This window comes from Hyphococcus luteus (genome assembly GCF_002943565.1).
Taxonomy (GTDB): domain Bacteria; phylum Pseudomonadota; class Alphaproteobacteria; order Caulobacterales; family Parvularculaceae; genus Hyphococcus; species Hyphococcus luteus.
Window position 1 is genome coordinate 1 of sequence record NZ_PJCH01000016.1, and the last position, 55,446, is coordinate 55,446.

Annotated in this window: 57 protein-coding genes, 2 tRNA genes and 1 pseudogene (1 of these 60 only partly in view); 27 read left to right on the plus strand and 33 right to left on the minus strand. The window is 63.0% G+C overall.

Features of this window, described 5'->3' with window-relative positions; all coding sequences use genetic code 11:
• The 4 genes and pseudogenes from CW354_RS23570 to CW354_RS19800 form a co-directional block, all read left to right on the plus strand.
• Positions 1-1,656: pseudogene (locus tag CW354_RS23570) on the plus strand (hypothetical protein); the annotation flags it as partial.
• A 111-nt stretch (positions 1,657-1,767) separates the two neighbouring features.
• Positions 1,768-2,253 (plus strand): hypothetical protein, encoded by a 486-nt coding sequence (locus CW354_RS19785; RefSeq protein ID WP_104831845.1) that lies wholly within the window; start codon positions 1,768-1,770, stop codon positions 2,251-2,253.
• A 33-nt stretch (positions 2,254-2,286) separates the two neighbouring features.
• Entirely contained in the window at positions 2,287-2,709 is a 423-nt protein-coding gene (locus CW354_RS19790) for a hypothetical protein (RefSeq protein WP_104831846.1), read from the plus strand.
• 440 nt (positions 2,710-3,149) lie between these two features.
• A complete protein-coding gene (locus tag CW354_RS19800; RefSeq protein ID WP_104831848.1) occupies positions 3,150-5,252 on the plus strand; it encodes a transglycosylase domain-containing protein in 2,103 nt (700 codons plus the stop codon).
• Between the two features lie 275 nt (positions 5,253-5,527).
• Here the strand turns inward: CW354_RS19800 and CW354_RS19805 are convergent, their stop codons facing one another.
• Positions 5,528-6,445, minus strand: a complete 918-nt coding sequence (locus tag CW354_RS19805) for a hydrogen peroxide-inducible genes activator (protein WP_104831849.1) — start codon at positions 6,443-6,445, stop codon at positions 5,528-5,530.
• A gap of 118 nt (positions 6,446-6,563) precedes the next feature.
• On the opposite strand from CW354_RS19805, the gene CW354_RS19810 reads away from it, so the two are divergent.
• The 3 genes from CW354_RS19810 (at position 6,564) to CW354_RS19820 (ending at position 9,497) form a co-directional block, all read left to right on the plus strand.
• Entirely contained in the window at positions 6,564-6,935 is a 372-nt protein-coding gene (locus CW354_RS19810) for a hypothetical protein (protein WP_104831850.1), read from the plus strand.
• 24 nt (positions 6,936-6,959) lie between these two features.
• The gene (nhaA, locus tag CW354_RS19815) at positions 6,960-8,183 is read left to right on the plus strand and encodes a Na+/H+ antiporter NhaA (RefSeq protein WP_104831851.1); all 1,224 of its coding nucleotides are present in this window, start codon (positions 6,960-6,962) and stop codon (positions 8,181-8,183) included.
• Positions 8,184-8,342: 159 nt separating this feature from the next.
• Entirely contained in the window at positions 8,343-9,497 is a 1,155-nt protein-coding gene (locus tag CW354_RS19820) for an alpha-hydroxy acid oxidase (protein WP_207764931.1), read from the plus strand.
• A 64-nt stretch (positions 9,498-9,561) separates the two neighbouring features.
• Here CW354_RS19820 and CW354_RS19825 read toward each other — a convergent pair whose 3' ends face one another.
• Both CW354_RS19825 and CW354_RS19830 read right to left on the minus strand, forming a co-directional pair.
• Positions 9,562-9,750, minus strand: coding sequence for a hypothetical protein (locus CW354_RS19825; RefSeq protein WP_104831852.1), 189 nt, complete (start codon positions 9,748-9,750; stop codon positions 9,562-9,564).
• A 54-nt stretch (positions 9,751-9,804) separates the two neighbouring features.
• Positions 9,805-11,958, minus strand: a complete 2,154-nt coding sequence (locus tag CW354_RS19830; protein WP_165793859.1) for a TonB-dependent receptor domain-containing protein — start codon at positions 11,956-11,958, stop codon at positions 9,805-9,807.
• 252 nt (positions 11,959-12,210) lie between these two features.
• On the opposite strand from CW354_RS19830, the gene CW354_RS19835 reads away from it, so the two are divergent.
• The 5 genes from CW354_RS19835 to CW354_RS19855 all read left to right on the plus strand — a co-directional run bounded on the left by CW354_RS19835 (position 12,211) and on the right by CW354_RS19855 (position 15,811).
• On the plus strand, positions 12,211-13,269 hold the full coding sequence (locus tag CW354_RS19835; protein WP_104831962.1) for a DUF6607 family protein: 1,059 nt from the start codon (positions 12,211-12,213) through the stop codon (positions 13,267-13,269).
• A 74-nt stretch (positions 13,270-13,343) separates the two neighbouring features.
• Positions 13,344-14,306 carry an AraC family transcriptional regulator gene (locus tag CW354_RS19840; RefSeq protein ID WP_207764932.1) on the plus strand — a complete coding sequence of 321 codons (963 nt, stop codon included), beginning with the start codon at positions 13,344-13,346 and terminating at the stop codon, positions 14,304-14,306.
• A 149-nt stretch (positions 14,307-14,455) separates the two neighbouring features.
• Positions 14,456-14,935: a YHS domain-containing (seleno)protein gene (locus tag CW354_RS19845; RefSeq protein ID WP_104831854.1), complete on the plus strand. Its 480-nt coding sequence runs from the start codon at positions 14,456-14,458 to the stop codon at positions 14,933-14,935.
• Between the two features lie 54 nt (positions 14,936-14,989).
• On the plus strand, positions 14,990-15,379 hold the full coding sequence (locus CW354_RS19850; protein WP_104831855.1) for a VOC family protein: 390 nt from the start codon (positions 14,990-14,992) through the stop codon (positions 15,377-15,379).
• 222 nt (positions 15,380-15,601) lie between these two features.
• A complete protein-coding gene (locus CW354_RS19855) occupies positions 15,602-15,811 on the plus strand; it encodes a hypothetical protein (RefSeq protein WP_104831856.1) in 210 nt (69 codons plus the stop codon).
• 20 nt (positions 15,812-15,831) lie between these two features.
• Here the strand turns inward: CW354_RS19855 and CW354_RS19860 are convergent, their stop codons facing one another.
• A complete protein-coding gene (locus CW354_RS19860; protein WP_104831857.1) occupies positions 15,832-16,572 on the minus strand; it encodes an SH3 domain-containing protein in 741 nt (246 codons plus the stop codon).
• Between the two features lie 83 nt (positions 16,573-16,655).
• On the opposite strand from CW354_RS19860, the gene CW354_RS19865 reads away from it, so the two are divergent.
• On the plus strand, positions 16,656-17,810 hold the full coding sequence (locus CW354_RS19865) for a DUF2336 domain-containing protein (RefSeq protein ID WP_104831858.1): 1,155 nt from the start codon (positions 16,656-16,658) through the stop codon (positions 17,808-17,810).
• 26 nt (positions 17,811-17,836) lie between these two features.
• Here CW354_RS19865 and CW354_RS19870 read toward each other — a convergent pair whose 3' ends face one another.
• Both CW354_RS19870 and CW354_RS19875 read right to left on the minus strand, forming a co-directional pair.
• A complete protein-coding gene (locus tag CW354_RS19870) occupies positions 17,837-18,169 on the minus strand; it encodes a DUF1491 family protein (RefSeq protein WP_104831859.1) in 333 nt (110 codons plus the stop codon).
• A 47-nt stretch (positions 18,170-18,216) separates the two neighbouring features.
• Positions 18,217-19,494 (minus strand): sensor histidine kinase, encoded by a 1,278-nt coding sequence (locus CW354_RS19875; RefSeq protein WP_104831860.1) that lies wholly within the window; start codon positions 19,492-19,494, stop codon positions 18,217-18,219.
• A 309-nt stretch (positions 19,495-19,803) separates the two neighbouring features.
• Here CW354_RS19875 and CW354_RS19880 point away from each other — a divergent pair, with 309 nt between their 5' ends.
• From CW354_RS19880 to CW354_RS19895, 4 genes are all read left to right on the plus strand, one after another.
• Positions 19,804-20,838, plus strand: a complete 1,035-nt coding sequence (locus CW354_RS19880) for a hypothetical protein (RefSeq protein ID WP_133162395.1) — start codon at positions 19,804-19,806, stop codon at positions 20,836-20,838.
• Positions 20,839-21,100: 262 nt separating this feature from the next.
• Positions 21,101-22,480: an alpha,alpha-trehalose-phosphate synthase (UDP-forming) gene (locus CW354_RS19885; protein ID WP_104831862.1), complete on the plus strand. Its 1,380-nt coding sequence runs from the start codon at positions 21,101-21,103 to the stop codon at positions 22,478-22,480.
• Between the two features lie 25 nt (positions 22,481-22,505).
• Positions 22,506-23,258 (plus strand): trehalose-phosphatase, encoded by a 753-nt coding sequence (otsB, locus tag CW354_RS19890; RefSeq protein ID WP_104831863.1) that lies wholly within the window; start codon positions 22,506-22,508, stop codon positions 23,256-23,258.
• Positions 23,255-25,051: a glycoside hydrolase family 15 protein gene (locus CW354_RS19895; RefSeq protein ID WP_104831864.1), complete on the plus strand. Its 1,797-nt coding sequence runs from the start codon at positions 23,255-23,257 to the stop codon at positions 25,049-25,051. The genes otsB and CW354_RS19895 overlap by 4 nt, the downstream gene beginning before the upstream one ends.
• Before the next feature lie 2 nt (positions 25,052-25,053).
• On the opposite strand, the gene CW354_RS19900 is transcribed toward CW354_RS19895, so the two are convergent.
• Entirely contained in the window at positions 25,054-25,416 is a 363-nt protein-coding gene (locus CW354_RS19900; RefSeq protein WP_104831865.1) for a winged helix-turn-helix transcriptional regulator, read from the minus strand.
• A 180-nt stretch (positions 25,417-25,596) separates the two neighbouring features.
• Here CW354_RS19900 and gstA point away from each other — a divergent pair, with 180 nt between their 5' ends.
• From gstA to CW354_RS19930, 6 genes are all read left to right on the plus strand, one after another.
• Entirely contained in the window at positions 25,597-26,220 is a 624-nt protein-coding gene (gene gstA, locus CW354_RS19905) for a glutathione transferase GstA (protein ID WP_104831866.1), read from the plus strand.
• Positions 26,221-26,278: 58 nt separating this feature from the next.
• Positions 26,279-26,662 carry a nuclear transport factor 2 family protein gene (locus CW354_RS19910; protein ID WP_104831867.1) on the plus strand — a complete coding sequence of 128 codons (384 nt, stop codon included), beginning with the start codon at positions 26,279-26,281 and terminating at the stop codon, positions 26,660-26,662.
• Position 26,663: 1 nt separating this feature from the next.
• Entirely contained in the window at positions 26,664-26,882 is a 219-nt protein-coding gene (locus CW354_RS19915; RefSeq protein ID WP_104831868.1) for a tautomerase family protein, read from the plus strand.
• A gap of 120 nt (positions 26,883-27,002) precedes the next feature.
• Entirely contained in the window at positions 27,003-27,425 is a 423-nt protein-coding gene (locus tag CW354_RS19920) for a CBS domain-containing protein (RefSeq protein ID WP_104831964.1), read from the plus strand.
• A gap of 226 nt (positions 27,426-27,651) precedes the next feature.
• A complete protein-coding gene (locus CW354_RS19925) occupies positions 27,652-29,121 on the plus strand; it encodes a tetratricopeptide repeat protein (protein WP_104831869.1) in 1,470 nt (489 codons plus the stop codon).
• Between the two features lie 43 nt (positions 29,122-29,164).
• Positions 29,165-29,569, plus strand: coding sequence for a SufE family protein (locus tag CW354_RS19930; RefSeq protein ID WP_104831870.1), 405 nt, complete (start codon positions 29,165-29,167; stop codon positions 29,567-29,569).
• Here the strand turns inward: CW354_RS19930 and CW354_RS19935 are convergent.
• The 11 genes from CW354_RS19935 to CW354_RS19985 form a co-directional block, all read right to left on the minus strand.
• Positions 29,566-29,988, minus strand: coding sequence for a helix-turn-helix domain-containing protein (locus CW354_RS19935; RefSeq protein ID WP_207764933.1), 423 nt, complete (start codon positions 29,986-29,988; stop codon positions 29,566-29,568). The genes CW354_RS19930 and CW354_RS19935 overlap by 4 nt on opposite strands.
• 146 nt (positions 29,989-30,134) lie before the next feature.
• Positions 30,135-31,862, minus strand: a complete 1,728-nt coding sequence (locus CW354_RS19940) for a Na(+)/H(+) antiporter subunit D (RefSeq protein ID WP_104831871.1) — start codon at positions 31,860-31,862, stop codon at positions 30,135-30,137.
• 2 nt (positions 31,863-31,864) lie between these two features.
• The gene (locus CW354_RS19945) at positions 31,865-32,146 is read right to left on the minus strand and encodes a hypothetical protein (protein WP_104831872.1); all 282 of its coding nucleotides are present in this window, start codon (positions 32,144-32,146) and stop codon (positions 31,865-31,867) included.
• Entirely contained in the window at positions 32,146-33,657 is a 1,512-nt protein-coding gene (locus CW354_RS19950; RefSeq protein WP_104831873.1) for a proton-conducting transporter transmembrane domain-containing protein, read from the minus strand. Before CW354_RS19950 ends, CW354_RS19945 begins: the two co-directional genes overlap by 1 nt.
• A complete protein-coding gene (locus tag CW354_RS19955; RefSeq protein WP_104831874.1) occupies positions 33,654-35,159 on the minus strand; it encodes a monovalent cation/H+ antiporter subunit D family protein in 1,506 nt (501 codons plus the stop codon). The genes CW354_RS19950 and CW354_RS19955 overlap by 4 nt, the downstream gene beginning before the upstream one ends.
• Positions 35,156-35,959, minus strand: coding sequence for a sodium:proton antiporter (locus tag CW354_RS19960; RefSeq protein ID WP_104831875.1), 804 nt, complete (start codon positions 35,957-35,959; stop codon positions 35,156-35,158). The genes CW354_RS19955 and CW354_RS19960 overlap by 4 nt, the downstream gene beginning before the upstream one ends.
• 3 nt (positions 35,960-35,962) lie before the next feature.
• Positions 35,963-36,403: a Na(+)/H(+) antiporter subunit B gene (locus CW354_RS19965; RefSeq protein WP_104831876.1), complete on the minus strand. Its 441-nt coding sequence runs from the start codon at positions 36,401-36,403 to the stop codon at positions 35,963-35,965.
• The gene (locus CW354_RS19970) at positions 36,403-37,020 is read right to left on the minus strand and encodes a DUF4040 domain-containing protein (RefSeq protein WP_104831877.1); all 618 of its coding nucleotides are present in this window, start codon (positions 37,018-37,020) and stop codon (positions 36,403-36,405) included. The genes CW354_RS19965 and CW354_RS19970 overlap by 1 nt, the downstream gene beginning before the upstream one ends.
• Entirely contained in the window at positions 37,017-37,382 is a 366-nt protein-coding gene (gene mnhG, locus CW354_RS19975; protein WP_243396492.1) for a monovalent cation/H(+) antiporter subunit G, read from the minus strand. Before mnhG ends, CW354_RS19970 begins: the two co-directional genes overlap by 4 nt.
• A complete protein-coding gene (locus tag CW354_RS19980; RefSeq protein ID WP_104831878.1) occupies positions 37,379-37,645 on the minus strand; it encodes an MrpF/PhaF family protein in 267 nt (88 codons plus the stop codon). Before CW354_RS19980 ends, mnhG begins: the two co-directional genes overlap by 4 nt.
• Positions 37,645-38,127 carry a Na+/H+ antiporter subunit E gene (locus CW354_RS19985; RefSeq protein WP_104831879.1) on the minus strand — a complete coding sequence of 161 codons (483 nt, stop codon included), beginning with the start codon at positions 38,125-38,127 and terminating at the stop codon, positions 37,645-37,647. The genes CW354_RS19980 and CW354_RS19985 overlap by 1 nt, the downstream gene beginning before the upstream one ends.
• A 323-nt stretch (positions 38,128-38,450) precedes the next feature.
• Between CW354_RS19985 and CW354_RS19995 the strand changes: the two genes are divergently transcribed.
• The gene (locus CW354_RS19995) at positions 38,451-39,356 is read left to right on the plus strand and encodes an AraC family transcriptional regulator (RefSeq protein ID WP_104831881.1); all 906 of its coding nucleotides are present in this window, start codon (positions 38,451-38,453) and stop codon (positions 39,354-39,356) included.
• 196 nt (positions 39,357-39,552) lie between these two features.
• Here the strand turns inward: CW354_RS19995 and CW354_RS20000 are convergent, their stop codons facing one another.
• From CW354_RS20000 to CW354_RS20010, 3 genes are all read right to left on the minus strand, one after another.
• Positions 39,553-40,206, minus strand: a complete 654-nt coding sequence (locus tag CW354_RS20000) for a hypothetical protein (protein WP_104831882.1) — start codon at positions 40,204-40,206, stop codon at positions 39,553-39,555.
• On the minus strand, positions 40,203-40,904 hold the full coding sequence (locus CW354_RS20005) for a ParA family protein (protein WP_104831966.1): 702 nt from the start codon (positions 40,902-40,904) through the stop codon (positions 40,203-40,205). The genes CW354_RS20000 and CW354_RS20005 overlap by 4 nt, the downstream gene beginning before the upstream one ends.
• 285 nt (positions 40,905-41,189) lie before the next feature.
• Positions 41,190-42,428 (minus strand): DUF2336 domain-containing protein, encoded by a 1,239-nt coding sequence (locus CW354_RS20010; protein WP_165793860.1) that lies wholly within the window; start codon positions 42,426-42,428, stop codon positions 41,190-41,192.
• A 167-nt stretch (positions 42,429-42,595) separates the two neighbouring features.
• Between CW354_RS20010 and CW354_RS20015 the strand changes: the two genes are divergently transcribed.
• On the plus strand, positions 42,596-42,922 hold the full coding sequence (locus CW354_RS20015; RefSeq protein ID WP_104831884.1) for a hypothetical protein: 327 nt from the start codon (positions 42,596-42,598) through the stop codon (positions 42,920-42,922).
• Positions 42,923-43,018: 96 nt separating this feature from the next.
• Here the strand turns inward: CW354_RS20015 and CW354_RS20020 are convergent, their stop codons facing one another.
• The 8 genes from CW354_RS20020 to CW354_RS20055 form a co-directional block, all read right to left on the minus strand.
• Positions 43,019-44,551: a tetratricopeptide repeat protein gene (locus CW354_RS20020; protein ID WP_133162396.1), complete on the minus strand. Its 1,533-nt coding sequence runs from the start codon at positions 44,549-44,551 to the stop codon at positions 43,019-43,021.
• A gap of 78 nt (positions 44,552-44,629) precedes the next feature.
• Entirely contained in the window at positions 44,630-45,232 is a 603-nt protein-coding gene (locus tag CW354_RS20025) for an energy transducer TonB (RefSeq protein WP_104831886.1), read from the minus strand.
• Between the two features lie 13 nt (positions 45,233-45,245).
• Entirely contained in the window at positions 45,246-45,653 is a 408-nt protein-coding gene (locus tag CW354_RS20030; protein ID WP_104831887.1) for an ExbD/TolR family protein, read from the minus strand.
• Between the two features lie 46 nt (positions 45,654-45,699).
• The gene (locus tag CW354_RS20035) at positions 45,700-46,119 is read right to left on the minus strand and encodes an ExbD/TolR family protein (RefSeq protein WP_104831888.1); all 420 of its coding nucleotides are present in this window, start codon (positions 46,117-46,119) and stop codon (positions 45,700-45,702) included.
• A 7-nt stretch (positions 46,120-46,126) separates the two neighbouring features.
• Positions 46,127-46,657: a MotA/TolQ/ExbB proton channel family protein gene (locus tag CW354_RS20040; RefSeq protein WP_243396494.1), complete on the minus strand. Its 531-nt coding sequence runs from the start codon at positions 46,655-46,657 to the stop codon at positions 46,127-46,129.
• Between the two features lie 43 nt (positions 46,658-46,700).
• Positions 46,701-48,071: a DUF3450 family protein gene (locus CW354_RS20045; RefSeq protein ID WP_104831889.1), complete on the minus strand. Its 1,371-nt coding sequence runs from the start codon at positions 48,069-48,071 to the stop codon at positions 46,701-46,703.
• Positions 48,072-48,103: 32 nt separating this feature from the next.
• Complete coding sequence (locus CW354_RS20050) at positions 48,104-48,868, minus strand: DUF3450 domain-containing protein (protein ID WP_104831890.1); 765 nt, start codon at positions 48,866-48,868, stop codon at positions 48,104-48,106.
• A gap of 611 nt (positions 48,869-49,479) precedes the next feature.
• Positions 49,480-49,554, minus strand: a tRNA-Gln gene (locus CW354_RS20055).
• Positions 49,555-49,884: 330 nt separating this feature from the next.
• Between CW354_RS20055 and CW354_RS20060 the strand changes: the two genes are divergently transcribed.
• A tRNA-Pro gene (locus CW354_RS20060) sits at positions 49,885-49,961 on the plus strand.
• A gap of 131 nt (positions 49,962-50,092) precedes the next feature.
• Here CW354_RS20060 and CW354_RS20065 read toward each other — a convergent pair.
• Positions 50,093-51,292, minus strand: a complete 1,200-nt coding sequence (locus CW354_RS20065; RefSeq protein WP_104831891.1) for a tyrosine-type recombinase/integrase — start codon at positions 51,290-51,292, stop codon at positions 50,093-50,095.
• A complete protein-coding gene (locus tag CW354_RS20070; protein WP_104831892.1) occupies positions 51,289-51,912 on the minus strand; it encodes a helix-turn-helix domain-containing protein in 624 nt (207 codons plus the stop codon). The genes CW354_RS20065 and CW354_RS20070 overlap by 4 nt, the downstream gene beginning before the upstream one ends.
• 927 nt (positions 51,913-52,839) lie before the next feature.
• On the opposite strand from CW354_RS20070, the gene CW354_RS20075 reads away from it, so the two are divergent.
• A complete protein-coding gene (locus tag CW354_RS20075; RefSeq protein ID WP_104831968.1) occupies positions 52,840-54,078 on the plus strand; it encodes an ATP-binding protein in 1,239 nt (412 codons plus the stop codon).
• 78 nt (positions 54,079-54,156) lie between these two features.
• Here the strand turns inward: CW354_RS20075 and CW354_RS20080 are convergent, their stop codons facing one another.
• Positions 54,157-55,266, minus strand: a complete 1,110-nt coding sequence (locus CW354_RS20080; RefSeq protein ID WP_104831893.1) for a DUF6094 domain-containing protein — start codon at positions 55,264-55,266, stop codon at positions 54,157-54,159.
• A 40-nt stretch (positions 55,267-55,306) separates the two neighbouring features.
• Positions 55,307-55,446, minus strand: the 3' portion of a protein-coding gene (locus CW354_RS20085; protein ID WP_104831894.1) for a DUF6927 domain-containing protein. The gene runs 430 nt beyond the window's last position; 140 of the gene's 570 nt are visible here — the last part of the coding sequence; its start codon lies beyond the right edge, outside the window; the stop codon is at positions 55,307-55,309.

Consider the following 55,446-nt stretch of genomic DNA (forward strand, 5'->3'; position numbering starts at 1 on the left):
CCGCCGGGACGCACGGCCGCGCCCCTCGCCGATACAAGCCGGCTCCAGGCCGTGCGCTGGACCCCGCGCAGCACGCTGACGCCCGGCCCCAAACTGACGCCCGCGCAACAGGACCTCGCCGACGACATCGTCAACGAGCTGCGCCATGAAATCGCCTCGACGGCGGCCTCGCCGCTCACCGCCCAATATCCCGAAGGCAGCATTCAGCGGGTCACGCAGCAGCGCATCCTGGCGCGCAACGCGCCGTCGCGCGAAGCGGCCCGCGTGAAAGCGCAGGCGTTGTTCGACCGGCCCGAGGCGCAGCAGCGGCAAGTCTTCGGCCGCTTCGCCGGCGTCGATCCCAATGCGGCCCGCGTCAGAAGCGATGCGGTCGATCCGGTTTTCAAGGCGAAGGTGCAAAAGGTTTTGGACGAGGACCAGCCGGTGAATTCCGAACTCGCCCAGCAATTAAAGGCGCCCTCGGCGAACCTTCCGAAACCCAGAACTTATGCGGAGATGATTCTTTCCAAGGAGCTCTCGCAATATGCGATGCATCTGACGATCAACGAGCCGCAGAAAATCCGCATCCGCTGGAACACCGAAGAAGAGGATGCGAGCTACGCGGTGTGGACGATACAGGGCTCCGTCGGCGCGCCGGCGCCGAAAATCGCCAAAGGCAACGCCGGGAGCGCGCCCGGCGGCGAATTCACGCTCGATCTCGCGGACATCCTGCCGCCGGCGCCGCCGGACAATTCCGTCAGCTATTTCATCCGCATCCAGCCGATGACCAGCGGCCGGTCGTCCGACCCGGCGGGGCCCGCCTCCCTGCCGATCACGATCACTTACGAAAAATCGACTTACGTTCAGCCGGCGATCAAGATTGAAGACAATCTCGGCCATTACCAGGCGCTGTCGTTTTATGTCGACAAGATCAAATGCCTCGACGAAACCAACGAAGCGGCGGATTCCGATCACATCCTGTTCGACGGATTTTACACCCTCGCCGACGGCGGGGTCGAGCATTTCGGGCTGTGGACGGTCAGCGACGATTTCGACAAAGGCGAAGTCGAGCCAGACGACCCGGACGACCGCCCGGTGCGCCAGGGAACCTTCTTTTTCTTCAACACCACGCCGGCCGGGGTCAATCTCCTCAGCCAGCCGCCCACCGACAATCACCGCATTCCCTGGCCGCGCACCTATACGTTCAACCTGTTCATGGCCGAACGCGATCCGGGCGGCGGCTTCGGGGAATTCATGGAAGCGGTGATCCAGAAGCTGCTCGACAAGCTGGAGCCGATCATCAAGGACCATCTGGACGGGCTGATCGGCGCCGGCATCGGCGGGGCGATCGGCAGCGCGATTCCGATCCCCGGCCTCGGCACGCTGATCGGCGTCGCCGTCGGCGCCATTCTCGGCGAAGCGCTCGGCGCGCTGTTCGACTGGCTGAAGGAATTATTCACCGATTCCGACAATCCGCTGGACGACAAGCGGGTCGAGCTCAACTTGCCCTCTTCCAGCGCAGCGGAAATCCACAAGCTGCCGGGCACGGTGAAATCGCTGCCGAACGGCAAGACCGAATTCATCAGCCCGACCCAGACCCTCACCTTCCAGGGGCTCGGCGGCAAATACGAGGTCGACGTCTTCTGGCGGGCCCATAAGCGCGTGATGGATTACTGATCCGCCCGCGCCTCGCCGCTTAAAAAGGCCTTCGCGCCCGGGCTGTGATCGCCGTCACAGCCCGCCGCGTCTCCCGGCCCTATCGTGAACAGCGAACCGGGAGACGAACTCATGAAATGGCTTTTATCGCTTTCCATCGCGCAGACCGCCCTCATCGCCATGCTGGGCCTGCGCGTTGTCGCCATCGATCTTGAAACCGACGCGATTGCGAAAAACGTCGACGCCGCGCGCCGCGCCGCCGAAGCGGGACGTCTCTCAAGCCAGACCGCGCCGTCATGGGAAAACGCGTCCGCGCCGTCGCTGACGGCCGAAGAGGCGCGCCTCATCCTGCGCGAAGAACTCGCCGCCCTTGAACGCCCGGCGGCGCAGGCCGAACCGCCCGCCGCGCCTTCTGGCCCATCGCCGGAGGAGACGCGCCGCATGGCCGCGAATGTCGCCGGCGACATCAATTATTACAAAGGCGCCGGCGCCATCACCCCGACCGAGATGGAAATCCTGCAGACCAAGATCGCAAAGCTGCCGCTCGCCGAACGCCGCAACGCCCTGAGCGAGCTCGCGAGAGCCATGACCCGCGGCGAGATCGACGGGCTGATGTAATCCGCCAGTTCTTAAACCAGAGGGAGAATACGCATGAAACTGAAACGCAAATATCTGATCGCGGGGGTCGCCGCCGCTTTCGCCTCCACCGCCGCCATGGCCGGCATGGTCCAGCCCGCGAAAGTCGATGTGGATCTCGTCAATCTGATCGCCGGCGGCGATCTGTTGAGCGCGCGCTATGCGCCCAACAAGACCGAGTTCATCGGCTGCGGCGTCAGGAAATTCGACGACGGCGCCGGCGGGGCCACCGCCTTCGGCTTCTGCCAGGCCGAAGACGCCGAGGGCGACCGCGCCTTCTGCAACACCGACAATGAAGACCTCCTCGACGCCATCGAGGCGAGCGCCGATTACGGTTACGTCTCCTTTTCCTGGGACAAGAAGACCCAGCGCTGCACGCGCATCGGCTTTTCGAACCAGTCTTTCTATGTGCCGCCCAAGGTCGGCAGCAATCTTTAAGAGCCTGAACGAAACTCCGGCAATACAGCAAAAATCAAGATGATCAGATGTCAGCCAGCCACAGCACGATACGCCGCCAGGCTCTTATTCTTTCATGTAAGAGCCCCGGGACGCATCGTTTTCCGGCTGGCGAACGTCTGACAAACTCCCGCCTACATGGCTTTGACGACTATTCGTTTGGGCTCTGAGACTTCAGTTGCGTATCGTTGCGTAAGCCGCGCCGGACGGCCCTCTCCCGTCCGGCGCGGTTTTTCACGCCGCCTTGCCGATTTGTCATGAAAACGCGCGCATTCTCCCGGAATCGCGCCGCTTTTCCGCCGTCTTCGCCCGCCAGAACCGCCGCATTTGCATGGGGCCGCGCCGGGCCAGTATAAGTCTTGCAAGGAAAACCGGCGGGACGGAAAACTGTGCGCGCGTTAAGGGTGTCGGCGGCGGCGTAAATGGCCAGAAACAAGAAACAATACGACAGAAGCGGGCTCTCCGCCGTGATCGCCAGTCTTTGGGGGGACCTGAAGCGCGGCGCGGCGGCGTTTCACGGCGACTTTTTAAAGCTTTTCGGCTTTTCGGAAAAACCGCCCGCCGCCAAAGAGCCTTACGCCGAAGCCTCGAAATATCCGAAGCTCCCCGGCGACGGAAAGGCCTGGCGCAATCTCTGGGGCTCGCTCGCGCTCGCCGTCGTCTCCCTCGGCTTTCTCGGCGTTGCTTTCGTTCTCGGCCTCGCCTTCATCGCCATGGCGCCGCGCGTGCCGGACGGCGCGGATCTGTGGAACGTCAACCGCCAGGCGGCGATCATCGTCCTCGACCGCAATGGCGAGGAGATCGCCGCGCGCGGCGCGCGCTATGGCGAACATGTGGAGCCCGCCGAGCTGCCCGATCATCTGATCAAGGCCATTCTGTCTACGGAGGACCGGCGCTTTTACGAACATGGCGGCGTCGATTTGCGCGGCATGACCCGCGCCATGATTTCCAACCTAAAGGCCGGAACCGTGGTCGAGGGCGGCTCGACCATCACCCAGCAGCTGGCGAAGAACCTCTTCCTGTCGCCGCGCCAGACTTATGAGCGCAAGGCGCGCGAGGCCCTGCTCGCCCTGTGGATCGAGGGCCATTACACCAAAGACGAAATCCTCTCGCTTTATCTCAACCGCATCTATCTCGGGGCCGGCGCCTATGGCGTCGAATCGGCGGCGCAAACCTATTTCGGCAAGTCGGCCCGCGACGTGACGCTCGCCGAAGCGGCGATGCTCGCCGGTCTGCCGAAAGCGCCCTCCACTTACGCGCCGACGCAAAACCCGCAAGGCGCGCAGCGGCGCGCCGGCCAGGTTCTCGACAATCTTCTCGATATCGGCGCCATCGAACCTTTCGCCGCCCGCGAAGCGCGCCAGAACCCGCCTTCCATCGTCACGCAGAATGTCGATTCCGGCCTCGGCTATTTCTTCGATTACGCCGCGGCGAAAGCGAAAAAACTGGCGCCGAACGCTGTGGGCGACGTCATCGTCCACACCACCATCGATCAAAAACTGCAGCGCGACGCGGAAGCCGCGGTGAAAGCCGCGATGACTGTCGAGGCGCGCCTCAAAGGCGCCGACCAGGCCGCGCTCGTCGCCTATGACGCGGACGGCGCGCTCAGGGCCATGGTGGGCGGGCGCGATTATAAAGAAAGCCAGTTCAATCGCGCCGTGCAGGCGAAGCGCCAGCCGGGCTCAGCCTTCAAGCCGTTCGTCTATGTCGCCGCGATGGAGGCGGGGTTGACGCCGCAATCGCGCTTTATCGACCAGCCCATCGACATCGATGGCTGGAAGCCCACCAATTACACGCCCGGTTACAGGGGCCCCGTGCGCATCGCCGAAGCGCTGGCGAAATCCATCAACACCGTCGCCGTGCAGGTCACCGAACAGGTCGGCCGCGGCAAGGTCGCCGAAGCCGCCAAACGCCTCGGCATCAAATCGGACGTGCCGCCGCACCGCTCCATTTCCCTCGGCGCCGTCGACGTGACGCTGGAGGAGCTTGTGGGCGCCTATATCCCCTTCGCCCGCCACGGCCTCGCGCCCGAGCCTTACGCCATCGAAAAGATCGAAACCCGCGACGGCGAGATGATCTTTGAGCATGAAAACGGCGAGCCGCCGCGCGTCATGACTGACGACGTCGCGGAAAAGATGAACCACCTGCTCTATCAGGTGATGCTGTCGGGCACGGGCCGGCGCGCCGCCCTCGGCCGGCGTCAGGCGGCGGGCAAGACCGGCACCACCAATGACTGGCGCGACGCCTGGTTCGTCGGCTACACGCCGCAGATCATCGCCGGGGTCTGGGTCGGCAATGACGATTACACGCCCATGGAGCATGTGACCGGCGGCACCATCCCCGCGACGATCTGGAAAGACTTCATGCTGTCCGCCCATCAGGGATTGCGGCTCGCCTCCATCGACGGCGCCTATCCGGCGGTCTCCTACGCCTCGGAGCCCTTGCTCCTCAATTTCTATGCGGAGGTTTCGCGCGGGCTCAACCGCGTGCGCCGCGACGGCAATGAGCGCCGGTTCCGGCGGTAAAAGAAAACGGCTCCGCTGGTGAGGCGGAGCCGTCAGGCGCGTTTCTCCGGTCTCGGGGGCGATGAGAGCTATGTCAGAGAAACGCGGCGAGGGCGGCGAAATAGCCGGTTAGAAGGATGGCGACGGCGCTGACGCCGGCGGCGCGGTACATGAGGGGCTCCTTTTTTGTTAGCGGTCTGCTGTCTTGCGGGCAGGATGTGTGCTCGCGCCGGCCTTTAAACAAGCAATCGGAACTGTATTTTCCGATAGTTTTTTCCGATCAAAATAGCCCCGCCTCAGCGCACCGCAAGATCCTTGAACTTGCGCGCGGCGACGTCGCGCGCCACCCCGGCGATGGCGCGATAAGCCTCGCCGCGGCCGGCGCTTTTGCGCCAGGCCAGCCCGACGCTGCGCGTGATGCTGCGGCCTTTCAGTTTTTTCACGACGACTTCGCTGCGCGCCGTGATCTCCGAATGAACGTAAAGCGAGGGCAGGAACGCCGCGCCCATATTCATGCCGGTCATCAGCCGCAGCGCGTCGAGGCTGGTGCCTTCATAATCGCGCACGAGGCGCGCGCCGAAGGTTTCGCAAAGGGCGGCGATCTGATCGTAAAGATGATAGCTCGGATTGAGGGTCAGGACGTCAAGCCCTTTCAGCGCCGAGACGGACACCGTCTCCTCTTTCGCCAGGGGATGATCGCGGGCCAGCGCAAGATAAAGCGGCTCGCTGAACAAAGGCTCGGCCACAAGCTCGGTCCCGGCGAGGGGAAGCTGGGTGAGAATGACGTCATGCACGCCGCGCGCAAGCTCGTCTTCGAGCTGGCGCGGTTCGCTCTCGCGCACGTAAAGGCGAAGGTCTTTGTGCGTGCGGTGCAGCGCGGCGACCACATGCGGCAGGAGGTAAGGCCCCAGCGTGGGCTTGGCGCCGAGCCGGATGACGCCGGCGAGGCCCTCTTGCGCCTCTTCGGCGAAATCGGCGACGCCCTGAACCTCGTTCATGATGCGCCGCGCGCGCTGCGCCACTTCGCGCCCCGCAGGCGTGAGGACGACGCCGGCGCGGCTGCGCTCCGCGAGGCGCAGGCTGAGCTCGGATTCGAGATTTTGAATCTGGGCGCTCAAGGAAGGCTGGGTCATGTCCAACCGTTCGGCCGCCCGGCGGAAATGCGCGGTGTCTTCAACCGCCAAAAGGCATTGCAGCTGTTTCAGCGTGATCATCGACCGTCTCCGCGCCTTCTGATGATAGAAAATTCCTATTAAAATATAATTTCTGATCTAGTTTTCAATATGCCGGCGCCGCCTACATCGAAACCGACGCCGACAAGGAGAAGGTTTCATGTTCGATTACAGTCCCAGGGACGCGCAGTCCCCTTTTTTCGATGACGGACAAAGCGCGTCCCGCAGCCCGGCCATGAAACCCGGGCGCAAAGCCGCGCCGGACAAGCCCCGCCCTTTTGAGATCGTCGCGCTGTGGGGCGAAAACGCGGCGGAACTGCGCCGCGCCATCGACAACGAAACCGACTGGGGCCCGTTCGAACTGGCGGAAATGAAGCCGCTCGGACACGACGCGTTCGGCGCGCTGCGCATTCTATGCCGTTTCGACTATCACGGCGATGCGAGCGCCCGCAGTCATTTCGAAGACGATTTGCGCGCAAGGCTTTCAACCATCACCTGCTGGAAAGAAGCGCCGCACCCGCAAGACCTTTAATCCGCAACCGATAAGATTCCCATCATGACCTCCGCAAGATTGAAAAACTTCATTCACAGCGACGCCTTTATCGGCGTCATGCTGATCGCCGCCGCGCTCTTCGCCCTCCTGGCGAGCAACAGCGCCTTCAGCAGCTATTACAATGCGCTTCTCGGCACGCCGGCGGCGGTCGAGATCGGCGCCTTCGCAATCGAAAAGCCGCTCTTGCTGTGGATCAATGACGGTTTGATGGCCGCCTTTTTCTTTCTCGTCGGCCTTGAAGTGAAACGCGAAATCCTCCGCGGCAAACTGTCGAGCTTCGACAAGGCCTCGCTGCCCGTCTTCGCCGCGATCGGCGGCATGGCGGTCCCAGCCCTCATTTATATCCTCTTTACCTGGAACGATCCCGCCGTGATGAACGGCTGGGCCATACCGGCGGCGACCGACATCGCCTTTGCGCTCGGTTTTCTCGCCCTGGTGAGCATGGGCGCGCCGGCGAGCCTCAAGGTCTTCCTGCTGGCCGTCGCCATCATCGACGATCTCGGCGCCATTGCGATCATCGCGCTGTTTTACACCGCGGATCTCTCGCTCACGATGCTCGGTTTCGCCGGCGCCGGCGCCGCGCTGCTCGCGGCGCTCAATCTGGCGGGCGTGAAGCGCACGGCGCCCTACATCCTCATCGGCGCCCTGGTCTGGGCCTTCGTTCTGAAATCGGGCGTGCACGCGACGCTCGCCGGCGTCGTCACCGCCCTGATGATTCCCATGGACGGGCGCAAGCCGGAAGATGCGTCTCCCTTGCAGCGGCTCGAACATGGCCTGCACCCCTGGGTCATCTTCGCCGTGCTGCCGCTCTTCGCTTTCGCCAATGCCGGTCTGTCTTTCAAAGACCTGCCGGCCTCGGCCTTCGCCTCGCCGGTGGCGCTGGGCGTGGCGCTCGGCCTGTTTATCGGCAAGCCGCTGGGCGTGCTCGGCGCCGCGGCCGCGGCGGTCCGGCTCGGCTGGGCGCGCCTGCCGGAAGGCGCAAGCTGGACGCAACTGGCCGGCGTCGCCGCCTTTACGGGCGTCGGCTTCACCATGAGCCTGTTCATCGGCGGCCTCGCCTTTGACGACGCGGCGCTGTTGAACGAAGTGCGGCTCGGCGTCCTTGCGGGATCGCTCGCCTCAGGCCTCGCCGGCTGCGCGCTGATCCTGGCGGCCCGGCGCGAGAAGAAACGCCCGGCGCGCGCGCGCCCAAGCCGCGCGCTCGGCGGCGCAAGAGCCTGCGCCTGACGGCGGGCCGCTCCGCCCAGAAGGCCAGCGCAGGCGATCTCATGATGACAATGATCAGGGCGCGCGATAACGCGCGCCCTTTGCTTTCCTGCGCTGTCGTCAGCAGACCGATCTTCTGCTAGACGAACTTCAAAACCAACGGGGCGGACAATCAATACCATGTTTCGAACGCTGAAATCCTGCTCGAATGTCGCGGACATGCGCTTGCTCGCCAAGCAGCGCCTGCCGGGGCCGATCTTCCATTATATCGACGGCGCGGCGGACGACGAAGTCACCTATCGGCGCAACACCCAAAGTTTCGAGCAATGCGACCTCGTGCCGAACGTGCTGGCCGGCGTTGAAGACATCGACATGTCGGTGACGGTGATGGGCCAGAAGCTCGATATGCCAGTCTTCTGTTCGCCCACCGCCCTGCAGCGCCTTTTCCACCCGGATGGCGAGCGCGCCGTGGCTTTGGCGGCGCAGAAATTCGGCACCATGTTCGGGGTCTCCTCACTCGGCACCGTCACCCTGAAAGAAATCGGCGAACTCATCTCCACGCCGAAGATGTTCCAGTTCTATTTCCATAAAGACCGCGGCCTTAACGACGCTATGGTGCAAAAGGCGAAAGAGGCGAAGTTCGACGTTCTCGCGCTCACCGTCGACACCATCACCGGCGGCAACCGCGAACGCGATTTGCGCACCGGCTTCACGTCGCCGCCGCGCCTGACGCCGGCGAGCCTCGCCAGTTTCGCCGCGCATCCCGCCTGGGCGGTGAATTATTTTCTGAGCGGCGGCTTCGAGCTCTCGGAACTTAAGGACTACATCAAGGAAGGCTCGAACGTCTCGATCTCCATCGGCGAGTATTTCTCCTCAATGCTCGACCAGTCCATGAACTGGAAAGACGCTGAAAGCTTGCGCGCGCAATGGGGCGGGCCGTTCTGTTTGAAAGGCGTGATGAGCGTCGAGGATGCGCGCCGCGCCGCCGAGATCGGCGCCGACGCGATCATGGTGTCGAACCATGGCGGGCGCCAGCTCGACGGCTCGCGGTCGCCCTTCGACCAGATCGCGGAGATCGCCGACGCTGTGGGCGACAAGATCGAGATTATCTGCGACGGCGGGATCCGGCGCGGCACGCATGTCCTGAAAGCCCTCGCCGCCGGCGCCAAGGCCTGTTCGGGCGGGCGCCTTTATCTTTACGCGCTCGCCGCCGCGGGCCAGCCGGGCGTCGAAAAAGCGCTCGGCAATTTGCGCCTCGAGATCGAGCGCGACATGAAACTCGCCGGCGTGTCGAAAATCACCGATTTGAATCGCGACATGCTGCGCTGGCGGTAGAACATCGGGCGATAAGCTCGCATTCCTGTTAGCCCCCGCGCTTGCGGGGCTTTTTAGAGCTTGTTTAAGCGGCGTTTTGTTGCAGGCGGGCGATCTGCGCGGCGAGCCAGCCATGATGGCTTTCAAGCTCGGCGAGGAAGCCGCCATCCGCCGGCGCGTCGGCCAGCGCCTCCTCGATCCACAACCGCAAGACTCTTTCCTGCATGACGAGCCAGGACATAAGGCTTCTTTCTTCGGCGTGGCTGCGGATCATCTGACTCTCCCTTGTTTTTCTCCTCCCCCATAAATGGGGGAGGAAAGTCTCACTTTAAAATCCCTGCCGCCAGCTGACGGCGATCTTGTAATTGCGGCCCGGCTGGCTGACCCCGGCGGCGACCACGTCGTAATCGGCGTCGGTGACGTTGTCGGCGCCGAGATCGACGCGAAGCCCTTGCAAAGGACCCGACATCGGCGCCCACACGGCGTAAACGTCGCCCACCGTATAGCCGTCGCGGGCGTTGGCCGGATCGTTCACCTTGTCGAAGTCGGACGCGTGCGAGACCCGCGCGCCGAGACGAAAATCGCCGTTCAGGAATTTCACGCCGCCGTCGACAAACACCATGTCCGGCGACAGAACGCCCACATAATCGCCGCTGTCGACGTCTTCGCCGTCGATGGTGGAGAAATTGCCGCGCAGATAGAAATAAGGGCTGTCATATTGCGCCTCGAGCTCGACGCCGTCGAGTTCGGCGTTCGTCACATTCACATTGCGCGAATAATTGCCGAAGGGCTCGCCCGTGCCGCAGGGCGGCGCGCCCGGGAACAGCTGATCGGGCGTCAGGAAACAGGTGAAGGGAATGTTCACCTCGAGGTCGATGAGGTCCGTCACGTCCGACTGGTAATAAGAGCCTTTCGCCGTGAAGCGGTCGCCCTCGAACAGAACGCTGTCAAAATCGACGCCGGCGCCGACTTCCCAGGTTTGCGATTCCTCCGGCGTGAGATCCGGGTTCGGAATGAAGAAATTGGTGACGAAGGCCGGCGGCCCGAAGGGCCCGTATGGTCCCGGCACGGAGAGATTGGGAATCTCGAAGTGAATGTCGTCGGCGTAGATCTCGTTGAAGGACGGCGCGCGGAACGCCTCCGACCAGTTGCCGAAGACAATCAGTTCGGGAACCGGCTTCCAGGTCGCGCCCACTTTCGGCGAGATCGCCTCGTCGGCGGTGTCCGGATCGCCCGGCGCGGAATTTTCGAACCGGTCCCAGCGAACGCCGGGGATGAGCGTGACTTCGCCGAACGCGCCCTCCACCGCGAGCTCGCCTTGCGCGAAAGCCCCGTAGAAATCGGCGCTCGCGTCGGGCACGCCGCCGCGCGTGCCGTCGGCGGTCGCATTGTCCGTCCCGGTCTGTTCGTCGCGGTAATATTCGCCGCCATAGGTGAAGGTGAGCGAGGCCGCGCCTAGATCGAATTTCGAGCGGTTGTCAAAGGAGACGCCGAAGGTTTCGACCTCGCGGCTCACGACGCGCGTCGTGTCGACCTCGTCCTCGGTCACATTGTTGCGGGTGATATAGGCGACGAGATTGGCGTCGATGAGATCCGATGCCGGGTTGTAATTTGCCGTTCCCTGAATGGTGTTGGAATCGATGTCGCGGTCGACGAGTTCGTTGCCGGGCCCGGCGGTGTTGTTTCCTTGCGGGTTGGTCGGGTCGACGCTGTCGCCGCCATAGCGCATCCACGACGCCGACAAAGTGAGGTCGTCGCTGGGCCGGAAGGTGGTTTTCAAGAGAGACGACAGGATCTCGTCGTCGGCGGGCAGGGTCAGGCCGCTGCCGAGCTCGATGTCGCCGGAATTTCTCAGCGTGAAATTGCCGACAATGTCGACGCGCTCGTCTTCGCTGCGCCAGACGCCCGTGGCGCCGACGCGCCATTCGTCGTTGACGCTCTGATAACCGGAGGAAACCTTGACGCCCGCGCTCTGACCCTCTTCGAGGAGATCCTCAGCGGTAATCGTCCGCACCGCGATCACCCCGCCAAGTGCACCGGAGCCGTAAAGCGCCGAGGTCGGCCCGCGCACAACCTCCACCGCGCGCACGAGATCGGGATCGACGAAGAAACGCCCGTCATGGCCGGAGAGAAAACTCTGGCGCGCGCCGTCGAACAAGACGAGCACGCCTTCGCCGGAAAGTCCGCGCACATCCGGGGTCATGCCGGTGCGGCGCGGGCCGCCGCCGATCGCCGCGCCCGGCACGGCGTCGAACACGTCGGCGAGCGTCGACGGATTGAAGTCGTCGATGATGTCTTTGGGGATGACGGTGACTTCGCCGGCGTAATCGAAGGCCGGCATGGGATTGCGCGTCGCATAGACCGTGACCTCGTCGAGCTGGGCGAGATCGAACGCCGCAGCATCGCTCCCACCAGCGTCCGCCGCATCATCCGCGGCGGCGGCGCCCGCCGTCATCAGGACGACCCAGGCTGTTGTTCCCAAAAGCAAATTTTTTTCTCTCGCCCGCATGTCGGTTACGATCCCCAGCTACTTGCAAATAATTCTCAATTGCTGTTCCATAACAAGGAGGATTTGCGATTGCAACTTAGAATCATTCGCATTATGGAATTTTTCGACCCGCCGGGGCGTGACAGCGCGCGCCGCCGCGCCAGGCGGGAAAAGCCGGCCCGAAAGGGCGACCGCGCGCGCCGCGACAGTTTCAAAAGGACGACAGTCCCAGACCCGGGGAAGACAATGACCGCTCAAGCACAATCCAGCCCGCAATTTTCAAAGCCGCTTCTTTCCGCCTTCGCCCTCGCCGCCTTCGCCCTGTCGGCGTCAACCATGACGGGCTGCGCGACGACGGCGGCGGCGCCCGCCGCCGAAACGCAAAGCAGCAGCACGCAAGACGCTCAGTTCGAGAAAGACAGAAAAGCGATCCTCGCCATGGCGGGGACCTATCACGTCACCTTCGATTTCACCGAAACCGTCGCTTTCGACATCGACTACGCCCTGGCGCCGCAGAAAATTTCCAGCGGCAATGAAGTCGTGCGCGTGATCGCCGATGAAGGCGATTATATCAGCCTGCAGCACATTCTCGTGGTCGGCGGCGAAGACAAGTTTCCGGTGAAACACTGGCGCCAGGACTGGCGCTACGAACCGTCGAGCGTGCTTGTCTTCACCGGCGCCAATTCATGGGAGCGGCGCGACCTCTCCCCTTCCGAAGCGAAAGGCAAATGGAGCCAGACCGTCTATCAGGTGGACGACGCCCCGCGCTACGGCGCGCTCGGGACATGGAGCCACGAGGACGGCTATTCCTCCTGGACGCCGCCGGCGGAATGGCGCCCGCTGCCGCGCCGCGACGCCACCACCCGCGACGATTACCAGGCGGTCGAGGCGATCAACCGGCACACGATCACGCCGGACGGCTGGGTGCATGAGCAGAACAACACCAAGCTCATCCTCACCGGCGAGCGCCCGCAGGCGCTGGCGCGCGAGATCGGCGTTAACACTTACATGAACTCCGACGATTTCGACATCGCGGTCGCCGACGATTACTGGGCGGCGACGAAAGATTTCTGGGCGGAAGTCCGCGCCGAATGGGACCGCATCGAAGCAACTTATCGCGAATTCGGCCTGTCGGTGCAGGGCGAGCCGGAAGAGGTCTATATGAAAATCCTCGACCTCGCCGAAGCGGTCGAGGACGGCGAGAAGACCGCGTCCGTCGCCGCGCAAGAGGCCCGCGCCGTCATCGCAGACTATCTCGTCACCGATCCGGAGCCGCTTTCGGAACGCCTCGCCGGAACGGATTAAGCCTTTTCCCAAGGACCGGCGCGGCGGGCCCGGCATCACCGGTTTTCACTTTTGCGCGCGCCGCCGTCTTGTGATTGGCGCGCGCGCGGCGCCTTGGCTACGCCGCCGCCATGGACGTGCTCGACGACATTCTGGCGACGCTTGCGCTGAAAGGCGCGCTCTATTTTCGCACGCAGTTCTCCGCCCCCTGGGCGACGACCGTGCCCGAATTGAAAGGCGCGGCGCGGTTTCATCTGATCGTTGAGGGTCAATGCCATGTTTCGGTGGCCGGCGGCGCAACGCTGACGCTTGGCGCCGGCGATCTCATTCTTATTCCCGCAGGCCGCAGTCACATCCTGGCCGACCCTCCCGTGAATAGCGCGCCGCCGCTCGAAACCGTGCTGAAAGACGCAGGCTATGACGGCGAGGGCGTCTTTGTCGCCGGCGGCGATGACGGCGCCGCCGCGACGCAGATGATCTGCGGCCATTACACATTCCGCGACGGCGCCGATCATCCGCTGTTGCGCGCGCTTCCCGCCCAGCTTGTTTTTTCCGCCGCGGACCGAATGCGCGCGCCCTGGCTCGATGAAATCCTGCGGCTTCTGGCGCGCCGGGTGTTCGAGGCGGGGCCGGGCGCCGGCGCGGCGGTGACCCGGCTTTCCGAAGCGGCGTTCGTGGAAATGGTGCGGGCGGGCGCCGAAGGCGCGCCGGAAATGAAGCCGGTCCTCGCCGCCCTCGCCGATAGACAGATCGGGCGCACCCTGAGCCTGATGCATGCGCGCCCGCATGAAATCTGGACGGTGGAGGGGCTCGCCGGCGAAGCGGGCATGTCGCGCAGCCGCTATGCTGAAAAATTCCGCGCCCTGATCGGCATGAGCCCCCTCGCCTATTTAAGCGAATGGCGCCTGCAAAAGGCGCTGGCGCTTCTCGACAATCATCAATGCACCATCCAACAGGCCGCCGCGGAAAGCGGTTACCGGTCTCCGGCCGCTTTCACGCGCGCTTTCACCGCGAAATTCGGCGCCTCGCCCACAGCCTACCGTCGTCAGCGCGCCTGACATTTGCAGATCGTCCCGAAAATGTTGCCCGCCATCCCGAACTTCCGCCCGATTATTGATCGACCCTCCCGCCCCGATCAAATGGGCGTCGTCGAACAACGACGCCGGATCGCAAAAGCGGTCCGCTTACAGATTAAAAGGAGAATCCCATGAAATCGAAAATGCTCGCCCTTTTGGCGCTGACCGCCGCCGCCATCGCGACCCCCGCCTTTGCCGCGGATGAAAACAACGCCGCCCCGGGCCTTACCGCCGCAGGCGCTCCCCTGGGTCTTCACGGCGTCGATCCCGTCGCCTTTGTGGAGATCGGCAATCGCGTCGAAGGAACCGCCGAATTCACCGCCGTTCACGACGGCGTCGCCTATTACTTCGCGACGCGCAAGAACATGAACGCCTTCAAACGCGCGCCTGAAAAATTCCTGCCGGCCAATGGCGGCTTTTGCACGTTCGGCGTGTCGGTGGGCAAGAAATTCGACGGCGACCCGCAATACGCCGACATCCACAACGGCAAGCTCTACGTCTTTCTCAACGAAGACGTCTTCCGCAACTATCAAAAGAACAAGGACGGCGTGATCGCCAAAGCGGAAAAGAACTGGGCGAAGATCCAGCACGCCGCCGCCGGCGACCTTTAATTTTCACCCCCCGATAACGGCGCCCCCGCGGGGGCGCCTTTTCATGGAGACATCATGACCATTCTCGATCACTTGAGCGTCGGCGTTCCTTCGGTCGAAGACGCCGCCGAGTTCTATGACGGCCTGATGGCGACGCTCGGCGCCAAAAACCTCCTGCAAAACGAAGCCCTCGCCGCCTACGGCGTCGACGCGCCGATTTTCCTGATCATGCGTCCCTATGACGGCAAGGCGCAGACCGCCGGCAACGGGACCCATATCGGCTTCCGGGCGCAAAGCCGCGACATGGTCGATGCGTTTCACGCCTATGCGCTGGAAAAAGGGGGCGTCTGCGAAGGCGAGCCCGGACCGCGGGCCGCATACCCCAACCCCGAGGTTTACACCGCCTACGTGCGCGATCCTTTCGGCAACAAGCTGGAGGTGATCTTTAACGGCTTTTCGGCCTAGCCCGCCCTTCGCCCAAGAGCGGGTTTGGGGCGCGAGTCTGCTTCCTCCGGCTCGCGCCCCTTTACAATGCGCCCCGGCCTGTGCTCACCATCACAGCGAGGACGGGCGTCATGAAGTTTACTCAACTCATGACAACTGACGCCTGAAAATGAACGCAATTTGAACCATCCGCGGTCATAAGCGTTCGGTAAGCAGGGAGTCGCACTGCTAGGGGACAAGCCCATGGGTTCGGGTACTAAAGCGATCGTCAAAGATCCGATCTACTGCAACGCCAGCGGCGCGCGCGAAACAGCGCCTTGCGGAGAGTACATCATCGACAACCGATGCGACTGCGTGCTGCTTTGCAAGAACAGCGGCGAAAAGAGCTTCACCCTCTCCCTCGACGCCTTCATCCAGCACCTGACCGAAGGCCGCATCGCTTTCGTCGGCTAAGCCGGGTCGGCTAAACCGCCTTAAAACTCGATCAGTTCTTCCGGCGCGTTTTCAGGCGGCGGCGGATCTTGCGCGAGGCGCCAGCCGGTTCCGTCATTGCAGGCCGCGCCTTCCCATTCATAGCGCTCGGAATAGACGTTCACCCGCTGGGTGAAATTGCGGCAGAGCAGCGGCCGGCGCATGGGGCCCCCGGCGAGTTCGAGCTCGGCGCCCGGCGCCTCGATCAGAAGATCGCCGAAAACATAGCCGCGCACCGCGCCGTCGACGGCGACAAGCATCCAGTTCCTGTCGCGAACCCGGCCCACCACGTCGACGCCGGTGCCGGACGGCAGCACTTCCACGGCCTTGTTGTCCGTGCCGGGGCCGGTGCGGATGTTCGAATTGCGCGTCAGCACGTAAAGCCCGAGCTCGGTCTCCATCACATGGGCGAGATCGAAATCGCCGCGCGCCGCCGCAATGCGCGCGCGCGGATCGGGTTTCAGATTGGCGATGGCGTAGCCTTGCGGCGTCACTTCGCCGACGGCGCGATCGCCCCGCCAGCTCTGCGCCGAGCCTGTCTCCATGGCGCGCGTGAAGGCGGCCGCAAGCGCGTCGCGATCGCCGCCATTGAGCCGGTCTCCGGCCGGCGAGCCGCCCGCATAGTTAACGCCGCCGCTTTCGAACGGGCTGATGTCCGACAGGCTCGAACAGGCGCCGAGCGCCAGCGCCGCCATGAGCATTAACGCCGACCGCCTGAAATCCATGCGCGTTTCGCCAGCCATCCGGTCTTCTCCTTTGCATCGACTCAATCGACGGATTTTTTACCTTTGTTGCACACTCTGCCCGGCTTGTGGAGTGAGCGGCGATGACGGCGGGAGCATCTCGGCTTTTAGAGCTGATGGACAAGGCTAATGACGCCGCGCCGAACGCGCGCAGCGCTCTGTTGCGCGCGCTCGCCGATATTTTCCTTGCCGGACCGGACCGTTTCAGCCCCGCCGAACGGGAACATTTCGACGCCATTCTCACCGTCCTCATCCGGGAGACGGCGCCGGCCCTGCGCCGTGAAATCGCCGAACGCCTCGCCGACGCGCCCGCCGCCCCGAAAGGCGTTCTTCTGACGCTCGCGCGCGACGAGATCAATGTCGCCGAACCGGTGCTGCGCCGGTCGAAGGCGCTCTCCGACCAGGACCTCATCGCCGTCATCGGCGAGCGCGGCCCCGCCCATATGAAGGCCGTCGCCCGGCGCCGCGAGATCGGCGAAGCCGTTTCGGAAATCCTTGCCGAACAAGGCGATGACGAAACCCTTGTCTGTCTTGCGAAAAACCAGGGCGCGCGCTTTTCCCTGCGCGCCATCCACACGCTGATCCACGAAGCGCGCCGCCGCCAGGCGCTGCAGGAGCCGCTCACCGGACGTCACGACCTGCCGCCGCAGCTTTTGACGCAGCTTTATTTCTTCGTCTCCACGCATCTCAAAAAGGAGATTCTCGCCCGCGCCGACTTCCTCGACCCGTCGCTTGTCGATGTCGCGGTCACGGCGAACCGCCGCCGCGTGCTCGATCAGGCGATGCGCGAGGCAGAAGCCCAGCACTCCGACGCCAAGCGCTTCATCGCCGACGCGATCCGCGCCGGGGCCGTCGACGAGGCGCTCCTGAAATCGCTTATTTCAGAAAAGCAGTATACGGAATTTCTCTTCGCCTTCGCCTGGCTCGCCGGCGTCGACATGAGCGCCGCCCAGACGATCCTGAAAGACCGGACCTTCGAATCCCTCGCCGTCGTCTGCCGCGCCGCGGGGATCGAACACCAGACTTTCGCCAAGATCGTTTTCAGCCTGCGCCGCGACAACGACGCCAAGGCGAAGGCGCTGAGGATCCTCGACATCTATGAGAAAGTGCCGGCCGAAGCGGCGGAGCGCATCATGCGCTTCTGGCGCATGCGCACCAAAGAAGGCCGCGACGCCGCCTTCATGAGCTATGGCGAGGACGAAGCGGCTGAGCCCGGCAGGCAAACGGGCGCGCTTTAAAAGAAGCGCGCCTGAGAACACCAAGCCTAATCCAGAAAGGCCCGCCCCTCGCGGTCCTCGATCTCGACGACCCACAGGTCCGGATCGATGGAGACTTCCTTTTCGAGCCAGCGGTCGATTTTCGCTTCGATGTCTTCGCTGCTTTCTTCTTCAAACGGCTCGCGCCAGACCGGATTGCCGTCGAGGTCGCGGCTCTGAACGTAAAGCTTAGCCGCGCCCGGCCCCTGATAAAGCTTCACCGCCACCGCGCCCGCATCCGGGTCGCCGCGCCGCACGACGACCGCAAAGGCGCCTTCGCCTTGCGCCCGGCGCAGCTGCGCCGAGACGCGGATTTCGGTTTTAAGGCGCGGTTCGGTCATAAGGCGAAGCTGGCGCGGACTGCAGAACCCGTCAACGTCAAGACGCGTTAAGCCGCGCTGCGGCCGTTCTTGCCGGTTTCCTGGCCGGGCAGCGCATCGTCGCCGGCTTCTTTTTCGGCAAGAGCCGCGCGTTCGCGGCGGAACTGCGCGACCCGGTCGAGCTGGCTCTGGATGTCGCCGCCGACGGAGAGCCCCTCGCCGGCCATGTCGGCGAGCGACTTGCGCACGGGGAGCGAGAGCGTCGCGACGGCGCCTTCCCCCGGCGCGGAGGAAAGCTCGAGCGCGCCGCCATGAAGCTTGGCGAGCGAGAAAGCGAGCGACAGGCCGAGGCCCGACCCCGGCGCGCCCCGGACGCCGCTTTTATGGAGCCCGGTAAAGCGCTCGCCGAGACGGGCGAGCGCCATCTGGCTCATGCCGACGCCGGTGTCGGAAACCCGGAAGACAAGGACGCCGTCTTTTTCAAAGACCTTAAGGCCGACTTCACCGGCCTCGGTGAACTTCACCGCATTGGAAAGAAGATTGATCAGGATCTGTTTGACCGCGCGGGCGTCGAGCATGGTCTCGGGCAGGCCCTCGGCGATCTCGACGCGCAAGGTCAGCCCCGCCTTTTCCGCCTCGCCGCGAATCATCTCCGCGCAAGCCTTCGCCAGCGGGCCGGGCTCGGCGAGCGCCGGGGCGAGCTGGTAGCGCCCGGCGTCGAGCTTGGCGCGATCGAGGATGGCGGCGATGAGGTCGGCGAGATGGCCGCCGGACGAGCGGATATGGCCGGCATATTCCCGGTATTTTTCATTGCCGAGCGGGCCGAAGGTTTCCTGCTCCATGGCGTCGGCGAAACCGAGAATGGCGTTGAGCGGGGTTTTGAGCTCGTGGCTGAGATCGGCCAGCAGCTCCGGCGAGACGCCCTTCGAGGACGCATCCTCGGCAGGCGCCATGCGGTCGGCGCGCGCCGCGGCGAGCTCGGCCCCGCGGTCGCGGATCAGCGCCGTCAGGCCCGCCCCGCGCCGGGCGAGGGAAATCTCGGCGAAAAGCGGCGGCTGGCCGGGCCGCAGGAGCCGGACGCAGACCCGCTCGGCGGGGCCGCCTTTTTCCGCCGCGCCGGCGCGCGCCAGCGCGTCTTTGAGGCCCGCCCGGTCCTCCCGGGCGATGAAATCGGCGAGCGCGCGGGCGGAAAGGCCGCCCTCCGCGCCGATCAGCGCCTCGGCCCCGGGGCTCGCCGAGCGCACCGTCCCGTCGGCGCTCAGCGCCAGCACGGGATCGCCCGCGCCCGAGCGCCATTGCGGCCCGCGCGGCTGAAGACCCAGAAGTGAGGCGAGGCGAAAGCCCATGAATGCCGGTCCCGGTTCAAAGGCCGCCGGCGCAAAGGACGGGCGGCCCGATTCGTTAACGCGCCTTCACCATGCGCCAGGCGTCGTTAACAAAAGATAAATCGCCTTTTTGGCGGAAATCGTGGGATTTCGGGGCGAAAAGCCGTTTTGCGGGGCCCGGTTTCCCGGGCGAATATTAATATTTCGGATGGGCGCCGCGGACCGGTCGAATTTGATAATAATTTCGCTAGGATGATGAGCGCTGTCTTAAAAATTGGGGCGATAACGTGGCGGCTCACGTCTTGGACCGCCATTTGGGAGAATGACTTGATGTCGCGTAATTTAAAGGGGATGCGCGCCGGCAAAGCCGCCCCCAGGGCCAAGCCCCGATCCAGTTTGCGCCTGCACGCCGCTATCGTCGCGGTGATGGCCGGCCTCGCCGCCAGCACCGTGGCCGCGGATACGCTGGCCCAGCCGAAAGACAACACGCTGGAGCGCGAAGCGGCCAATTACATCCGCTATCGCGAGGACGTCGCCGCGATCGAGGCGATGCCCTTCACCAACGCCGAAGTGACCCGGGAGGCGCATCGCCGCCTCGCCGCCCACGATCCCGAAAAAATCGCCTCGGGCTGGGTCGCCTATGCGGCGCTCGTCGCCTCGGACCAGCCGGAATTCGCAAAATCCCTGGAAAAAGAAATCAGCAAAAAGCCGAACCGCCGCAAGGGCGAGCTCGGCGGCGTCGACGGGCTGATGTCGCACGCCGCGCAGGATCCGGATTATCTGCGCAACCTGCCGGGCGCCGACAAGGCGGTGCGGGCGGTGCTCGCCATGACCGTCCAGGACGGCGCGCGCATCACCGAGCTTGGCGAAGCCTTCAAGACCCAGGCCTACGCCATGCAGAAAACGAGCTGGGGCAAAAAGAAAATCTCCCCGAGCCAGAAGCGCATTTCAGAGGCGGCGACTTTCGGCGCCTCGCGCGGCGCGCCGCCGGCGCCGCATTTCGCCTATGCGTCGAATGACGGCGTCCTTGCGCCCTCGCTCGCCAGCGCCAACGAAGAATGGGCCGCCGACTGGGGCGAAGGCGCCGGGCAAGGCAAGATGACCGAAAAGAACGCGGAAGTGATCGTCGACCGCATTCTCATTCTCGCCGCGCGCTATTCGACCGACTCGCTCAATCCGAAAATCGTCAAGGCCTATGCGACGAACACCAAATCCGAGCGCTGCCTGTCCATGGCGAAGCTGACGCTGGATCAGTGCATCGCCGCGACGCGCACGCCTTACGAGGAAGCGTTCTGCCTCGGCGAGCACGGGCTGAAAGACGTCGCGACCTGCACCGGCTGGGTGGCCGGCGCCGGCGCCAGCTGATAAAAATATATTCCGTAAGCGGAATATTGTTGCGCCAACGATGAGAACGGAAAAGAGGCCGCCCTTCAGGGGCGGCCTCTTTTTTGACCCGGCGGTCTGTTTTCGCCTTTTGCAAACCTTTCGCAGAAAAGCAGGCCGCTTTTCTTTGAAATTTTCGCCAATATGGCGTATTGTGCGCTGCACAGGAACTTTTTCGGACGCACCGCCTTTGAGATAACGCGCATCGAATTCTCACCGGGCTGAAATTCCTACGGGATCTAAAATGAGCCGCCTTGTCGCCATTTCGAACCGGACCGCCGTCGATCCAAAAGCGCGCGCGGGCGGGCTTGCGGTCGCCGTCTGGGAATCGCTGAAGGCCACAGGAGGCCTATGGTTCGGCTGGAGCGGCGACATCGTCGAGGAAGGCCCGCGCTCAAACACCTTGCACGCTCATTATGACGAAGGGGTCGAGTTCCTGCTCACCGACCTCACCCAGGAAGAGCATGACGGCTATTACCTGAATTACGCCAACCGCGTGATCTGGCCGGTGTTTCATTACCGGATCGATCTCGCCTGGTTCGACCGCGACGCGTTTACAGTCTATGCGGCGGTCAATCAGCGCATCGCCCGCCAGGTCGAGCCGCGGCTCCGGAACGGCGACATCGTCTGGGTGCATGATTACCACTTCCTTTTAATGGCTGACGGCTTGCGCAACGCCGGCTGGGAAGGCCCCATCGGCTTTTTCCTCCATATTCCCTTTCCGGCGCCGGAAGTTTTTGCGGCCCTGCCCGAGCATCACTGGATCGCGCGGGCGATGTGCGCTTATGACGTCGTCGGCTTCCAGGCCGAGCGCGACCGTTATAATTTCATTCAATATCTCATCGAGGAATGCGGCGGCGAGGATCTCGGCGACGGGCGCGTGCAGGCCTTCGACCATACGCTGACGGTCAAGGCCTATCCCATCGGCATCGACGCGCAAGGCTTTGTCGAGGCCGCGCATTCGGACAAGGCCGACGAAGCCGCGCAGCGCATCGGCCAGTTCCTCGGCCAGCGCGATCTCGTCATCGGCGTCGACCGCATGGATTATTCGAAAGGCCTGCCGCAACGTTTCGAGGCCGTGGGGCGGCTGTTCGACAATTTCCCCGACACGCGCGGCAAGGTTTCGGTAACGCAGATCACCCCGCCCTCGCGCTCGAAGGTCGAGGAATATCAGGAGCTCCGGGTCGAGCTCGACCAGCTTGCGGGCCGCATCAACGGCGATTACGGCGATCTCGACTGGATTCCGCTGCGCTATCTCGCCCGCTCCTACACGCGCGAAGAGCTCGCGGGGCTTTTTCGCATCGCCCGCGTCGGCCTCGTCACGCCCTTGCGCGACGGCATGAACCTCGTGTGTAAGGAATTCGTCATGGCGCAGGACGAAAACGACCCCGGCGTCCTCATCCTGTCGGAATTCGCGGGCGCCGCCGAACAGCTGCAGGATGCGCTGATCGTCAATCCTCACGATACGGATGACGTGGCCGAAGCCATCCACGCCGCGCTCACCATGTCGCTCGACGAACGCCAGCGGCGCTGGCGACGCTTGCGCGACATCACGGTGGAGCAGGATGTCTCGTGGTGGCGCGAAAAGTTTCTCGCCGATCTCGCCCCGGGCGGGCTTTCCTGATCCGCGCGCCAGGGTTTCGAACATCATGACGTCCCAAAAGCCGCCCCTGCCCGGCCCGCCTTTGCCCGAGCCCCCCTTGCCGGGCCCCGGCGATGCGCTGTTCCTCGATTTCGACGGCACGCTCACGGCGCTGCGCGACGATCCCGATGCGGTCTGGCTGCCCGACGGCGGCGCGGCGGTTTTAACGGCGCTTTCCGGAAAACTCGGCGGCGCGCTCGCCGTCATCAGCGGGCGCGGCATTGTCGATCTCGCGAAACGCGCGCCCGCCGGCCTGTGGCGCATCGGCGGGCACGGGCTCGATATCTGCGCGCCGGGCGAAGACCCGGCCGGCGCCGCGCACGCCGCCCCGGCCCTGCTCGTCAACGCCCTCAAAAGGCTCGCGGCGGACACGTCCGGCGCGCGGCTTGAAGAAAAAGGCGGCGTTCTCGCCCTGCATTACCGCGCCGCGCCGGAAGCGGGCGAAGCGCTCGCCGCGGCCATGACGGAAATTTTACGCGATATTGACGGCTATCGTCTTCAATCGGGCAAAATGGTGCTCGAAGCCAAACCTTTCGGCGCCCACAAAGGCCGCGCGCTGGCGGCGATGATGGAAAACCCGCCTTTTGCCGGCCGGACGCCGGTCATGGTAGGCGACGACGCAACCGATGAAGACGCCATTGCTTTCGCCATCGATGCGGGCGGCGAAGGCGTCAAGGTCGGCCCGGGAGAAAGCCGCGCGCGCTTTCGCCTTTCCGGCCCGGCCGATGTTTGGCGATGGCTGGAGGCGGCGGCTTCATGAATCCAAAGATCACCCGCAACGGGCGGCCCAATCTTGAGCTCGGCATTATCGGCAACGGCACCATAGCGGCGCTGATCGACGAAAAGGCCGACCTCGTCTGGATGTGCCTGCCGCGGTTCGACGGCGAGCCGGTGTTCAACCGTCTCATCGGCGGCGGCGGCGTTTTTTCCATCGAACTGTCCGGTTGTTGCAAGACGCGCCAGCGCTACCACAAAAACACCGCGATTCTCGAAACCGTGCTCGAAGCCGAAGACGGCTCTTCCGTGTGCATCACCGATTTCGCGCCGCGTTTTTTCGACCGGGGCCGCACCTTCCGGCCCGCCTCCGTCGTGCGCCGGGTGACGCCCTTGCGCGGCATGCCGAAAATCTCGGTGACCCTGACGCCGCAGACCGGCCTGGGGGCTGAGGACATGGCGCCGATGCGCGGCGTCTCGCATATCCGCTTCAAGAACGATCATGCGGGCTTTCGCGTCACCACCGACGCGCCGGTCTCCTACGTTGCGGCGCAACGCGAATTCGTGCTCGCCAACGAGCTGCATTTTATTCTTGGTCCGGACGAATCGCTTTCGGACAACCCGGCCGTCATGGCGTCGGAATGGGAAAAGCGCACCTGCGAGGACTGGCGCGGCTGGGCGCGCCGGCTGGCGACCCCGCCGCTCTGGCAGGACGCGGTCATCCGCGCCGCGATCACCTTGAAGCTTTGCGTTTATGAAGAAACCGGCGGCATTGTCGCGGCGCTGACCACCTCGATCCCCGAACACGCCGACTCCGAGCGCAACTGGGATTACCGGTACTGCTGGCTGCGCGACGCTTACTTCACCGTGACGGCGCTTAACCGCCTGTCCGCGGTCGGCACCCTCGAACGCTATCTGGCTTATCTTCGAAACACGGTCGCGCACACCAAGGGCGGGCATATTCAACCGGTTTACGGGATTTCGCTGGAAGAAGACCTGAAAGAGGAAAACGCGACCGACCTCGAAGGCTATCGCGGCATGGGCCCCGTGCGCTTCGGCAATCAGGCGGCCGAACATGTTCAGCACGATGTCTACGGCCATGTCATTCTCGGCGCGTCCCAGGCGTTTTTCGACGAGCGTCTTCTCGCCAAGGCTGGGACGCACGAATTCGAGCAGTTCGAACTGGTGGGCGAGCGCGCCTATGCGGTCTACAACACGCCGGACGCCGGCATCTGGGAATATCGCGGCCGCGCCAGCGTGCACACCTCCTCGGCGATCATGTGCTGGGCCGCCTGCGACCGGCTTTCGCGCATCGCCGATCATCTCGGCCGCGACGACCGCGCCGCCTATTGGCGCGGGCGCGCCGACGCCATGCGCGCGGTGATCCTGAAAGAAGCCTGGAACGAAGAGCGCAACGCCTTTGCCGGCGCCTTCGGCGGCAAGGATCTCGACGCCTCGGTTCTCCTGATGGCGGAAATCGGCTTCATCGACCCGAAAGATCCGCGCTATGTGGCGACGGTCGAGCGCATCGACGAAGAGCTGCGCGAGGGCTATCACGTCTACCGCTATCGCGCGGAAGACGATTTCGGCAAGCCGCAGACCGCCTTCACCGCCTGCACCTTCTGGCATATCGACGCGCTTGCGCGCATCGGCCGCAAGGACGAGGCGCGCGCCATGTTCGAGGACGTGCTCGCGCACCGCACGCGGCTCGGCATTTTGTCCGAGGACATCGACGTCGCGAAAGGCGAGCTTTGGGGGAACTTCCCGCAGACCTATTCCATGGCCGGCATCATCAACGCCGCCGCGCTTTTATCCCCGCGCTGGGACGAAGTGGTCTAGGGTCAGCCGCGCGCCGCTCTCTTTTTTCTGCGTTTCAGCTTCTCGCCCACCGCAGCGATCGCCTCGATCGCGGGCAAAAGCTCGCAGCCCTCGCGCGTCAGCGCATATTCCACCGAGGGCGGCGAGGTCGGCATCACCGTGCGCGCGACGACGCCTTTTTCTTCAAGCTCTTTCAGCCGCGTCGTCAGCATCTTCGCCGAGATGCGCGGCATGTCGTGCCGCAGCTCGGAAAAGCGCCGCGGCCCGGCGCTCAAGTTCCATAAGATATTCGGCGTCCAGGCGCCGCCGATCAGCGCCATGCATTCGGACAGGGGGCACTCGTAAGGCGCGGGCGGGCTCTGATTCCTGCGGATTTTAAGGGCCATGGGCGCGCCGCCTTTCGAAGTTTCGCCGGGGTTACCCGGTCACCATAAGGAAACTTCGTTCTTTACTATCACGAATTTATGAAGTTTACAAAAGTAACTTCCCGTTCCTAAATCGGCCCGCCTATCGAAAAAGGCCCGGGGCGCCGCTCCCCGGAGCCATCAAAGAAAAGGAACGATCTCATGAAGCTTTATTACAAGCCCGGCGCATGCTCCCTCGCCTCGCATATCGCCCTCAATGAAGCCGGCGTCGCCGTCGCGCTTGAGAAAACCGACACGGCGACGAAGACGACGGAAAACGGCGAAGACTATTCGGCGATCAATCCCAACGGGTATGTGCCGGCCCTGCGCCTCGACAATGGCGAGATCCTGACCGAGGGTCCGGCGATCCTGCAATTCATCGCCGATACAAACCAATCCGCCGGGCTCGCGCCGGAAAACGGCACGGTCGAGCGCGCCCGCGTCAATGCGCTTTTGAACTTCGCCGGATCGGAGCTGCACAAGGCGTTCGCGCCGCTGTTCGCCGACCCGGCCCCGGAAGGCGCGGCGCGCGACGCCATCATCGAGAAAATCGGCACGCGTCTCGACCATATCGAAAGCCGGCTCGCGGACGGGCGCGCCTATCTGACGGGCGACGCCTTCACCATCGCCGACGCTTACGTCTTCGTCGTCGCCAACTGGGCGAATTTCGTCAATGTCGACCTTTCAAAATGGCCGAATGTCGTTTCTTTCGTGAAACGCGTCGCAGCCCGCCCTGCGGTGACGAACGCGCTCGCCGCCGAAGGCCTTCTGGCGCAAGCGGCGTAAGGCGCTTGATCCTCCCCCGCTTCCCGCGGGGGAGGACACGCAAGAGCAGGCCCAAACGATGCCGGATGCGTTCACCGAAATCCTTGAGGCGCTGAAGCGCTATTATGACGGGCTCTATTACGGCGACGCCGTTCTCCTGGAATCCGTCTTTCACCCCGGGGCGGTCTATCACACCGCCTCGGGCGAAAAGCCGCTCACTTATGACATGCCGGCCTATATGGATGTTGTGCGCAAGCGCACGGCGCCCGCGGCTCTCGGCGACGCATACGGGTATGACGTCGAAAGCGTGCGTTTCGCGGGGGCCGACACCGCCTTCGCCGTCCTCACCTGCGCGCTGATGGGCAAACGCTTCACCGACTTTCTGTCTTTCACCCGCATCAGGGGCGAATGGCGCATCGCCGCGAAAGTTTTTCATTACGATCTCATCGAAAAGGAGAGCTGAGATGCCTTACGTCAACATCAAGATCACCCGCGAAGGCGGGACTACGCCGGAACAGAAGGCAGAGCTCATCAGGGGGACGACGGACCTGCTCGCGCGCGTCCTCGACAAGAACCCGGCGACGACCTTCGTCGTCATCGACGAGGTGGAGATGGAGGACTGGGGCGTCGGCGGCCTGCCCGTCGCCGATTACCGCGCAAAGCTGGCGGCGCGGAAAGACTGAAAAGAAAAATAGCGGGTGCAGGAACACGGGGGCCGCAGCGCCTGTTGCTCCTTTGCAAGAACACGCAAAACAGCCTCGCAAAGAGCAGCTGGCGTGTTCCGCAAGATAAAGGAGGAAATCATGAAGACGAGAGACGTCATGAACGCCGAGTGTCGCTATTGCGCGCCCGGCGACTCCGTCGTCGACGCCGCGAAACTGATGGCGGATGAAGATTTCGGCGCGGTCCCCATAGCCGAAAACAACCGGCTCGTCGGCATGTTGACCGACCGCGACATCGTCGTGCGCGGCCTCGCTGACGGCCGCGACGCGGCGCAGACAAAGATCGGCGACATCATGTCCGGCGAAATCTATTATTGTTACGACGACCAGGACATCGAAGACGTCGCCGCCAATATGGGCGAGATGCAGGTCCGGCGCATGCCGGTCGTCAACAGAGACAAGCGCCTTGTGGGCATGGTGGCGATCGGCGATCTGGCCCGGCAAGCGCCGGGCGCCAATGTCGCCGGCGAGGCCTTGGGCGAAATCTCCCGGCCTGCGGCCTGAAGAGCGGCCCGGAGAAGGCCAGGCGTGACCCTTCCTGTTCTTTCGCAAGGCTGGCTTCAGCCGCCGCGTCTGACCTTCCCCGCCCGGGCGTAAATCGAGGATTTCCAAGGCCTTTCCGCGCTTGCGCCGAACGCCGGCGCAAGCGCGGCGGGCTTCACCGGACCTTAAGCCCGGCCGGCGATAATCGGCCGCTCTTGCATGCGGGACCGCCAGGAGAGGCTGGGTCATGAGCCGGTTTGTCGCCATTTCGCTGATCCTGATGGCTGCGTTTTGCGCCGCCCTGGCGCCCGTCGGCTGGTCGTTCGACGCGCGCAACGGCGCCGGGGATTGGCTGACCCAACGCCAGGCCTTAAAGGCTGCGCGGTTTTTCTATGCGACCACAGCCTATGAGAACGATCCGCGCGGGCGCAACAACGTCGCCGTGATCGACTATCATCTCGCCATTTACGATCCTGACGGCACGCGGCAAAGCCGCTTTCTGGCCACGCGCAAAGCGAGCGCGATCTTTCGCGAACTCGCCGGCGAAGGCTACGCCCCCGGCGCCTATAACCAGGGGCTGATGTGCCCCCGCTGCCAGGTCGAACGGCCCGGCCATGCAGCGGCGAAAAAATGGCTCCGGCGCGCCGTTGCATTAGGCGATCCGCTCGCGCCGCTCGCTTATGCGCTTGCCAGACACCGGTCCTCGACCGAGGAAGACCCGGCCGAAGCCCTGCGGCTTGTCACCGAACTCGCCGATGCGGGCGACCCGATCGCGGCGGAAGAACTCGCGTCTTACGCCCGCGGACGGGACATCCTGACCGAGGAAGAGGTCGAACGCTATTATCTTGTGGCCGCGCAAGGCGGCAATGTCAGCGCGCAGGAGGCGCTCGGCCTCTGGTACGAGGGCGACAGGCGGGAAGACTGGCTGAAGGCCGCAGCGAAGCAGGGGTCTGTCCCCGCCATGACGCGGCTGGGCGAGCGTTATTTCACAGGCGTTTTCGGCGCGGACGAGGATGGCGCGCCGGATTACAAAACCGCCGCCCGCTGGCTGGCGCGCGCCGTTCGCGAAGGCCAAAAGCCGCGCGACAGGCGCCGGCGCATCAAAGTGCACAAAACAGGCTTGCGTTTTCGTTCTCTTGAGCCGCGCCCCATGGACGACATCAACAATTCGGAATCCGCGGCCTACACCCTCGCTCTCATCCATATGCGCGGCCTCCTGGGAGAACCGGACATGGAAAGGGCGGAAGAGCTGCTGCGCTACGCGGCGCTGCTGCCCTGGAAAGACTCCAACCTAATCCTTATACAGATTGAATCGGAGCGCGCGCCTGGCCATGCGCGCAAGCACCACCGGCGACGGCTGGCGGAAGCGACGCTCGAACGCTACGCCCGCGACTTTGAGGGCCGCCACGCAAGCTTAAAGCCTTTCGTCGAGCGCGGCGATGTCCGCGCCGTCACCGAATACGATCTCATTCGCTGGACGCGCTCGGACGATCCCGCCCTGGACCGCGCTATGCTGGAAGCGCTGAAGCAGCGCGACCCGAGAGGCCTTTTCGCGATCGAACGCGACCTCGACCTCACGGCCGCGACGGACGCATGGCTGTGGCCGAAACTCGTCGCCGCAAGACCTGTGACCGTGACGATGCCGGCCGCGAAATTGGCCCCGCGCATCGTCCTTCTGCATCGCGGCGCCCGCCTGCAAAAGGCAGGCGCGGACTAGCGGCCGGCTTGCCTGAGGCCGCCTGAACCCCTATCTCCCGCCCATGCCAAGTTTCGACGACATCTCAGCCGATTTCGCGTTCCTCGACGAATGGGACGAGCGCTACAAATATCTCATCGATCTGGGGCGCGAGCTCGCGCCCTATCCGGAGGACGTCCGCGACGAGGCCCATAAGGTCAAAGGCTGCGCCAGCCAGGTCTGGCTGTTCGCCGAGGCTGAAGGCGGGACGATCACGCTGAAAGGCGATTCCGACGCGCATATCGTCAAAGGGCTGGTGGCGCTTCTGATCGCGCTTTATTCCGGCAAATCCCCGAAAGAGATGCTCGCGGTCGATCCGCAAGAAGCGCTGGCGCCGTTCGATCTCGACGGCCATCTGACGCCGCAGCGCTCCAACGGGCTGCACTCCATGATCCAGCGCATTCGCGAGATCGCAGGCGAGGCGGCTTAAACAATCGCCCGCTGTTCGCGCATGGCGGCGTCCAGGGCTTTCTTTTCAATCCCGCGCCCCCGCGAAAAAAGCCCGGCGGCTTCGGCGCTCCGGATGCGCTCGCGCAAACGCCGCTCCATGTAATCGAGCTGCAGTTCGATCACCGGGCTGTCGCGGCTGTCCTCCACATTGATGCAGGCGTGAGAGACGGTGGAGCGGTCGCGCCCGAAATAGTCGGAAACTTCGTTCAAGGTCAGCTGGCCCACCACATGGGCGAGATACATCGCCGCCTGGCGGGCCCGCGCATGCGCGGCGCTGCGCCGCTCCGGCGCCATCAATTCCGCATGCGGAATGGAATAGGCCTCGCATACGATCTCTTTGGCCATGCGCGCAATCAGCCGGCGCGCGGTTTGCGAAAAACGGTCCGATTTCTTCGCCATGCCGCCTCCCATAAGCGAGACTCAGCGCAAGAACCGGGCCTCGTTCGGGGAACAGGATAAGGCCGCAAGCGGACGCGGGGACGCCGCCGCCGGCGCCCTAAAGGCGCATCCGTTAAGGTTGATTGTCGCTGCGTCTGCGAAAAGCGTCAGGCGATGAAGGAGATGACGAGCACAAGCGCCAGCAAAATCGCCGTCCACAGCGCCATGAAGCCGATCGGCCAGGAGCGCGCCATCTCGCCTTCGGGCCCGTGCACGCTGTAAACCCGCGCCATCAGCGCTTGCACGCGGCCCGAGAAAATCCCCCATAGGGCGATCCATGTTGCGCGCGACGCACCAGCGGCCCAGCTCATCAGCGCGCGGCCCGGCACGCGATAGAACCAGTCCGTATCGAGATTGGTCGACGGCACTTCGGCCGGATACCATTTGACGAGGATGAGGATTGCGAAAGCGAGCACCGCCCAGAGGAGGAGCTGCAACTGCTCGATGAGATGATAGGCGGTGTAGGGATGATAGTCCGCAATCGCCGCCTGGTCGGGCAAAAGCGCGTAAAGCGGATCGGGATAGATCCCGAGCCCGAGACAGAGCGCCGCCGCAATCCCCATGGCGATCATCATGGGCAAAGGCGCGTCTTTCGGGCGCTGGCCGGAATCGTGCGCGAAGAAGGTGAAATAGGGAATCTTGATCCCGGCATGCTCGAGAACGCCGGCGGAGGCGAAGAGGAGCCCCAGCCAGACCCAGAAAAGATGGGCCTCGCCCGCGCCGTCGATGATCAGGCCCTTGGTGACAAAGCCGAGCGTGCCCGGGAAAGCGGAAATCGACAGCGCGCCCACAATGCACAGCGCCATGGTGACCGGCATGGTCTTGTAAAGCCCGCCGAGCTCCGTCGCTTTCGACGTGCCCGTCCGGTGCATCGCCGCGCCGAGCGCCATGAAGAGAAGCCCTTCGAAAATGATGTTGCCGAAGGCGTAGCCCGCCGCGCCGTTGATGGTCCCGAGCCCGATGGCGCAGACCATGAAGCCCACCTGGTTGTTGATGGAATAGCACAAGACCTTCCTGAGATCGTTTTCGATGAGCGCGAAAAAGATCGGGAAGAGCGTCATCACGACGCCGATATAGATGAGCTCGTTCGTCCCCGGGAAGGCGCGCGCCAGCGAATAGACCGCGAGCTTGGTCGTGAAGATCGAAAGGATGATCGCGCCCGTCAGGGTCGATTTTGGATAAGCATCCTGCACCCAGTTGTGGAGCAGCGGAAAGGCCGACTTGATGCCGAAGGCAAGGAACATGACGAGGGCGGAGATCTTCACCGCGCCGTCGGCGTCCCTCAGCCCCATCATGTCGAACGCGAAGGAGCCCGTCTCGCGATAGGTGAGCGCGACGCCGCCGAGGAGAAGCACGCCCGAGAGAATCTGGATCGCGAGATAGCGCATGCCCGCGAGATAGGTGACGCGCGTGCCCGGCGCCCAGACGAGGAAGACGGAAGTGATCGCCGCCATCTCCCACCAGAAAAAGAGCGTGATGAGATCGCCGGCGAGAACGCCGCCAAGGCAGGCGGCGGGATAGGCGAGCATGGCGAAATTCTGCGCCTTGTCGCGCTGGCCCCAGGCGTAAATGACGTTGAGGACAATGGCGATGTGGAACACCACCGCGAAAATGCGCGACAAGGGGTCGACACGCACGGTGGTCAGTTGTTCGCCGAAAACATGCAGCGCGCCATACTCGCCAAGCCCCAGCGTATAAAGCTTGATCGCGGAGAACGCCGTGACGAGAAGACACCAGGCGCAGGCGAGATGACGCGGCAGAAAGAAAATCACGAAGGCGCCGACCGTCAGGATGACGGCGGGATTGGCGAGAAGGGCTTCGAAGAACGCGGTCATTTCTATTCACGCTCCTCGTAATAATCTTCCTTGCGCCCCACGAGTTTTCTTAAATGCTGACCGGCGAGCACGATGAACATGAAAGCCGCAAAGCCCCACACGGCGAAGAAGACGCCGAATTCCTCCGCCGGGAAATGCGGATGCTCTTTCCGCCAGGCGGGAACGAATCCGGCGACGGCGGCGAGAATGCTCGCGACGACCAGCACGCCGAGAAACGCGTTGCGGAAGGATTTTTTATCGGCCCAGCCTTCTTCGCCAGAATGATGTTCGTGTTGGTCAGACATTACTGTCCCCCGATCAGCGGCGTCAGGAATTCGTAAAGCGGGTCGGCGAAGAAAAAGAGCAGGAAAGCGCCCGCCGCGGTGACCATGGGCGGCGCGAGGCACAGGATCGGCGCTTCCTTGAGATTGCCCCATTGAATGGACGCATTTTCCGCCCCTTGCGGTTTCGCGCCGTCTTCAGCGGGCTTCATGTAAAACGCCTGCACGGGGATCGAGAGCAGATAGATCACATTGAGGATCGAGGAGATCATCAACACCGCGATGATCGCCAGCTGGCCGGCGTCCGCCGCGCCCAGCATCAGGAAAAATTTCGGCCAGGAGCCGGCCATAGGCGGCAGGCCGACAATCGACATGGCGCCGAGGAAAAAGGCGCCGAAAGTGAACGGCATCACCCGGCCTAAGCCCCGAAGTTCGGAAACCAGCGACTTGTGGTGCGCCACGTAAATCGCGCCGGCGCACATGAAGAGCGTCATCTTGCCGAGCGCGTGCGCCGCGATCTGCATCGCCCCGCCCATGACGCCCATCTGCGTCGCGAGCATGGCGCCGAGCGTGACGTAGGAAAGCTGCGAGACCGTCGAATAGGCGAGCCGCGCTTTCAAATTGTCCTTGTTCATGGCGATGGCGGAAGCGAGCAGGATCGAGCCGCCGGCGATCCACATATAGGGCGTTCCCGCCCCGGTCTCGTGGAGAAAATCGACGCCGAAAATATAGACGGCGACTTTGAGGATGGAGAAGACGCCGGCTTTGACGACCGCAACGGCGTGAAGAAAGGCCGAGACCGGCGTCGGCGCCACCATGGCGTTGGGGAGCCAGGGATGAACCGGCATCAGGGCCGCCTTGCCGATGCCGAAGGCGTAAAGCCCCATCAGGACGCCGGCGATGGGCGCCACCGCTTCCGAATGCGCCGCCATGATCCCGCCCGCAACGAAATCCGTCGTGCCGGTGATGGCGTAGGTCCAGACGATGGCGGGCAGGAGAAGGCCGATGGACGTCGCCATCAACACGCCGAGATAGATGCGCCCGCCATTTCGCGCCTTGGCGTCGCCGTAATGGGTGACGAGCGGGAAGGTCGAAAGCGTCAGCACTTCATAGAAGATGAAGAGCGTGAAGAGGTTCGCGGCGAAAGCGACGCCCATGGCCGCGGAGATCGCGACCGCAAAGCACATGTAAAAGCGCGTCTGATGCTCTTCGCCGTGACCGCGCATATAGCCGATGGAATAGACCGAATTGACGATCCATAAACCGCTCGCGATCACCGCGAACATGGCGCCGAGCGGTTCGGCCTGAAACGCGATGGGCAGGCCGTCGATCACTTCGATCAGTTCGAAGTCGGGGCGCGCGCCGCCGGCGACGGCGGCGAAGACGATGACCGCCAGTGAAAACAGGATCGCGCCGGTGACGAGTGTCGCCGCCTCGCGCAGATTCGGACTTTTCTCGCCGATCAACCAGATCGCGATGAAACCGGCGAGCGGCAGGAAGAGCGCAAGCGGAATGGCGAGTTCTGCAGAGATCACGGCGCGCCTCCCGCCATGGACATCAGCGTCTCGGCGGCGCGTTGCGCGATGCCGCCGGTGAGATCGGTGCGGACGCCGAAATAGATATTCGCGGCGACGAGCACCCACATGGGGATCAGCATGGAGAGCGGCGCCTCTTCTTTCGGCATGGCGTATTTGCCGTCTTCAGCCGGTTCGCGCAGCAACATCACCTCGGCGACGCGGCCCACATAAGCAAGCGCGATCAGCGAGGAGGCGACGATCAGAAAGCCTGCATACCAGTGGCCGGCCTCGAACGCCGCCTGCAAGAGATACCATTTGGAAATGAAGCCGACGGTGAGCGGCACGCCGATCAGCGACAGGCCGGAAATCAAAAACGCCCAGGTGGTGACCGGCATGCGCTTCGACAACCCTGCAAAGGCGTAGATCGAATGGGAGCCCGCGCGCAACACGACGCAGCCCACCGCCATGAAGAGGGCGCCCTTCATCAGCGCGTGGTTGAAAATATGGACGAGCGTCGCGGTGAGGCCTTCGACCGTGGCGAAGGAAAGCCCCAACAGCATGTAGCCGATCTGCGCCACCGACGAGTAGGCCAGCATGCGCTTCACGTCTTCCTGGAACAGCGCCACGAAAGAGGCGACGAACATGCCCGCGAGCCCCAGCGGCAGGAGGACATAGGTGAAGGCCGCGCCGATAAAGGCGAAATCGAAATTGAAGACCGAGAAGATGAAGCGGATGATGACATAGACCGCGACTTTCGTGGCCGTCGCCGCCATGAACGCCGTCACCGCCGACGGGGCGTAGGTGTAGGCGTTCGGCAGCCACAGATGCATAGGGAACATCGCAAGCTTCAGCCCCATGCCGACGAGGATGAAGGCGAAGCCCGCCTCGACCATGCGATTGTCCTGGCCGATCAGCCTATCCGCGAGATCGGCCATGTTGAGCGTGCCCGTCGCCTGATACAAAAGCCCGAGGCCGATGACGAAGAAGGTCGCGCCGATCGTCCCCATGACGAGATAGTTGAAGGCGGCGGTGAGCGCCCGGCGGTCGCGGCGCGCGCCCATGGCGATCAGCGCGTAACCGGACAGCGACGAAATCTCGAGAAACACGAAGACGTTGAAGGCGTCGCCGGTGATGGTGACGCCCAAAAGGCCGGTCATGCAGATGAGAAGCGCGCCGTAGAACAGCGGCGTCTGGCGCTCGTCGACTTCCAGTTGCACAGAGCGATAGGCGTAGGGGAAGACCACCGCGGCAATGCCGGAGACCAAGAGCAGGACCAGCGCATTCGCAAGATCGATATAATATTCGATGCCGATAGGCGGCGCCCAGTCGCCGAGATGATAGGAGATCGGCCCGGTCGACGAGACTTCGGCGAAGAGCGCGATGCAGGCGGCGAAGGTCAGCCATGAGAAAAGGCACGCCCACAGATGCGGCACCCGGCCCTTCGGCAGGAGGAGCGTGATCGGCGCCGCGACGATCGGGATGATGATCGGCAGGACGGGAAGCTGGGCGATCAGATTCATGCGCCGGCCCCCGCCTCAGCTTGCGCGCGCTCGCCCGCGGCATGGCCGAATTCGGCGATCTCGTCCGCCGCTTCGAGTTCGTCTTCCTCGATGGTGCCGTAAGCTTCGCGGATCCGGACGGCGAGCGCCAAGCCCACTGCGGTCGTCGCCACGCCGACGACGATGGCGGTGAGGATCAGGACATGCGGCAGCGGATTGGTGTAGACGACGGCGTCCATGGCGCCGTGCAGCGCATCGGCGGCGCCGTCGCCCACGCCCCCGGCTGCATTGCCGGCCGCGTCATGGGCGCCCCCAGCCGCACTGCCGACATCGAAACCGGATGCGTCGGCGGGCGGCGTCTTGCCGAGATGGTCGCCCATCGCATTAGCGATCTTGTCGCCTGCATCGGGAAGCTCGTGCAGGGAGCCGCCCTCTTCCGGCGCCGGCGCATGCTTCAGCGCGTCTTTCAGCTCCTGGCCGTGATCGAGCGCCGAATTGTCGATCTTGGCGTGCACGGCCTCGCCGGCGGCAGCCGCATCATGGGCTGCAGCCTCCGCCCCATGGCCGGCGCCGCCCGCCTCTTTGCCCCCGTGATGGCTCGCCGCCTCCAGCTCGCCGCCCATATAGATCGGCGCGGTGCCGTCGACGATCTTGCCGATGGTGATGTAGTAAATGAAAACGGACGTCTGGAAGATGTTGAGGCCGACGATCTTCTTCACCAGATTGCCGCGCGCGAAGACGATATAAAGACCGGTCATCATCAGCATGATGACGATCCAGTAGTTGTACCGTTCGAGGATGAAAGTGAGCCAGTCGTCCATCGTCTACCAGTCTTCCTGATCGATGTCGGGCTCGCGGCCGGCGAAGTGATAGAAAATCGTCAGCATGGTCGAGGCGACCGCCGTGCCGACGCCCCACTCCACCAGAAGAATGCCGTAATGCTGGCCGGCGTGATGGGTCGATTCCGGAACCAGCGCGTCATAGCCGAGGAAATTGGCGCCGAGCAGCATGGTGACGACGCCGGTGCCGGCGTAGAACAGAAAGCCGATCACCATCATGACGATCAGCGCTTTTTGCGGCAGGACCTTTTTGGTTTCGTCGAGACCGAAGCAGAAGGCGTGGAGGATGAAGGCGACGGCGAAGATGACGCCCGCCTGAAAACCGCCGCCCGGCCCGTAATCGCCGTGAAACTGCACATAGAACGCGAACAGGATGATCGGCGCGAACATCAACTTGGTCGTCACGCGGAGAATGAGATGCTCCATCACTCACCCTTCCCTTCGTCGGACGTCTCTTTCGCGTCAATGTCGGAGACCCGCCGGCCGCCGCGCGCCGAGCCGACGCCGAGGAGCAGCATCACCGCCACGCCGGCGGTGAAAATCACCATGGTCTCGCCCATGGTGTCGAAGCCCCTGTAGCTCGCCAGCACCGCGGTGACGATGTTGGGCATGGGAATTTCCGAGGCCGTGCGCTCCACATATTGCTGGCCGATGGCGCTGTTGGCCGGGGCGTTCGGATCGCCGAAAGCCGGCATGTCGATGGTCGCGTAGATCAGCGCCGCGCCCGTCGCCAGCACCGCCAGCATGGCCACCGGCGCGCGGCCCGGCGTCTTCGGTTTTTCGCGGCGCACGGTGAGCAACATGCCCGACAGCATCAGCACCGTCGAAATGCCCGCCCCGACGGCCGCTTCGGTGAAAGCGACGTCCACCGCATCCAGAGAGACGAAAAACGCCGCGGACAACAGCGAATAAATCCCCGACAGCATGACGACGCCGAAGAGATGGCGCGAGCGCAGCATCGCGATCGCCACCAGGAACAGCATGGTGAGAAGCGCCAGGTCGAGAAAGACGATCGGCGAGAAGACGGTCTCGAAATCGCTCATTCGCCCTCCTCCTTGTAACGCAGCTCAGGCCCTTCCAGCGGCCGAAACCCCACCATCCAGGCGGCGTGAGCAATGGCGTGGGTCGCCACCGGCGAGGTGAAGAAAAGAAAGAAGCCGATAAACAGGATTTTCACCGCGACGATCCATGTCGGCGCCTGGAACAGCATGCCGATGAGAATCAATTCCGCCCCGCCCGTGTCGGTGACGCCGGCGGCGTGCAGGCGGGTGTAGAAATCGGGGAACCGCACAATGCCGATGGCGCCGGAGACGACGGAGATTCCGCCCGCCAAAAAGAAGCCCCAGGAGAGGATGTTGCGGATCAGCTCGATATCCGCCCAGAACTGTCCGACCGCTTCGGTCACGACGCCTCCTCGCGCGAGCGGCGATAGGAGAAAAAGCGCAGGATCGCGATGGTCGAAGCGAAGTTGATCAGCGCATAAAGGAGCGCGATGTCGAGAAAGTCGGGCCGGCCGGTCAGAAAACCCATCAGGCCGATTAAAAGGACCGTTTTGGTGCCGAAAGAATTGCCGGCGAGAATGCGGTCGTAAAGCGAAGGGCCGGCGAAAGCGCGCACCAGGGCGAGCACCATGGCGGCGATGATCGCGACGGTGGCGGCGGCGAACATCATTGGCCGCCTCCCTCGCACCGGGCGACGCGCTCGCCCATATCGGTGATGGCCGGAACGTCGCAAAGCGCTTCGGTGAGCCCGTGGACGAGAATTTCGTTCTCACGCAGATCCACAGAGACAGTGCCCGGCGTCAGCGTGATGGAATTGGCGAATGTCGCCTGCCCGACGCTGGTTTTCGGGGGCAGCGGCACGGTGAACATTTTCGGCGAGAGCTTCGGCTCCACCGCCAGCGCCTGCCGGATGACGGCGATATTGGCCTTGCCGATCTCGCCCGCAAGCCAGATCCAGTAGAGGAAAATCCCCGGCATCAGCCCGGTGGGCACGCTGTCGCCGTCCATCACGCGGGCGCGGGCGGCGAGCCAGGCGGTGACGAGGATCGACGCGGCGCCGAGCCCGAGCAGCAGCGCCTTGTCGAAATAGCCCGACAGCAGGAGCCACAGACCGGCCAGCGCCAGAACGAGGATGATAAACCGCCCCATCAGCCCTCTTTGAGGAACCTCTCTTAATGCCCCGGCCGCCCGTTGGATCGGACGGCGCCGTCCTCATGAAATATCGCCGGCGAGAGGAATAGAGACGCAACGCGCCGGAGACAATAGAAACTGGCGCGCCAGCGGGAAAAGCCATGCGCGACACAGCGCAGCAGGAACGCGCCGCGCTTTCGTAATTTCGCAGATTTGGCGCTAAAATCAATGCTTTGCCGGGAATTTGACGGCAAAATCGGCCGTCTTTCATCTGGCGCCGGGGGCGGCGAAACCGTAAACTGTCTGCAATGCAAGACCGTTGAAAGGACACGCGCCGAACCATGCAGCTTCTGACCGCCGCGCCGGCAACGCCCGCCGACCTCGCCATCGTGTATGAGCGCACGGCGCGCGAAGGCATGGTGCATTCGGGATTGATGCGCGGCGAGCGTTTCGAGATCGCCGAAGATTACAATGAGGACTGGGCCTGCGCGAGCGTCACCTGGTCCGCCGGCGGCGAGGAAGAATACCGGTTTTTAGGCGACGGCGCGGTGAATGTGCGCTCGGCCGGCGTGCTGACGCTGGCCCGCGGCGCGCGCTACGCTTATGCAGCGCTCGGGGACGCGCCGTTTCGCTCCAACATGATCTCCTTTCCCCGCTGGATCACCGACGCGGCGGAGGACGCCGTTCTCGAGGGCGAAGCGAAGCCGGCGGCGACGCGGCTCGAAACCCGCCTCACCCGTCCTGACGCCGCGCTGTCGGCCCTGATGAACGCCATCGTCGCACGGTGCCGCAGCGGCGAGACGGATGATGATTGGTATGCGGAGAAATGCGCGCTCCTTTATGCGGGGCTCATCGAGGCGCAGGACCAGCGCGCCGCCGCGCGCGAGCGGATCGAAGCGGTGAAGCCCGGCACCCGCGCCGAACTCGCCCGGCGCGCGGAAACAGCCAAGAAAACAATCCTGCAGCGCTTCGGCGAACATAGTCTCGCGCTGAACGACATCGCCCGCGAGGCGTGCCTTTCGCCTTATCACCTCATCCGCGTCTTCAAGGCGGTGGCGGGGACGACGCCGGCGCAGTTTCTAAAGCATGTGCGCATGGATGCGGCGCTGCGCCTTTTGAAAGAGACCCGTCTTTCCACGGGCGAGATCGCCCATGCCGTCGGCTATTCCGACCGCACGGCGTTCTTCAAGGCTTTCCGGAAACATTACGGGGCCGCGCCCTCGGCGATGGAGCGTATGAAAGCCTGACCGCCGCGCCTAAGAGCCTGACCGAAAATCCAGCAGTAGAGCAAAAATTAAGATGGCCGGACGTCAGCCGGCCACAGCACGATACGCCGCCAGGCTCTTATTCTTTTATGTTAGAGCCCGAGACGCATCGTTTTCCGGCTAACGAACGTCTGACAAATACTCATTTGCATGGTTTTGATGAATATGCGTTCGGGCTCTAAGCGCCGCGTTTGGCTTTCGCCTTCGACATCAGCCGCTCGACCTCGCGGCGGATCGCGTCGTCGTCGGAAGCCGAAGGCACGTCATTGGCGTCGAGATAGCATTCGAGCGCGTCGAGAATAATCGCCTGGCAGGACATTTCGAGATCGCGGCTGGCGAGTTTCAGCCGCACCAGATCGCGCGCCGGCATGCGCAAGGTGACGATCGCCTTGCGGGCGAGAACGCCGGTCGGCGGCGCGCCGGCGCCGGTCCCGGAATGGGCCCCATGATGGGCTCCGGGGCGCGGGCGCGGTCTTAAACGTCCGCCCGGCAGGGTCCAGGCTTGCGGCGCCTCTTCGGCGGCGCGCGAACGCGCGCCGGAAGAATGAACCAGCCGCACGGAAGGCGCGCGGCCGCCCGCGCCGCTGCGCGGTCGCGCTTTGTTCCCCGGAGAAAGCGTTTCGATCGCCTCTTCGCCGACCGAACTCGGCGCTCCCGGACTGTTCGCCGGCTTCATAGGGCGCATGTCGATGTCGACGCCTTCATGCGCGACCGCATCCACCGCCGGCAACGCCTCGCCCTTGCGCGCGAGCAGGCTCGAGGTCAGCTGCGCGAAGCCGCCGCCGCCCTCGCCGCCATTGGCGGAGGAGTTATTGGGAGCATATGCGTTCATTGCGCCGCCCGCCGTCCAAAGACGCGGCTGTGGGGACTGGCCGCGGCGGCGCCCTCTTCCTGACGGTAGCCGCCATCGGCGCGCTGCAGCCGCTCGTAAAGATAAGTCCACAGCGCCGACACTTCCTGCGCCGACTGACAGAAGGGATCGATCTCCATCACCGTGCGCCCGTCGATCATCGCCGCGGCGAAGTCGACGCGGTGATGTACGGTGACCGGCGCCACTGTGCCGTGCTGGGACAGGGCGACGGCGGCCTCAGAGGTGATGCGCGCGCGCTGGGTCGCGCCGTTGACGACGAAGATCAGCGGCTTGCCGCGCGCTTCGGCGATGTCGACCGTGGGGCCGACGGCGCGCAGATCGTGCGGGCTCGGCCGGGTCGGCGCGACGACGATGTCGGCGAAACTGACGACTTCGGAAATCGCGCGCGTCACCGCCGGCGGCGTGTCGATGACCACCAGCCGGAAGCCCTCTTCGCGGGCCGAGTCGAGATCGTAGAAAAGATTTGAGAAAACCGATTGAATAAAGGCCGGCTGAGGGTCTTTACGCACGTTCCACCACTTCGCCAGCGAGCCTTGCGGGTCGGTGTCGATCAGCGCCACAGGGCCGGCCCCCTGGCGCTCCGCCTCCACCGCAATATGGCCGGACAAAGTCGTCTTGCCCGAACCGCCCTTTTGCGATGCGAAGACTATTACACGCATCGATGACAGCATGCGCCCTCCGAAAAATCTGTCAAATGCCCATATGACGCCTGAAGATGATGCCGGACGCGCGTTAACGCGTCGCGTTAAAGACAACGACAATTTTCATCAAATTTGACGGAACCCGCGCGGCCTTTGGAAATCAGGCGGGCCGGGAAACCGGCCATAAAAAAGCCAGCGGCAACCTAGATACGCAAGGCCGCCGCCAGCAAGAAGACGTCTTAGCGCAAAGCTGCTAAAAGAGACTTAAAGACCGGACGGCGTTTTCGCGCGCCGCGCCTGTTTTCAGGAATAGGCGGACATCTCGTCCGAGAAATCGCCCATGTCGTTGATGTTGATGTCGGACTGCAAAATCGCCATGAGCCGGGTGATGTGGGCGATGCGCGGATTTGAGTCCCAGTCCCAGTAACGCAGGACCGCGCGGGAAAAATCGCGAGCCATGGAATCGAAGATGGCGAGAAGATAATCGGCGCGCGCTTCGGCCTCCTCGCCTTCGCCCGCGTCGGTTAAGAAGCCGTAAAAATCGTCGCGCGCCACGCCGAGGCTCTTGCACAGAACCGCGAAAGGCTCGCCGCCGGGATCGCGCAGGATGCGGCTCGACAGATCGCGCGACACGCCGCCGATCATGGCGACGGCGTCGATGATTTCCTGGGCCGGGTATTTGCAGGCCGCGGCCAGGGTGCGCTTGACCACCTCCATGGAGACCGGCTCGCCATTGACGCCGCGGGGCCGGTGGCGGCGCTCGGACAGGGTGAGAATGTCTTTCACCACCGTGTCGTCGTCGGCGCCGCGGAAAACCCGCGGATAAAGATCGGCGAGCGCGTCCTGAAGGACGCTGCGGTCGAGGGCGAACCGCGTCAGAATGCGGCGGCGGCGTTCGGCGTCGACCCACCAGAACATGATGAAACCGTGCGCGGGCTCAAGTTCTTGACGGCGCAAAAGCAGCGCCTGCACCTCTTTGTTGGCCGAACTTAACGCGACCATCTTGTTCACGGCGTTGGGCGAGAGCGTGCATTCCTCGCGCTTCAGGATGAGCTTGCAGACATCCATTTCGTCATAGGCGAGGCAGGCGTCGGCGACCGCCGTCGTCAGATCCAGCCGGCGGGCGATCATCACCCGGTGCGCCATGGTTCCGTCCCGCGCGGCCTCAATCAAGAGCGCTTCGGGGAGCGCTTCGGCCTTCGTCGTGATTTTTTCCGCCACCGCCGGCTCGTCGAGCATGAGCATGCGCATCAGCGCCGGCGGACATTCGGAGACGCGGGCGATGCGCTGCGCGACCTCCATGCGGATATCCTCTTCGACCTTGTCGAGGACATGCAGAAGAATGTCGGCGGCGAGCGAACGCTCATTGGAGGACAGCTTGCCCGCGGGCAGCGCCACAATATCGGTCAATTTGCGCACCATCAGGGTGCGCACGGTGGGGCCCGACGCCGTGAGCGGCGTCAGCATGGTCTCGGCGTCCGGCTGCGGCCCGGCGGAACGGGACCGGACATCCTCGTCGTCGTCGGCGTCGAATTCATTCATGGCGTCTCGAATTCGCCTTTCCCCTTGAAAGCCCCAAGGAATTCCGCCGACCGTTGTAGCCGGAACACCGTTAACGGGGGATTTCATTGAAAGCGCGAGTTTTCCAAGACCTGGCGCTTTACGGCTGCTAAGATCGCCCGCGCAGCTCTCAAGGACCCGCAATCCCCGTGACATTCCGTATTTTCCCGATTTCACGCCGTTTTCTCTTGTCTCTGGCGCCTCTCGCCGGGCTTTTCGCCGCCGGCTGCGCGTCCGACGGAAACCTCGCCGAGCTGAGAGAATCGCCCGGCTTTACAGCAGGATACGGCGACGGCTGCGCCACGGCGACGGAAGAGGACAAGAGCTTCTCGACCCGCACTGAGCGCGACAGCTACGCTTTCGAGAATGACGCGGCCTATCGGGCGGGCTGGCGCCAGGGCTATCTCGAATGTTCGACCCAGACGCCCGAGGCCAAGGACGGCGGCCGCATTCTCGGCGAGCGCAACGAGTATTAACCCGCGGGGGGCGCGCTTCGCGCGCATTCCGGCGGCGGACATGAAAAAAGGCGGCTCTTTAAAGAGCCGCCTTTTCTTTCGTGCGAAAAACGTTTCTTATTCGCCGTCCTGCGGCGGCGGGGGATTCGACGGGCTCGGCTCGCCCTGTGCCTCCAGCGCGGCGCATTCATCGCGGCGGGCCTGTTCGCGGTCGAGATCTTCCTGCGAGGGCTCGCGATTCTGCAGATCGCGGATGCGCTGGTCGCGCTCGAAACGCGCCAGATCGTCCTGGCACAGCTCCATATTCTGCCGGTAATCGAGCCGAAGCCCGGTCCAATACGTGTCGACCACCGCGTCGATATAGGTGATCCAGTCGCGGGCGCGCCCGCGGGTGTTTTGATAATTCTGCGCCCGCTGGAACGCCTGTTTTGCGCTCTCCCAGCGGTCCGTGTCCGACGGGCCGGCCTGGCTGAAGCGCGCCGTGCCGAGCAGCAGCCACGCGTCGCCGGTGTCCCTTGCATCCATGCCGCCCTTGTTGATGGCGGCTTCAAGGGCGCGCTGGGCCTTGGCGTATTGCTCGTCGGCGAGAAGCACCATGCCGAGGCGGTAGGAAAGCTCGCCCTTAGACGCGTTTCTGGCCGCCTCCTGAAGAATGGGAATCGACTTTTTGTGTTCGCGCGCCTGGCTCCAGAGCTGGGACAGGAGGATGAGATTGTCCTGGTCGCGATCGATATTGCCGGCGTTCATTTCGCGCTCGAGCAGCACCGCGCCGCGATAGGGATTGTCGAAGAAGGAGTAATACTGGATCAGCGTCAGCATTTCGCTTTCGGTCGTGAGAAGACCGGCGCGATAGGCGACTTCCAGAACGGAGAACGCGTCGCGGTCGCGGCCCATGGTCGAATAGGCGCCCGAAAGCTGCGTCCAGTAGCTTTTGTTTTCCGGCCAGTGATTGACCATCTGCTCCAGAAGCGGCGCGCGCTTTTGATTGTTGTTGAGCTCCGAATAGATGAGGTTCAACAGGTCGTAATAGCCTTTGCGCGGCTCGGCGCCCTGATTGGCCAGCGCCTTTTCCGCCGGATCGAGCGCGGCGCGATAGTTCGGCGGATTGATCTGCGTATAGGCGGCGGCGAGCAGGTAATAAGCGTTCGGGTCGACTTCGACGCCGCAGGTGTTCGCAAGCTGGATCCACTGATTAAGGCCGCGGATCGCGGTCTGGAACTCCTCGAGCTGGAAGTTCAGCTGGGCGATGAAATAGCGCAGCTGGTTGTTGCGCGCCGGCGGCAGGCCGTTGGCGTCGAGCGCGACCTGCATGTCGCGCAAGGCGCCGCGGAAGTCTTCGAGATTGACTTTGACGTTGGCGCGCAGCTCGTAGACCGTCGATTTCTCATAAGCGCTGAACGAGTCGCCGCGGTTCGAGATCAGATTGTTGAAGCCCGCCAGGGCCTCCTGATACTGATCGTTCTGCATGAACTCATAAAGCTTCTGGATATCCTGGCCGACGCGCGGCGACAGGGTTTTCGACGGCCCGCCTTCTTCCGCGTCGCATTGCGCCGGCTGCGCAAGCGCAGCCGTCGGCGCCGCCGACATCATCAGCGCGGCGGAAGCAGACGCCAGGGCCGAAAAATAAAACTTACGATAGTTCCCACGCATTTTTTTCATCCTGCCGTCTCAACCCCTGATTGAAGCCGTCTCGGGTCCCGCCCGGCGAAGCCTGGAGCGGTGCGGTTATTAGCCATCCGAAAGTTCGAAGGTGATGACCGTTTGCACGCCGCGGCGCCATTCGGCCGTGTTGTCCACGATCTTCGGCTGATATTTCCAGCGCTCGACCGACCGAATGGCCGCGCGATTGAGGCAGCTGTTGGTGCTGTCGACCGCCTCGATATTCGTTGTCTGCCCGTCCGGCGTCACGTCGAACTGCACAAGCACGCTTTCGCTGGCCGCGGCGCGCGACATGCAGCGCTCGGGATATTGCGGCGGAATGCGCACCAGCGGCTGGGCGTCGCGGTCCGGGTTAAAACCGGAGCCGATATTCAAATCGGCGTTGATTTCGGGAATCTGCGCGCTGACGCCGTCGAGCGCCGGGCGGTTCGACGGGTCGTTCACGGCCGGCGGCGGCGGCGGCGGCGCGTCGAGCGTCGGCCGTTTAAACTCGCGATTGGCGTTGTTGATGTCCGAATCGTCAAGCTGCTGCGTGATGTTGATGCTGACCGCGCTCTTTTCCTCTTCGAGGCGCAGATCCGACCGGATCATGCCCGCCATGAAGAGGAACAGGCCGCCGGTGACAATCACCGCGCCCGGCACGCCCAGAATCAAACGAACGAATGAGCCCATCTTTATGCTCTCCTTAAACGTCTTCCGTCGAGACGGCGACGTCCGTCACGCCGGTCGCGCGAATCTGGTTGACAACCTCAACGAGAAGACGGGTTTTCGACTCCTCGTCCGCCTGAACGACGGCGGTGCCTTTCGGGTTTTCACGGCGCAGCTGTTCGACAACGGTCTTCACTTCTTCAAGTTCGACCCGTTCCTTGTTGATCCAGATCTCGTCTTCGTCCGAGATGGCGACGATGATCGAGGCGAGCTTGCGCTCGGAGGCCGAGACCGCGCCGGGGCGGTCAATCTCCACGCCCGGCTCCTTCACGAAAGTCGACGTCACGATGAAGAAGATCAGCATGATGAAGACGATGTCGAGCAGAGGCGTCACATTGACGTCCTCATCGTCTTCCGCCGTTTGAGATATGTTCCGTCTCGCCATAATCTATCCGCCTACGAACTAATGCCGAAATGCGCCGATGCGCCGGCTATTGTTGCTCTTTCTGAAGCGCCAGGGACACTTTGCCCATGGCGCCGCCGTCCTGCGCCTGGTCCATCACCTCGACCGCCACGCCGGATGCGGACTCGGGAGCGGCGCTGACCAGCACCACGCCCTGCGGCTCGCGGGCGATGAATTCCTGCACCACCGGCTTCACCGAAGCGGGATCGATGACGCGGACATTGTTGACGCGGACATAGCCGTCTTCCTGCACCGCCAGCAGCAAAGCGGGCGGCGGAACCGTTTCCGGATTGTCTTCGCTGTCTTCCGGCGTCCGCACATCGATGCCCTGCTCGCGCAGGAAGGTCGCCGTGACGATGAAGAAGATCAAGAGAATGAACACGATGTCGAGCAGCGGCGTGATGTTGACATCCGCTTCATCGCTCTGATGGGTCGCTGTTTTTCTCATCGCATTACTACTCGATCAACAATTCGTCAGAAATCTGACCGTTCGCTTTCTGAACATTGCGGTCGAAAGCGTTGATGAAGATGAGCCCCGACAGGGACGCAACCAGGCCCGCCATGGTCGGAATGGTCGCCTTGGAGATGCCGGCGGCCATCAGGCGGGCGTTGGAGGAGCCGGTCACGGCCATGACGTCGAAGACCTGAACCATGCCGGTCACCGTGCCGAGAAGCCCCAAAAGCGGCGTCACCGCCACAAGCGCGCGGATGACGTTGTTGAAGCGCGAGGCCTCCTGCGTCGTCTCCGAAATCAGCCGCTCGCGGACGGCGTGCGCGTACCAGGATTTATGGTCGGTGCGCGCAGCCCAGGCCCGCTGGGCCTTTTTGGCGACGCCCGCATGGGCGCCCGTCCAGTACATGAGCCGCTCGATGATCAGCGCCCACATGAAGAACGTGGTGAACATGATGACGACGAGGACTTCTCCGCCGGCGCCCAGAAAGTCCCGGAGCGCGGTAAAGGCGATCTGAGGGTTTAACAACTCCACGTCTCGATGCCCCTTTCTCTAAGGGTGAGCGGGGACCGGGCGCTTACGCCCGGCCGCCTTCCGCATGTTCAGCAATGATGCCGGCCGCCTGCTCTTCCAGGATCTGCGACACGCGCTTGGACGCGCCGGCCGCAAAAGAGTGGAGGAGAAGCAGCGGGATCGCGGCGACAAGACCAAGCACCGTGGTGACCAGCGCTTCGGAGATGCCCGACGCCATGATCTGCGGGTCGCCGGTGCCGAAGAGCGTGATCGCCTGGAAGGTGTTGATCATGCCGATAACCGTGCCGAGAAGGCCGAGGAGCGGCGCCACGGCGGCGAGCACCTTGATCAGGTTGAGCCCGCCTTCGAGTTTCGGCACTTCCTTGAGGATCGCGTCGTCAAGCTTCAACGCCACCGTCTCGACATCGCTCGAGGTGGTGTTTTCGTATGCCAGCATGACGCGGCCCAGCGGGTTCGCCTTGGAGGCTTTCTTGCGGCGGACCTGGGCGCGCACGGCGCCGGCCGTCATGGTCAGGGTGACCCATTTGTAGATGCCGAGAATGACGCCGAGGATCGCCGCGACAATGATCACCTTACCGATGAAGCGGCCCTGATCGATGCGCTCTTTCAGGGTCGGCGTTTCGACGACGAGGCCCAGAAGCACGCCGAGCGACGGGTCGATGGCGCCTTTGACGAAGCCGTCGCCGGTCGCATTCTCGACGCGGCTCGCCGCACCGGTGATGTCGCCGGAAGGCTGGCGCGCCAGGAATTTCAGCTTGCTGTTGTCATAGGTGAGATATTTGCCGTTCGAGAAAGCGACGAACGGGCCGATCCGGGTGACTTCCGCTTCGGAGGTCTCGCCGTCCGCCTGGACGATGCTCGACTGGAACGTCACGGTTTTGCCCTGCTCGGCCATCTGCTGGATCATGATCTCCCACAGATCGCGCAGCTGGTCTTCGGTCGGCAGTTTTTCGGTCTGGGCGAGCTCTTTGAGCATCGCGCTGCGGCCACTATACTGCGCGGAAATGATCGACCGTTCGACCTGGGCGTTAAGGTCGGCGGCGGCGGTGCGCGCGGCGCCGAAGAGCTCCTGGAATTCGCCCTGTTTGGAAGCGAGCTCCTGGTCGAGTTCCGCGATCTGTTCTTTATTCGTCTCCATCACGCCTTCGAGGCGGGTGGATTCGGCGGCCGCCGCGGCGACCTGTTGCCGGACCTGGTTAAGCAGGGCCTGCTGCTGGTTGCGCTCGTTGCGGAACCGGTTGAGGCGCTCCTGGTTTTCCTGGCTGACTTCGACGCGTTCCTGACGGACGGCCTGCAGCACCTGATCCAATGTCACCTGAGCGTTCGCCGAGGCGAAGCCGCCGGCCTGAAAATCCATGGTCGCCGCAGCAAGGCCGGCGATCAGGGAAAGAGAAGCAAGTTTGAAGAGTTTCATGACCTGTAATTCCTTTTAACCCGTGCTCGCCGTTACTGCGCCTGCACCGGCGGTTTGACCGGCGTGAAGAAGATGTCTGGCGCGGTCTGTTCCTTGGCCATGCGCATCGCGTATTTCACATCCTGAAGATAAGAGCGGTTCAAGTTGGTCCAGCCGCCGGCGGCCGGATCGTAAATAAGAAGCGTCGAATCGTCCGGCGTTTTGAACATCAGCGAGATGCGGCCGACCTGAAGGAATTCGCCCGTCAGCTCCTGGTCTTCGAAGTTCACCGTGCCTTCATAGGCGCTGATGGTGCGGCCGTATTCGCCTTCGATCTGGTAGGCTTCGATGATCAGGCGATAGCGCTGCGCCGCCGACATTTCCGGATCGTCGAGAATGCCGGAAAGGCGCGCGACGCGATCTTGCCGCTCGCCGGTTTTGAACGGCAGGTCCGCGTCGACGAGTTCGCCGAAGCGCGCCACCATGTCTTCCATCAAAGGCTGCATCGCGCGCTGCAGGCCTTCGACATTATCAATGTCTTCGCGAAGCCGCGTGATCTGACGCTCCTGCGCCTCGATATTGCGGGTGAGCGAAGCGTTGTAGCGGCGCGCCGCTTCAAGCTGCTTCAGGTTGGCGCGATAATCATTGAGCAGCGAAGCCGTTTGATCGTCGAGCTGATCAATCTGCTTTTGGGCGTTTGCAGTTTCCCGCGCCGTCGCCTCGCTTACCTCAAGGGCGGAGCGGAACTGCGCCTGCGCCGGAGCGCTCAACACAGCGAGCGCCGCCGCCGCTGAACCCAAAATCGCTGAACTTTTCATAAATGCCTCACCTACCGGATTGTTGCGGCTGAAAGAAACGGCGCCATGTCTAATTGCATCAGGGCCGCGGACCTGTGACGCGTCACCGCGCCGATAAGAAGCGTGTTTTGACGCTTCGAAAAACTGTTGAAAGATGCTCTTCACCAAGAACGTCCCCTAAAAAATCCCCACAAGCCAACGTAGCAATCGTATATTTGGCGCAAAATTGCAACGACGTTTTGACAATCGCTCAAACGTCTCGCCCTTTGCGTCGCCCTAGACGATTACTGCAAGATTCGTGACACCTTTAAACTCGCGCGGCGCGACCGCCTCCAGCCCTTTCAGACCTCAGCGCCGGCTACACACCCCGTTAGTTTGTAACAATTGTTTTCACCGCTGGCAATCGCCGGAATTGGGTAAAATCCCGCATTGCCTGTAGTAATATTAATGGAAATCGCGAAGCTCAGGATTAACCGCCGCTTTGATCAACAGGGCGCGCATGACAGTCATTACGCAGGCCAAAGCAGCCGGCCCCCACGGGGACCGGCGCGGGCGACGCTCGGAACCGAAGAAAAAAGAAAAGAAGTCCCGTGCCGCGCATTATTAATAATAATACGCGCGGGTGTGACAATTGGCTGGGGCGCCAGGATTCGAACCTGGGAATGTCGGTACCAAAAACCGATGCCTTACCACTTGGCGACGCCCCAATCTCCCGGCGCGGCCCCTCAAGGTGAAGGCCCCGGCGGGCGGGAGCGGGCCAGATAGCGCTTTCCCTCAGCGCTGGCAATGGCGCCGGAGCGAAATTTCCCGTCAAAAACAGCCCTTCGGGCCCCAAAGGCCGGCGCCAGGCGGCGCCCCCCTCACGGCGCACGATTTGCGCGCGCCCGCCCCTTTTCAAAGGCGCTTGTCACCGGGCGCGGCGGGGACCGCCGCAAGGGCCGAACGCGCCCGCCGCCGCCAGCCCGGCCGCCGCCCCAACGCCGCCAAGAAATGTTTTGCCATCGGCGAGGGCCCGAGCTATAGAGCGCCGCTCAATTCGGAGTGTAGCTCAGCCTGGTAGAGCACTGTCTTCGGGAGGCAGGGGCCGGGTGTTCGAATCACCCCACTCCGACCATTCTTTCCCGAAATATTTCAGGTTGTTAGCGAAGCTCTTCGCCGACACCTGATTTTTTTGGCAACGCGTTGTTGCCAGATATTGCCAAGTCAGCGGAGGCGACCCGACACCTGCCGTAAATGGCAGTGCACTCAAGCCTTGGTGGCGACGATTTTGCCGCCCTCTTTGCCGCCCTTGCTCGCTACGAGAGCCGCCTCAGCTTGATCGGACTTGAGAGCGGCCTCTCCGCGCGGCAATTCGATCACCGCAGCCCGGCGCGCTTCATCCGTAGTCTGAACATAAAACGCGCGGGTGACCGTCGAGCCTTTCGAGTGCCCGAGCCGGTCCTGAAGGACGCTTTCAGGCGTGCCCCGTTCGGCCTGCCAGGTGGCGTGGGCCTTGCGCAGGGTCTTGACCTGGACGTGGACCGGCCGGCTGGCCCGAACGATGTTCGCTTTGCGAACCGCCCGCGCCCAGGTCTTGCGAAAGAGCCCGATCGGCTTGTCCGGCGTCTTGCCCGGAAAGACGTAAAGCCCCTTTTTTGGCAATCGGCGCAAGACCTCAAGAAGGCCGTCACTTAATAATATGCGCCGCTCCGAGCTTTGCGTCTTTGGCGTCCACCCGTCCCGCGACCGGATCTCCGCGTAACCGCCGATCTCGTCGATGCAGTCCCAGGTCAGATGGACCGCTTCGCCGCGCCGGCATCCGGTCTCCGCCAAGAAATGGATGAGCGGTTTTAAGTACGCCGGAAGGTGATCGATGATTCTGACCACCTCTTCCGGCGTCGGCACAACGACCCGAACGGGCCGCGTCGGGATCGCTTCCACTTCCGGCACGGCGTCGATCAGTCTGCGCTTTACCGCCCATTTCAAAACCTGTCGGATGGTCTGCATGTCGGCGTTGATCGAGACAGGCTTTCGTCCGGCTTTCAAACGCGCGGCCTGATATTCGACAAGACGCCGGTCCGTTATCGACGCGAGCGGATCCTTTCCAAAAAAAGCACGCGCCGCATTCAGGCGATAACGGTTGACCTGCAAGCTGCCGGCCCGCTTCTTCAAAGTTTGAACCCGCAGCTCTTCATCCTTAAGCCAGCCATCGGCCGCTTCGCCGAATGTTGTGCTGACCGTCTCTTCACGGACTTTTACAAGTCCCGTGATTTCATCGATGCTGTTCCGCAGCGTCTCCGCCGCGGCCAGTGCGCTACCCTGATTGTCAAAGAGCTTTCGCTTGCGCTTGCCATTGCTGGTTAGCGAAGCCGGAACGTCTACGAACCACTTGCCCGTCGGCGCCCCGTTCTTAACATACGGCCGGACCCGAAACGGGCCGACCGCGCGGGATAGAGATGTGCTCATCTCACCCTCCTTTTGTTGGAAGGCTCCCGCGCATCAATCGCCTTGCAGTCTAGTACGGCGCGCACGAGATCGGCAACTTTTGCTTTCTCGGCTTCAGCGTCCTTGACGCGCGCGCCGTGCTCGTCATGGTCGACTCTTTCGGCGGCCCCACTTTGGCGAATCGGTCGCGTTCGCACAAAGCGCAACAGGTCCTCGCGGAAATAGAGATTGGATTTCCCCACCCTGTGGACGGGCAAGTCGTTCCGCGGAATCCGCCGTACCGTATCTTCAGTGCAGCGAAGCACACACGCGACGTCAGAAATGGACAAAAGATCGGGATCGGCCGCCCGCGCCGCCGAGAGGAAATGGACGGCTGCCGCCGCGGCCGCGGCGATTGTCCTCGCCATGCTCTCGGCATGCGCGTCTCCAGCTTGCACCTGCTCTTTGCTGGCCTTTGCGCTGTCTCGCGGCCTGTCCTCTGTGTTCGCCCAAGCAGACCGCCAGCCGCCCGGCTGCGCCCGGTGAAACGCGCGCCGCCGCGCCGCGCTCCAAGACGTCATGCTTCGGCCTGCGCTCGCTCCGCGGGCGCGCTCGCCATACGTTTCAGACAGGCTGAAACTTCGCTCCCCTCGCTTTTCCATGATCCTTCTCCCGACAATTGTTATGACCGACGATTATTTCTCCACCGTGTACGGATGGAGTGGATGGCGAAGGGCGACGGGCCCACGCCACGGCGATAATGGTCAACGCCTGGATTGCGTGCAGCGCCCGCAACGGAGGCGCAGATGAGAGATCAGAGTTTAGTTGCGAGTTCAAAAACCGAGACTAGCTAGCGTGAGCGGCCGCGAGACTGTGTAGTGGTCGATGACCAGGGCGCAGAGTCTCCGCCAGCATAAACCGGTCTAATCAACGTCTAAGCCGACGCGCAATGAAAACGCCAACCGTTTCGACCCGCCCACCAAGAGCGGTGTCTCCTGCGTCAAACGGCCAGAACAGCGGCAAGGGAATGGAAAAAGTTCGGAAGCGGAAGAATTGCTTCACGGTGAAGAGAATGAATGGAGGTCGCGAAACTGTCTCGCAACCCGGGCCTCCTGCCCCATTCGCGCCAAGCCCATTTAGCGTCGATCAATGACCAATCGGCGCGACGAACCAATGCCTAGGACGGGAAGCCCTGTCAAGTTGGAAGGCTGGCTAGGCTGATCGAGGAAATAGCGTGCGCGATTAGCAAGCCGGACCCCCATTATGTCCACGGAACTTATCGAACGAAATGTCCGGCAGCGGGCGAACGACTTTTTTCTTGAACTACGTTCACCTTTTTCGCCCTGATCGCAGATGTTTGCGGTAGCGGCGAAAGACGGATCATCTGCGCCGCCGGTTATAGCGTGGGCAAGGCTGGTGTCGCCTCCTCCTGAGCCCCGCGACAGTCGACAGGAACCCGCGGTTTGGGCATGCAGCTTTCATAAATTCCAAACTGGACGATCAAAAATTCCAATATGGACGCTTGATCTTTCCATCTGAGTCGGCGTAAAAATCCAATCTGGACGTATCAAAATTTCAGATTGGACGACATGACCGCCGACCGCTTTCCGCGTTTCATCAAGCCGCGCCTCATGGAGGCGCTCGAGGACACGCGCGTTGTAATGATCTCGGGGCCGCGGCAAGCCGGCAAGACCACGCTCGCCCGCGCGCTTGCGGGCGAAAATCGCCAATTTCTCACGCTTGACGATCCTGTGATCCACGATGCCGCAAGATCCGATCCCGTCGGCTTCATTCGAAATGTGGATTGCGCGGTGATCGACGAAATCCAGCGCGTTCCCGAACTTCTTCCGGTCATAAAGATGTCGGTTGATACGGACCAACGACCGGGCCGGTTCCTGCTCACGGGATCGGCGAACATTCTGACGATTCCAAAAGCCTCTGAATCTCTTGCCGGGCGAATGGCGATCGAAGAATTGTTGCCGCTCGCGCAGTGCGAAATCGAAGGAGACAAGAACAACGCGCTGCAACGTCTCTTTGACGCCGAATCGCCGCCATTCGCCGTCGGTCCCTATCCCTATGAGGATGTCATTTCGCGCGTTCTTACTGGTGGATACCCTGAAATGCAATCGCGGCGAAATGCAGCGCGGCGCCAAGCATGGGCGCGTTCCTACATCAACACGATCCTTAGCCGGGATATCAAGGAAATTGTCGACGCTTATCACATGGACGACCTGACAAAGTTGCTACAGGTCGCCGCGATCCAGTCTTCACAATTGGTCGTCCATACGCCGATCGCCCACGGATTGGGCCTGAGCGTGAAAACCGCACAGCGCTATATCCAGACATTGGAGCAGATGTATCTCGTGCGGTATCTGCCCGCATGGCATAACAACGCGCTAAAGCGCTTGGTGAAAACTCCAAAGTTGCACTTTCTGGATACGGGCCTTTTGGCCGCTGTGAGAAACATCACTCAAGAAAAGATAGCCGACCATAAGGCACTCCTCGGCCCTCTTCTGAAGTCCTTCGTTTTTTCGGAGCTTCTCAAGCACTCGTCCTGGTCGGATGACCGGATGTCGTTTCACCACTACCGCGATAAGGACAAGAATGAAGTTGACTTTGTCATTGAACGGAACGCCAACGAGATTGTCGGCATAGAGGTGAAAGCGTCGGCGACGGTGAGGTCGGAAGACTTCAAGGGCCTGAAGCGGCTGCAGGCCGCGGCGCCGAAAGCATTTCGGCATGGCGTCGTGCTTTACATTGGAGACAAGGCGCTTTCTTTCGGTGATCGGCTCTCCGCAGTTCCTGTGTCGGCGCTTTGGCAAACCTGAAAAGCTCGACAGCGAATGAGGAGAGCGCCCGCCCCACCAGCGGAGCGCTCTCAATTGCTATTCGCCGGCCAAGCGGCCTTACTTAATCGTTAGAACCTGACCGAAGGTCGGCGCGCCCTCGGTCAGGTCGATCGCCTTGATTACCGGTACGAACCGATCGGTGCGGGTCGTGACGGTCGTGCCGCCGGGGCGGTCGTCCGTCGGCTCCAGGAACTCGACTTTTTCGTCCTGCGCCTTGAAGGTGTCGCCTTTCAATAGAAGGCGGCGGCCGTTTTTCGCTTCGACGAGGCCGGAGAGTTCCCCCGACGCCAGCATCAGCGACAAGTGCCATTTCGACAGCTTGCGCAGCGGCCGCCGCGGAGCAAGTTCGCGCCGGCGAAACCGATGCTCGAATTGCCCCCAAAGGCACGGAAACCTTTTGATCTCCGCTGCAAGTTGCTCGGGTTCGATTTCATAGGTAAGAAACTCCTTCACCGTTTGATCGTCGCCCGGCGCCGCGTAAGCCCCTTTGAGGCCAGCCGGGTCGAGAATGGGCGCGGTTTCGTCGGAGACGATGTAGGCGCCGTCCTCTCCCTTCGGCAGGATCGGCTTGAGGCCGGACGTGCGTCGTTTGACGCGCACGCCCAGAATGACCAACTGTCGAAATCGCCGTTCGACCGCGCGAAACACGCGGACGCAGTCGAAATTGGCGGCGATGATATCCGTAAGCGCCGTATTAAGGCAGGTGTCCGGAACGATCAGCACCATGACGCCGCCGATTTTCAGGCTCGGCAACGACACCCTCAGGAAAAGTTGTTCGAGACGCTTTTCCCTCACGTCGCCGAGGCCGGTCTGCGCCCTGTCCGCCATGAGACGGCCATAAGGCGGATTGAGGAACAAGAGCCCGAAGGCCTGTTTTTGGATCCGGCAACGCTGCATGTCGCCATGGATCACATGGTCGAGCAGGGCTTTCGCCTGATAAGCGCGATCCTTGTCGAGCTCGACGCCGTAGGCGATCGCTCGACCCGCGCCAAGCGCATGCTTGATTTCCGCGAGCGCCGTCCCCTCGCCGCAACACGGATCGAGGATTTTGATCGGTTTGTCGTCCGCCGGCGCCAGCATCGGCAGCAAGCGTTCGAGGGTTCCTTCATCGGTTGGAAAATAGCCGTTTTTGGCGAAATTCAGCGCGATGCGTTGAAACATCAACATGAGTAGTCTCCTTAATCTGTTGAACTGAGTGAATGACCGATCACCGTCCCTCGATGACGTAGAATCGCTTCTCGAGAGCCGGGATGCGGTAATGGCCGCCCGTCGTCAGGCCAAAAAACCGAATGGCGCGATGGCCGTGGCGATAGGCCTTGAAGCGCGTCTCCCGCGAGCCGTCGCTGA

Coding starts and splice junctions, on each gene's coding strand:
- CW354_RS19785 (WP_104831845.1), top strand. CDS start 1,768: ATGAAATGGCTTTTATCGCTTTCCATCGCGCAGACCGCCCTCATCGCC.
- CW354_RS19790 (WP_104831846.1), top strand. CDS start 2,287: ATGAAACTGAAACGCAAATATCTGATCGCGGGGGTCGCCGCCGCTTTC.
- CW354_RS19800 (WP_104831848.1), top strand. CDS start 3,150: ATGGCCAGAAACAAGAAACAATACGACAGAAGCGGGCTCTCCGCCGTG.
- CW354_RS19805 (WP_104831849.1), bottom strand. CDS start 6,445: ATGATCACGCTGAAACAGCTGCAATGCCTTTTGGCGGTTGAAGACACC.
- CW354_RS19810 (WP_104831850.1), top strand. CDS start 6,564: ATGTTCGATTACAGTCCCAGGGACGCGCAGTCCCCTTTTTTCGATGAC.
- nhaA (WP_104831851.1), top strand. CDS start 6,960: ATGACCTCCGCAAGATTGAAAAACTTCATTCACAGCGACGCCTTTATC.
- CW354_RS19820 (WP_207764931.1), top strand. CDS start 8,343: ATGTTTCGAACGCTGAAATCCTGCTCGAATGTCGCGGACATGCGCTTG.
- CW354_RS19825 (WP_104831852.1), bottom strand. CDS start 9,750: ATGATCCGCAGCCACGCCGAAGAAAGAAGCCTTATGTCCTGGCTCGTC.
- CW354_RS19835 (WP_104831962.1), top strand. CDS start 12,211: ATGACCGCTCAAGCACAATCCAGCCCGCAATTTTCAAAGCCGCTTCTT.
- CW354_RS19845 (WP_104831854.1), top strand. CDS start 14,456: ATGAAATCGAAAATGCTCGCCCTTTTGGCGCTGACCGCCGCCGCCATC.
- CW354_RS19850 (WP_104831855.1), top strand. CDS start 14,990: ATGACCATTCTCGATCACTTGAGCGTCGGCGTTCCTTCGGTCGAAGAC.
- CW354_RS19855 (WP_104831856.1), top strand. CDS start 15,602: ATGGGTTCGGGTACTAAAGCGATCGTCAAAGATCCGATCTACTGCAAC.
- CW354_RS19860 (WP_104831857.1), bottom strand. CDS start 16,572: ATGGCTGGCGAAACGCGCATGGATTTCAGGCGGTCGGCGTTAATGCTC.
- CW354_RS19865 (WP_104831858.1), top strand. CDS start 16,656: ATGACGGCGGGAGCATCTCGGCTTTTAGAGCTGATGGACAAGGCTAAT.
- CW354_RS19870 (WP_104831859.1), bottom strand. CDS start 18,169: ATGACCGAACCGCGCCTTAAAACCGAAATCCGCGTCTCGGCGCAGCTG.
- CW354_RS19875 (WP_104831860.1), bottom strand. CDS start 19,494: ATGGGCTTTCGCCTCGCCTCACTTCTGGGTCTTCAGCCGCGCGGGCCG.
- CW354_RS19880 (WP_133162395.1), top strand. CDS start 19,804: ATGTCGCGTAATTTAAAGGGGATGCGCGCCGGCAAAGCCGCCCCCAGG.
- CW354_RS19885 (WP_104831862.1), top strand. CDS start 21,101: ATGAGCCGCCTTGTCGCCATTTCGAACCGGACCGCCGTCGATCCAAAA.
- otsB (WP_104831863.1), top strand. CDS start 22,506: ATGACGTCCCAAAAGCCGCCCCTGCCCGGCCCGCCTTTGCCCGAGCCC.
- CW354_RS19895 (WP_104831864.1), top strand. CDS start 23,255: ATGAATCCAAAGATCACCCGCAACGGGCGGCCCAATCTTGAGCTCGGC.
- CW354_RS19900 (WP_104831865.1), bottom strand. CDS start 25,416: ATGGCCCTTAAAATCCGCAGGAATCAGAGCCCGCCCGCGCCTTACGAG.
- gstA (WP_104831866.1), top strand. CDS start 25,597: ATGAAGCTTTATTACAAGCCCGGCGCATGCTCCCTCGCCTCGCATATC.
- CW354_RS19910 (WP_104831867.1), top strand. CDS start 26,279: ATGCCGGATGCGTTCACCGAAATCCTTGAGGCGCTGAAGCGCTATTAT.
- CW354_RS19915 (WP_104831868.1), top strand. CDS start 26,664: ATGCCTTACGTCAACATCAAGATCACCCGCGAAGGCGGGACTACGCCG.
- CW354_RS19920 (WP_104831964.1), top strand. CDS start 27,003: ATGAAGACGAGAGACGTCATGAACGCCGAGTGTCGCTATTGCGCGCCC.
- CW354_RS19925 (WP_104831869.1), top strand. CDS start 27,652: ATGAGCCGGTTTGTCGCCATTTCGCTGATCCTGATGGCTGCGTTTTGC.
- CW354_RS19930 (WP_104831870.1), top strand. CDS start 29,165: ATGCCAAGTTTCGACGACATCTCAGCCGATTTCGCGTTCCTCGACGAA.
- CW354_RS19935 (WP_207764933.1), bottom strand. CDS start 29,988: ATGGCGAAGAAATCGGACCGTTTTTCGCAAACCGCGCGCCGGCTGATT.
- CW354_RS19940 (WP_104831871.1), bottom strand. CDS start 31,862: ATGACCGCGTTCTTCGAAGCCCTTCTCGCCAATCCCGCCGTCATCCTG.
- CW354_RS19945 (WP_104831872.1), bottom strand. CDS start 32,146: ATGTCTGACCAACACGAACATCATTCTGGCGAAGAAGGCTGGGCCGAT.
- CW354_RS19955 (WP_104831874.1), bottom strand. CDS start 35,159: ATGAATCTGATCGCCCAGCTTCCCGTCCTGCCGATCATCATCCCGATC.
- CW354_RS19960 (WP_104831875.1), bottom strand. CDS start 35,959: ATGGACGACTGGCTCACTTTCATCCTCGAACGGTACAACTACTGGATC.
- CW354_RS19965 (WP_104831876.1), bottom strand. CDS start 36,403: ATGGAGCATCTCATTCTCCGCGTGACGACCAAGTTGATGTTCGCGCCG.
- CW354_RS19970 (WP_104831877.1), bottom strand. CDS start 37,020: ATGAGCGATTTCGAGACCGTCTTCTCGCCGATCGTCTTTCTCGACCTG.
- CW354_RS19980 (WP_104831878.1), bottom strand. CDS start 37,645: ATGTTCGCCGCCGCCACCGTCGCGATCATCGCCGCCATGGTGCTCGCC.
- CW354_RS19985 (WP_104831879.1), bottom strand. CDS start 38,127: ATGGGGCGGTTTATCATCCTCGTTCTGGCGCTGGCCGGTCTGTGGCTC.
- CW354_RS19995 (WP_104831881.1), top strand. CDS start 38,451: ATGCAGCTTCTGACCGCCGCGCCGGCAACGCCCGCCGACCTCGCCATC.
- CW354_RS20000 (WP_104831882.1), bottom strand. CDS start 40,206: ATGAACGCATATGCTCCCAATAACTCCTCCGCCAATGGCGGCGAGGGC.
- CW354_RS20005 (WP_104831966.1), bottom strand. CDS start 40,904: ATGCGTGTAATAGTCTTCGCATCGCAAAAGGGCGGTTCGGGCAAGACG.
- CW354_RS20010 (WP_165793860.1), bottom strand. CDS start 42,428: ATGAATGAATTCGACGCCGACGACGACGAGGATGTCCGGTCCCGTTCC.
- CW354_RS20020 (WP_133162396.1), bottom strand. CDS start 44,551: ATGCGTGGGAACTATCGTAAGTTTTATTTTTCGGCCCTGGCGTCTGCT.
- CW354_RS20025 (WP_104831886.1), bottom strand. CDS start 45,232: ATGGGCTCATTCGTTCGTTTGATTCTGGGCGTGCCGGGCGCGGTGATT.
- CW354_RS20030 (WP_104831887.1), bottom strand. CDS start 45,653: ATGGCGAGACGGAACATATCTCAAACGGCGGAAGACGATGAGGACGTC.
- CW354_RS20035 (WP_104831888.1), bottom strand. CDS start 46,119: ATGAGAAAAACAGCGACCCATCAGAGCGATGAAGCGGATGTCAACATC.
- CW354_RS20045 (WP_104831889.1), bottom strand. CDS start 48,071: ATGAAACTCTTCAAACTTGCTTCTCTTTCCCTGATCGCCGGCCTTGCT.
- CW354_RS20050 (WP_104831890.1), bottom strand. CDS start 48,868: ATGAAAAGTTCAGCGATTTTGGGTTCAGCGGCGGCGGCGCTCGCTGTG.
- CW354_RS20065 (WP_104831891.1), bottom strand. CDS start 51,292: ATGAGCACATCTCTATCCCGCGCGGTCGGCCCGTTTCGGGTCCGGCCG.
- CW354_RS20070 (WP_104831892.1), bottom strand. CDS start 51,912: ATGGAAAAGCGAGGGGAGCGAAGTTTCAGCCTGTCTGAAACGTATGGC.
- CW354_RS20075 (WP_104831968.1), top strand. CDS start 52,840: ATGACCGCCGACCGCTTTCCGCGTTTCATCAAGCCGCGCCTCATGGAG.
- CW354_RS20080 (WP_104831893.1), bottom strand. CDS start 55,266: ATGTTGATGTTTCAACGCATCGCGCTGAATTTCGCCAAAAACGGCTAT.